This window comes from Enterobacter sp. 148H3 (assembly GCF_034107425.1).
In the GTDB taxonomy this organism is placed as follows: Bacteria; Pseudomonadota; Gammaproteobacteria; order Enterobacterales; family Enterobacteriaceae; genus Enterobacter; species Enterobacter vonholyi.
This window is the reverse complement of the sequence record NZ_JAWNEI010000010.1, coordinates 111,683-169,353: the sequence shown is the minus strand read 5'-3', so window position 1 is coordinate 169,353 and position 57,671 is coordinate 111,683. Positions and strand designations below refer to the sequence as shown.

General features: G+C 55.8%; 50 protein-coding genes (2 of these 50 running past the window's edge). 26 read left to right on the top strand and 24 right to left on the bottom strand.

The genetic code is table 11. The features are described 5' to 3' along the window. Positions 1 to 251: the 5' portion of an MDR family oxidoreductase gene (locus USH94_RS16110; protein WP_111964996.1), read on the bottom strand. Its footprint begins 724 nt before the window's first position; the window shows 251 of its 975 coding nt (coding positions 1-251); it begins with the start codon at positions 249 to 251; the stop codon falls past the left edge of the window. Positions 252 to 434: 183 nt separating this feature from the next. On the opposite strand from USH94_RS16110, the gene csrD reads away from it, so the two are divergent. The 8 genes from csrD (at position 435) to tldD (ending at position 12,704) form a co-directional block, all read left to right on the top strand. After that, entirely contained in the window at positions 435 to 2,375 is a 1,941-nt protein-coding gene (gene csrD / locus USH94_RS16105; protein ID WP_111964995.1) for an RNase E specificity factor CsrD, read from the top strand. Positions 2,376 to 2,657: 282 nt separating this feature from the next. Further along, the gene (gene mreB, locus USH94_RS16100; RefSeq protein WP_000913396.1) at positions 2,658 to 3,701 is read left to right on the top strand and encodes a rod shape-determining protein MreB; all 1,044 of its coding nucleotides are present in this window, start codon (positions 2,658 to 2,660) and stop codon (positions 3,699 to 3,701) included. A gap of 62 nt (positions 3,702 to 3,763) precedes the next feature. Beyond that, positions 3,764 to 4,780: a rod shape-determining protein MreC gene (gene mreC, locus USH94_RS16095; RefSeq protein WP_023309400.1), complete on the top strand. Its 1,017-nt coding sequence runs from the start codon at positions 3,764 to 3,766 to the stop codon at positions 4,778 to 4,780. Continuing rightward, positions 4,780 to 5,268, top strand: coding sequence for a rod shape-determining protein MreD (mreD, locus tag USH94_RS16090; RefSeq protein WP_023309399.1), 489 nt, complete (start codon positions 4,780 to 4,782; stop codon positions 5,266 to 5,268). The genes mreC and mreD overlap by 1 nt, the downstream gene beginning before the upstream one ends. 9 nt (positions 5,269 to 5,277) lie before the next feature. After that, complete coding sequence (locus tag USH94_RS16085) at positions 5,278 to 5,871, top strand: Maf family protein (protein WP_111964994.1); 594 nt, start codon at positions 5,278 to 5,280, stop codon at positions 5,869 to 5,871. Continuing rightward, complete coding sequence (gene rng, locus USH94_RS16080; RefSeq protein ID WP_111964993.1) at positions 5,861 to 7,330, top strand: ribonuclease G; 1,470 nt, start codon at positions 5,861 to 5,863, stop codon at positions 7,328 to 7,330. The genes USH94_RS16085 and rng overlap by 11 nt, the downstream gene beginning before the upstream one ends. Before the next feature lie 40 nt (positions 7,331 to 7,370). Continuing rightward, positions 7,371 to 11,174: an AsmA2 domain-containing protein YhdP gene (gene yhdP, locus USH94_RS16075; RefSeq protein WP_111964992.1), complete on the top strand. Its 3,804-nt coding sequence runs from the start codon at positions 7,371 to 7,373 to the stop codon at positions 11,172 to 11,174. Positions 11,175 to 11,258: 84 nt separating this feature from the next. Continuing rightward, entirely contained in the window at positions 11,259 to 12,704 is a 1,446-nt protein-coding gene (gene tldD / locus USH94_RS16070; protein ID WP_023309396.1) for a metalloprotease TldD, read from the top strand. 58 nt (positions 12,705 to 12,762) lie between these two features. On the opposite strand, the gene aaeR is transcribed toward tldD, so the two are convergent. After that, the gene (gene aaeR, locus USH94_RS16065) at positions 12,763 to 13,689 is read right to left on the bottom strand and encodes an HTH-type transcriptional activator AaeR (protein ID WP_023616809.1); all 927 of its coding nucleotides are present in this window, start codon (positions 13,687 to 13,689) and stop codon (positions 12,763 to 12,765) included. 180 nt (positions 13,690 to 13,869) lie between these two features. Here aaeR and aaeX point away from each other — a divergent pair, with 180 nt between their 5' ends. The 5 genes from aaeX (at position 13,870) to USH94_RS16040 (ending at position 18,850) form a co-directional block, all read left to right on the top strand. Continuing rightward, complete coding sequence (aaeX, locus tag USH94_RS16060; protein ID WP_003860416.1) at positions 13,870 to 14,073, top strand: p-hydroxybenzoic acid efflux pump operon protein AaeX; 204 nt, start codon at positions 13,870 to 13,872, stop codon at positions 14,071 to 14,073. Positions 14,074 to 14,080: 7 nt separating this feature from the next. After that, positions 14,081 to 15,013: a p-hydroxybenzoic acid efflux pump subunit AaeA gene (aaeA, locus tag USH94_RS16055; RefSeq protein ID WP_111964991.1), complete on the top strand. Its 933-nt coding sequence runs from the start codon at positions 14,081 to 14,083 to the stop codon at positions 15,011 to 15,013. Between the two features lie 5 nt (positions 15,014 to 15,018). Next, positions 15,019 to 16,986 carry a p-hydroxybenzoic acid efflux pump subunit AaeB gene (aaeB, locus tag USH94_RS16050; protein WP_111964990.1) on the top strand — a complete coding sequence of 656 codons (1,968 nt, stop codon included), beginning with the start codon at positions 15,019 to 15,021 and terminating at the stop codon, positions 16,984 to 16,986. 91 nt (positions 16,987 to 17,077) lie between these two features. Beyond that, positions 17,078 to 18,532 (top strand): NAD-dependent succinate-semialdehyde dehydrogenase, encoded by a 1,455-nt coding sequence (locus USH94_RS16045; RefSeq protein WP_111964989.1) that lies wholly within the window; start codon positions 17,078 to 17,080, stop codon positions 18,530 to 18,532. A 45-nt stretch (positions 18,533 to 18,577) separates the two neighbouring features. Next, entirely contained in the window at positions 18,578 to 18,850 is a 273-nt protein-coding gene (locus USH94_RS16040) for a barstar family protein (RefSeq protein WP_008502839.1), read from the top strand. A gap of 61 nt (positions 18,851 to 18,911) precedes the next feature. Here the strand turns inward: USH94_RS16040 and yhcN (USH94_RS16035) are convergent, their stop codons facing one another. The 3 genes from yhcN (USH94_RS16035) to argR form a co-directional block, all read right to left on the bottom strand. Further along, complete coding sequence (gene yhcN, locus USH94_RS16035) at positions 18,912 to 19,178, bottom strand: peroxide/acid stress response protein YhcN (protein WP_111964988.1); 267 nt, start codon at positions 19,176 to 19,178, stop codon at positions 18,912 to 18,914. 110 nt (positions 19,179 to 19,288) lie between these two features. After that, entirely contained in the window at positions 19,289 to 19,552 is a 264-nt protein-coding gene (gene yhcN / locus USH94_RS16030) for a peroxide/acid stress response protein YhcN (RefSeq protein ID WP_023309389.1), read from the bottom strand. Positions 19,553 to 19,926: 374 nt separating this feature from the next. Continuing rightward, entirely contained in the window at positions 19,927 to 20,397 is a 471-nt protein-coding gene (argR, locus tag USH94_RS16025; protein ID WP_023309388.1) for a transcriptional regulator ArgR, read from the bottom strand. A gap of 397 nt (positions 20,398 to 20,794) precedes the next feature. Here argR and mdh point away from each other — a divergent pair, with 397 nt between their 5' ends. Next, positions 20,795 to 21,733: a malate dehydrogenase gene (gene mdh, locus USH94_RS16020; protein WP_008502835.1), complete on the top strand. Its 939-nt coding sequence runs from the start codon at positions 20,795 to 20,797 to the stop codon at positions 21,731 to 21,733. Between the two features lie 55 nt (positions 21,734 to 21,788). Here the strand turns inward: mdh and degS are convergent, their stop codons facing one another. From degS to zapG, 3 genes are all read right to left on the bottom strand, one after another. Continuing rightward, entirely contained in the window at positions 21,789 to 22,856 is a 1,068-nt protein-coding gene (gene degS / locus USH94_RS16015; protein WP_111964987.1) for an outer membrane-stress sensor serine endopeptidase DegS, read from the bottom strand. A gap of 91 nt (positions 22,857 to 22,947) precedes the next feature. Beyond that, positions 22,948 to 24,315, bottom strand: a complete 1,368-nt coding sequence (gene degQ / locus USH94_RS16010) for a serine endoprotease DegQ (RefSeq protein WP_111964986.1) — start codon at positions 24,313 to 24,315, stop codon at positions 22,948 to 22,950. Positions 24,316 to 24,486: 171 nt separating this feature from the next. Then, the gene (gene zapG / locus USH94_RS16005) at positions 24,487 to 24,885 is read right to left on the bottom strand and encodes a Z-ring associated protein ZapG (RefSeq protein WP_008502832.1); all 399 of its coding nucleotides are present in this window, start codon (positions 24,883 to 24,885) and stop codon (positions 24,487 to 24,489) included. Positions 24,886 to 25,074: 189 nt separating this feature from the next. On the opposite strand from zapG, the gene zapE reads away from it, so the two are divergent. The 5 genes from zapE (at position 25,075) to sspB (ending at position 28,788) form a co-directional block, all read left to right on the top strand. Beyond that, positions 25,075 to 26,199, top strand: a complete 1,125-nt coding sequence (gene zapE, locus USH94_RS16000; protein ID WP_111964985.1) for a cell division protein ZapE — start codon at positions 25,075 to 25,077, stop codon at positions 26,197 to 26,199. A 302-nt stretch (positions 26,200 to 26,501) separates the two neighbouring features. Beyond that, positions 26,502 to 26,930 carry a 50S ribosomal protein L13 gene (gene rplM, locus USH94_RS15995; protein ID WP_003860434.1) on the top strand — a complete coding sequence of 143 codons (429 nt, stop codon included), beginning with the start codon at positions 26,502 to 26,504 and terminating at the stop codon, positions 26,928 to 26,930. 15 nt (positions 26,931 to 26,945) lie between these two features. Beyond that, positions 26,946 to 27,338 carry a 30S ribosomal protein S9 gene (rpsI, locus tag USH94_RS15990; RefSeq protein ID WP_003860436.1) on the top strand — a complete coding sequence of 131 codons (393 nt, stop codon included), beginning with the start codon at positions 26,946 to 26,948 and terminating at the stop codon, positions 27,336 to 27,338. A gap of 308 nt (positions 27,339 to 27,646) precedes the next feature. Beyond that, on the top strand, positions 27,647 to 28,285 hold the full coding sequence (gene sspA, locus USH94_RS15985; protein WP_014885418.1) for a stringent starvation protein SspA: 639 nt from the start codon (positions 27,647 to 27,649) through the stop codon (positions 28,283 to 28,285). Between the two features lie 5 nt (positions 28,286 to 28,290). Further along, the gene (sspB, locus tag USH94_RS15980) at positions 28,291 to 28,788 is read left to right on the top strand and encodes a ClpXP protease specificity-enhancing factor (protein WP_111965013.1); all 498 of its coding nucleotides are present in this window, start codon (positions 28,291 to 28,293) and stop codon (positions 28,786 to 28,788) included. Positions 28,789 to 28,816: 28 nt separating this feature from the next. Here the strand turns inward: sspB and gltD are convergent, their stop codons facing one another. After that, entirely contained in the window at positions 28,817 to 30,235 is a 1,419-nt protein-coding gene (gene gltD, locus USH94_RS15975) for a glutamate synthase subunit GltD (RefSeq protein WP_023309377.1), read from the bottom strand. Between the two features lie 9 nt (positions 30,236 to 30,244). Then, the gene (gltB, locus tag USH94_RS15970; protein ID WP_111964984.1) at positions 30,245 to 34,705 is read right to left on the bottom strand and encodes a glutamate synthase large subunit; all 4,461 of its coding nucleotides are present in this window, start codon (positions 34,703 to 34,705) and stop codon (positions 30,245 to 30,247) included. 687 nt (positions 34,706 to 35,392) lie between these two features. Here gltB and USH94_RS15965 point away from each other — a divergent pair. Beyond that, a complete protein-coding gene (locus tag USH94_RS15965; protein ID WP_111964983.1) occupies positions 35,393 to 36,334 on the top strand; it encodes a TIGR01212 family radical SAM protein in 942 nt (313 codons plus the stop codon). On the opposite strand, the gene USH94_RS15960 is transcribed toward USH94_RS15965, so the two are convergent. Further along, positions 36,314 to 37,816 (bottom strand): helicase HerA-like C-terminal domain-containing protein, encoded by a 1,503-nt coding sequence (locus tag USH94_RS15960; protein ID WP_111964982.1) that lies wholly within the window; start codon positions 37,814 to 37,816, stop codon positions 36,314 to 36,316. The genes USH94_RS15965 and USH94_RS15960 overlap by 21 nt on opposite strands. Positions 37,817 to 37,953: 137 nt before the next feature. On the opposite strand from USH94_RS15960, the gene USH94_RS15955 reads away from it, so the two are divergent. Further along, entirely contained in the window at positions 37,954 to 39,594 is a 1,641-nt protein-coding gene (locus tag USH94_RS15955) for a dihydroxyacetone kinase subunit DhaK (protein ID WP_111964981.1), read from the top strand. 43 nt (positions 39,595 to 39,637) lie between these two features. Here USH94_RS15955 and ahr read toward each other — a convergent pair whose 3' ends face one another. The 5 genes from ahr to pepA all read right to left on the bottom strand — a co-directional run bounded on the left by ahr (position 39,638) and on the right by pepA (position 46,264). Continuing rightward, the gene (gene ahr, locus USH94_RS15950; protein ID WP_045403564.1) at positions 39,638 to 40,657 is read right to left on the bottom strand and encodes an NADPH-dependent aldehyde reductase Ahr; all 1,020 of its coding nucleotides are present in this window, start codon (positions 40,655 to 40,657) and stop codon (positions 39,638 to 39,640) included. Positions 40,658 to 40,740: 83 nt separating this feature from the next. Beyond that, positions 40,741 to 41,244: a GNAT family N-acetyltransferase gene (locus USH94_RS15945; RefSeq protein WP_111964980.1), complete on the bottom strand. Its 504-nt coding sequence runs from the start codon at positions 41,242 to 41,244 to the stop codon at positions 40,741 to 40,743. Between the two features lie 123 nt (positions 41,245 to 41,367). Further along, a complete protein-coding gene (locus USH94_RS15940; RefSeq protein ID WP_111964979.1) occupies positions 41,368 to 44,223 on the bottom strand; it encodes a valine--tRNA ligase in 2,856 nt (951 codons plus the stop codon). Next, positions 44,223 to 44,666 carry a DNA polymerase III subunit chi gene (holC, locus tag USH94_RS15935; protein WP_008502815.1) on the bottom strand — a complete coding sequence of 148 codons (444 nt, stop codon included), beginning with the start codon at positions 44,664 to 44,666 and terminating at the stop codon, positions 44,223 to 44,225. Before holC ends, USH94_RS15940 begins: the two co-directional genes overlap by 1 nt. 86 nt (positions 44,667 to 44,752) lie before the next feature. Next, a complete protein-coding gene (gene pepA, locus USH94_RS15930) occupies positions 44,753 to 46,264 on the bottom strand; it encodes a leucyl aminopeptidase (protein WP_023309366.1) in 1,512 nt (503 codons plus the stop codon). Between the two features lie 266 nt (positions 46,265 to 46,530). Between pepA and lptF the strand changes: the two genes are divergently transcribed. The 5 genes from lptF to mtgA all read left to right on the top strand — a co-directional run bounded on the left by lptF (position 46,531) and on the right by mtgA (position 52,791). Then, positions 46,531 to 47,631, top strand: a complete 1,101-nt coding sequence (gene lptF / locus USH94_RS15925; protein ID WP_047650945.1) for an LPS export ABC transporter permease LptF — start codon at positions 46,531 to 46,533, stop codon at positions 47,629 to 47,631. Further along, entirely contained in the window at positions 47,631 to 48,713 is a 1,083-nt protein-coding gene (lptG, locus tag USH94_RS15920) for an LPS export ABC transporter permease LptG (RefSeq protein WP_008501437.1), read from the top strand. Before lptF ends, lptG begins: the two co-directional genes overlap by 1 nt. A gap of 135 nt (positions 48,714 to 48,848) precedes the next feature. Next, a complete protein-coding gene (arcB, locus tag USH94_RS15915; RefSeq protein WP_111964978.1) occupies positions 48,849 to 51,182 on the top strand; it encodes an aerobic respiration two-component sensor histidine kinase ArcB in 2,334 nt (777 codons plus the stop codon). 233 nt (positions 51,183 to 51,415) lie between these two features. Beyond that, positions 51,416 to 52,069, top strand: coding sequence for an isoprenoid biosynthesis glyoxalase ElbB (gene elbB / locus USH94_RS15910; RefSeq protein ID WP_111964977.1), 654 nt, complete (start codon positions 51,416 to 51,418; stop codon positions 52,067 to 52,069). Beyond that, positions 52,066 to 52,791, top strand: coding sequence for a monofunctional biosynthetic peptidoglycan transglycosylase (gene mtgA / locus USH94_RS15905; protein ID WP_111964976.1), 726 nt, complete (start codon positions 52,066 to 52,068; stop codon positions 52,789 to 52,791). The genes elbB and mtgA overlap by 4 nt, the downstream gene beginning before the upstream one ends. Positions 52,792 to 52,830: 39 nt before the next feature. Here mtgA and npr read toward each other — a convergent pair whose 3' ends face one another. From npr to lptC, 8 genes are all read right to left on the bottom strand, one after another. After that, a complete protein-coding gene (npr, locus tag USH94_RS15900) occupies positions 52,831 to 53,103 on the bottom strand; it encodes a PTS phosphocarrier protein NPr (RefSeq protein ID WP_003861872.1) in 273 nt (90 codons plus the stop codon). Then, positions 53,100 to 53,954: an RNase adapter RapZ gene (gene rapZ / locus USH94_RS15895; protein WP_008501442.1), complete on the bottom strand. Its 855-nt coding sequence runs from the start codon at positions 53,952 to 53,954 to the stop codon at positions 53,100 to 53,102. Before rapZ ends, npr begins: the two co-directional genes overlap by 4 nt. Positions 53,955 to 53,999: 45 nt before the next feature. After that, a complete protein-coding gene (gene ptsN, locus USH94_RS15890; RefSeq protein ID WP_008501443.1) occupies positions 54,000 to 54,491 on the bottom strand; it encodes a PTS IIA-like nitrogen regulatory protein PtsN in 492 nt (163 codons plus the stop codon). Positions 54,492 to 54,573: 82 nt separating this feature from the next. After that, positions 54,574 to 54,861 carry a ribosome hibernation promoting factor gene (hpf, locus tag USH94_RS15885; protein WP_111964975.1) on the bottom strand — a complete coding sequence of 96 codons (288 nt, stop codon included), beginning with the start codon at positions 54,859 to 54,861 and terminating at the stop codon, positions 54,574 to 54,576. A gap of 22 nt (positions 54,862 to 54,883) precedes the next feature. Continuing rightward, the gene (rpoN, locus tag USH94_RS15880; protein WP_111964974.1) at positions 54,884 to 56,317 is read right to left on the bottom strand and encodes an RNA polymerase factor sigma-54; all 1,434 of its coding nucleotides are present in this window, start codon (positions 56,315 to 56,317) and stop codon (positions 54,884 to 54,886) included. 47 nt (positions 56,318 to 56,364) lie between these two features. Continuing rightward, a complete protein-coding gene (gene lptB, locus USH94_RS15875; RefSeq protein WP_023309359.1) occupies positions 56,365 to 57,090 on the bottom strand; it encodes an LPS export ABC transporter ATP-binding protein in 726 nt (241 codons plus the stop codon). A gap of 6 nt (positions 57,091 to 57,096) precedes the next feature. Continuing rightward, positions 57,097 to 57,651, bottom strand: a complete 555-nt coding sequence (gene lptA, locus USH94_RS15870; protein ID WP_033146750.1) for a lipopolysaccharide ABC transporter substrate-binding protein LptA — start codon at positions 57,649 to 57,651, stop codon at positions 57,097 to 57,099. Continuing rightward, positions 57,620 to 57,671, bottom strand: the 3' end of a protein-coding gene (gene lptC / locus USH94_RS15865; RefSeq protein ID WP_111964973.1) for an LPS export ABC transporter periplasmic protein LptC. 524 nt of this gene lie beyond the right edge of the window; the window shows 52 of its 576 coding nt (coding positions 525-576); its start codon lies off the right edge, out of view — the gene reads right to left on this strand; the stop codon is at positions 57,620 to 57,622. The genes lptA and lptC overlap by 32 nt, the downstream gene beginning before the upstream one ends.

The following is a 57,671-nucleotide window of genomic DNA, read 5'->3' as shown; positions in this document are numbered from 1 at the left end:
AGCACCTGCTGGCCCGGATGGAAGCGCGGATCCTCGCTGGTATGAACCCGGCCCGCGAAATCAATACCTGGCACCATAGGGAAATTTCGGATGATTTTACCCTTACCGGTAATAGCCAGCGCATCTTTATAATTTAAACTGGACCAGTCGATGTCGACGGTTACTTCGCCTTCCGGCAGGCGGCTCTCTTCTACCGGCTGCACTGAGGCGAGCGTTTTGCCGTCCTGCTGTTCTAAGATCAAAGCCTGCATACGGGGTCCTCTCAACTCATATGATTGGAAAATAATTTCTGAAGACTATACTCGCTCAGGGAAACGCAGTGCCGATTTAACGCAATAAATTGCCAGATACACCCGATTTGGTAGTATGCCGCATTTGAAATGCAAGTTAGCGCTTACTCGCTACCCCCATCAACCCACGGAGTAATCTCAAGGATGCGATTAACGACGAAGTTCTCAGCTTTTATCACCTTGCTGACGGGTCTTACTATTTTTGTCACCCTTCTGGGCTGCTCTCTCAGCTTTTACAACGCCATTCAGGACAAACTGGTCAATCGGGTACAGTCTGTCGCGTCGGTGATTGATACGCGTCTGCTAACGACGCCGCTACCAACGCTTACCAGTGAGCTTGATGAGTTGATGGTACCTGTTGATATTGTTCAGATCGACATTCAGCAGGGAAAGCATCGTGTTTTAAGCCATGAACGGCCGGGGAGCTATCGACCTGCGGGCGTGGTGAGCCAGTATCGGGAAGTAACGGTGCATTCCCTCAAAAATCCAGGGATGACCATACGCATGGTCTATCTCGATCCGATGGCCAGCTATTTCCGATCCATGATGACCACCGCGCCGCTCACCGTCGCGGTGGCGTTTATCGTCCTGCTGATCTTTCTCGCGGTCCGCTGGCTGCGCCGCCAGCTCTCCGGCCAGGAGCTGCTGGAGATGCGCTCCGTACGTATCCTGAACGGTGAACGCGGCCCGCAGGTGCGCGGCTCGGTTCATGAATGGCCTTCACGCGCCAGCAGCGCGCTGGATACCTTGCTCTCCGAAGTCCAGTTTGCCAGCGACCAGCGCAGCCGTATGGATACGCTGATCCGCTCTTATGCTGCGCAGGATAATAAAACTGGCCTTAACAATCGTCTTTTCTTTGATAATCAGCTGGCCACGCTGCTCGACGATTCAGAAAAAGTGGGGACACATGGGGTAGTGATGATGATTCGCCTGCCCGATTTCGATCTCCTGCGCGACACCTGGGGACAGCGGGCCGCGGAAGAAAATCTCTTTACGCTAATCAACCTGCTCTCCACCTTTATTATGCGCTACCCGGGCGCATTACTGGCCCGCTATCACCGCAGTGACTTTGCCGTGTTACTGCCGCACCGTACGCTGAAGGAGTCGGAAAGCATCGCCAGCCAGCTGCTGAAGGCGGTGGATGCGCTGCCGCAGAGCAAAATGCTCGACAGGGACGATATGGTCCATATGGGGATCTGCGCCTGGCGTGGCGGACAATCGACAGAACAGGTAATGGAACATGCGGAAGCCGCTACCCGCAACGCTGTCTTACAGGGGGCGAACGGATGGGCGGTGTATGATGACTCGCTGCCGGAAAAAGGGCGCGGCAACGTGCGCTGGCGAACGCTGATTGAGCAAATGCTTAGCCGCGGCGGACCGCGTATTTATCAAAAACCCGCGGTGATGAAAAACGGCAATGTTCATCACCGTGAACTGATGTGTCGTATTTTTGACGGTACCGAAGAGGTCATTTCGGCGGAATATCTGCCGATGGTGCTGCAATTTGGGCTGTCAGAAGAGTATGACCGCCAGCAAATTACCCGGCTGATTCCGTTTTTATCCTTCTGGCCTGAAGAAAACCTGGCGTTACAGGTCACTGTTGAGTCGTTAATACGCCCACGTTTTCAGCGCTGGCTACGTGATACATTAATGCAATGCGAAAAATCACAGCGCAAACACATTATTTTTGAACTTGCTGAGGCCGATGTAGGTCAACACATCAGCCGGTTACGTCCGGTGGTACGTTTGATCAATGCGCTCGGTGCGCGTGTAGCGGTGACGCAGGCTGGTTTAACGCTGGTCAGTACCAACTGGATCAAGGAACTGGATGTGGAGTTATTAAAGCTACATCCGGGGCTGGTAAGAAATATTGAGAAGCGTACGGAAAACCAGCTTCTGGTACAGAGTCTGGTAGAAGCATGCAAGGGAACGCGAACACAAGTGTTTGCCACGGGCGTGCGCTCCAGAAGCGAATGGCAGATGTTAACAGCGCGCGGCGTGATGGGTGGTCAGGGGGATTTTTTTGCTGCCTCTCAACCGCTTGACACCAACGTGAAAAAATATTTGCAAAGATACTCTGTTTGACCTGCCGTTTACGCTGTTTTCACGTAGAATATCGCGCCTGTAGCTTTGAGTATGTCGAGCAAAAAGCCAGTGAACGACCTTTAATGGGTTACAAACGTCAGTGGGGAACGCAACTGTTTACTCAGCCCTGAAGGAGTCAGGGGATGATTTTGTAACATCAGGAAACGTACTGCATAAATTTTCACCGTTGCAGATGATTTTTGCGCCTTGTCGCTGCTGCGTGTGGTTGGTAAAGTAAGCGGATTTTGTTTTCCGCCCCAGCTTTCAGGATTATCCCTTAGTATGTTGAAAAAATTTCGTGGCATGTTTTCCAATGACCTGTCCATTGACCTGGGTACCGCGAATACCCTTATTTATGTAAAAGGACAAGGCATCGTATTGAATGAGCCTTCCGTTGTGGCCATTCGTCAGGATCGTGCAGGCTCGCCAAAAAGCGTGGCCGCAGTGGGTCATGACGCGAAGCAGATGCTGGGTCGTACCCCTGGCAACATCGCCGCTATCCGCCCAATGAAAGACGGCGTTATCGCCGACTTCTTCGTGACTGAAAAAATGCTTCAGCACTTCATCAAGCAGGTTCACAGCAACAGCTTCATGCGTCCAAGCCCGCGTGTTCTGGTGTGTGTGCCGGTTGGCGCAACCCAGGTTGAACGTCGCGCAATCCGTGAATCTGCCCAGGGTGCAGGTGCGCGTGAAGTGTTCCTGATTGAAGAGCCAATGGCGGCGGCAATCGGTGCAGGTCTGCCTGTGTCTGAAGCGACCGGTTCCATGGTGGTGGATATCGGTGGTGGTACCACTGAAGTGGCCGTTATCTCTCTGAACGGCGTGGTGTACTCCTCTTCCGTACGTATCGGTGGTGACCGCTTCGACGAAGCCATCATTAATTATGTGCGCCGTAACTACGGCTCTCTGATCGGTGAAGCCACCGCAGAGCGTATCAAACATGAAATCGGCTCTGCGTATCCGGGCGATGAAGTGCGTGAGATCGAAGTACGTGGGCGTAACCTGGCTGAGGGTGTTCCACGCGGTTTCACCCTGAACTCCAACGAAATTCTGGAAGCACTGCAGGAACCACTGACGGGCATCGTGAGCGCGGTAATGGTCGCGCTGGAACAGTGTCCACCAGAGCTGGCGTCCGATATCTCCGAGCGCGGTATGGTTCTGACCGGTGGTGGTGCGCTGCTGCGTAACCTCGACCGCCTGTTAATGGAAGAGACAGGTATTCCTGTCGTAGTTGCAGAAGATCCACTGACTTGCGTCGCCCGTGGTGGTGGCAAGGCGCTGGAAATGATCGACATGCACGGCGGCGATTTGTTCAGCGAAGAGTAGTCGAGTTTGAGAGGGTAGCAATTTGCTACCCTTTCTCTCTGACGCGAGAATACGCATAGCCTATGAAGCCAATTTTTAGCCGTGGCCCATCGCTACAGTTTCGCCTTATTCTGGCGGTTCTGGTTGCGCTTGGGGTCATTATTGCCGATAGCCGCCTCGGTACGTTCAGCCAGATCAGAACGTACATGGATACCGCCGTCAGTCCTTTCTATTTTGTTTCAAATGGTCCCCGTGAACTGCTCGACTCCGTTTCTCAAACGCTGTCTTCACGCGACCAACTCGAACTCGAAAACCGGGCATTACGTCAGGAACTGTTGCTGAAAAACAGCGAACTGCTGATGCTGGGGCAATACAAGCAGGAAAACGCGCGACTGCGTGAACTGCTCGGCTCGCCGCTGCGTCAGGATGAGCAGAAGATGGTTACCCAGGTGATCTCCACCGTGAACGACCCTTACAGCGATCAGGTTGTGATCGACAAAGGGAGCGTCAACGGGGTGTATGAAGGCCAGCCAGTTATCAGTGATAAAGGCGTAGTTGGCCAGGTTGTTGCCGTCGCCAAACTGACCAGCCGCGTGCTGCTGATTTGCGACGCCACGCATGCGCTGCCGATCCAGGTCCTGCGCAACGACATCCGCGTGATCGCGGCCGGTAACGGCTGTACGGACGACCTGCAGCTGGAACACCTGCCGGCTAACACGGATATCCGCGTAGGCGACGTGCTGGTGACGTCTGGTCTGGGTGGACGCTTCCCTGAAGGTTATCCGGTTGCGGTGGTCTCTTCCGTCAAGCTGGATACCCAGCGTGCCTATACCGTGATTCAGGCGCGTCCAACTGCTGGTTTGCAGCGTCTGCGCTATCTGTTGCTGCTGTGGGGTGCCGATCGTAACGGGGCTAACCCGATGACGCCTGAAGAGGTCCATCGCGTAGCAAACGAGCGCCTGATGCAGATGATGCCGCAGGTTCTTCCGCCTGCGGATTCCATGGGGCCGCCTGCGCCAGTCCCGGCGCCGGCAACCGGGTTAACGCAGCCGCTGCCGGATGCGCCGCCACCGCCTAAACTCTCTTCGGGAGGGCAGTAGTGGCAAGCTATCGTAGCCAGGGACGCTGGGTCATCTGGCTCTCGTTTCTTATTGCACTGTTACTGCAGGTTATGCCCTGGCCGGATGACATTCTCGTTTTCCGGCCAAACTGGGTATTGCTCATTTTACTCTACTGGATCCTTGCCCTGCCGCATCGCGTAAATGTCGGCACGGGTTTCGTGATGGGTGCCATACTGGATCTCATTAGCGGCTCTACGCTTGGCGTGCGCGCCTTGTCCATGAGCATTATTGCGTACCTCGTCGCACTCAAATTCCAGCTCTTCCGTAACCTTGCGCTCTGGCAACAGGCCCTGGTTGTGATGTTGTTGTCGCTCGCTGCGGATATCGTTGTTTTCTGGGCAGAGTTTTTAGTGATCAACGTCTCTTTCCGACCGGAAGTGTTCTGGAGTAGTGTAGTAAACGGTGTGCTCTGGCCATGGCTATTCCTGCTGATGCGTAAGGTTCGCCAGCAGTTTGCTGTGCAATAAAAGGTTTCTATGACGTCTTTGTATCTCGCTTCCGGCTCCCCGCGCCGTCAGGAACTCCTGACGCAGCTAGGGGTCTCTTTTGAACGCATCGTGACCGGCATTGAAGAAAAACGTGCTGAGGGCGAAAGTGCTCAACAGTACGTGTCACGTCTGGCGCGGGAGAAAGCGCAGGCGGGCGTGGCCAGTGTGCCACGCGATCTTCCCGTGCTGGGGGCAGATACCATCGTTATCCTGAACGGTGAAGTGCTGGAGAAACCGCACGACGCCGATCATGCAGCGCGCATGCTGCGCAAGCTGTCCGGACAAACGCATCAGGTGATGACGGCCGTCGCGCTGGCTGACAGCCAGCACGTGCTGGACTGCCTGGTGGTGACGGAAGTGACCTTCAGAGTACTTACCGACGACGACATCGCCGCTTATATTGCCAGCGGTGAACCGATGGATAAAGCAGGTGCATACGGTATTCAGGGGCTGGGTGGCTGTTTTGTCAGGAAGATTCATGGCAGCTATCACGCCGTAGTCGGCTTACCGCTGGTGGAAACGTATGAGTTGCTGAGCAATTTTAACTCACTGCGTGAGGGAAGGGATAATTATGACGGCTGAATTGTTGGTAAACGTAACGCCCTCGGAAACCCGTGTGGCCTATATTGATGGTGGCATTCTTCAGGAAATTCATATTGAGCGTGAAGCGCGGCGCGGAATAGTAGGCAATATCTACAAAGGTCGTGTCAGTCGTGTACTACCGGGTATGCAGGCGGCTTTTGTAGATATTGGACTCGATAAGGCGGCATTTTTACATGCCTCCGATATCATGCCGCACACCGAGTGCGTCGCGGGCGAAGAGCAAAAGCAGTTTGCCGTACGCGACATTTCTGAACTGGTGCGTCAGGGACAGGATCTGATGGTGCAGGTGGTGAAAGATCCCCTCGGTACCAAAGGCGCTCGTCTGACCACCGACATCACCTTACCTTCCCGCTATCTGGTCTTTATGCCCGGCGCGTCGCACGTGGGCGTTTCGCAGCGTATTGAGAGTGAAACCGAGCGCGAGCGTCTGAAGAAAGTGGTCAGCGCCTACTGCGATGAACAGGGCGGATTTATCATCCGTACCGCCGCGGAAGGGATCAGCGAGGAAGACCTGGCGTCGGATGCGGCTTACCTGAAGCGCGTCTGGACAAAAGTGATGGAGCGTAAAAAACGCAACCAGACCCGCTATCAGCTTTATGGTGAGCTGGCGCTGGCGCAGCGCGTTCTGCGTGACTTTGCCGACGCGCAGCTCGACCGCATTCGCGTGGACTCTCGTCTGACGTACGAGGCCCTGCTCGAGTTTACCGCCGAATATATCCCTGAGATGCCTGGCCTGCTGGAGCACTACACCGGGCGTCAGCCGATCTTCGATCTCTATGATGTCGAAAACGAGATCCAGCGTGCCCTGGAGCGTAAGGTCGAGCTGAAGTCAGGCGGCTATCTGATCATCGATCAGACCGAAGCGATGACTACCGTCGATATCAACACCGGCGCTTTTGTCGGTCATCGCAACCTGGATGACACCATCTTCAACACCAACATCGAAGCCACTCAGGCCATTGCGCGCCAGCTTCGTCTGCGCAATCTGGGCGGCATTATCATTATCGACTTCATCGATATGAGTAATGAAGACCACCGTCGCCGCGTGCTGCACTCGCTTGAGCAGGCGCTGAGCAAAGACCGCGTGAAAACCAGCATTAACGGCTTCTCACAGCTGGGGCTGGTGGAAATGACGCGTAAGCGTACCCGCGAGAGCGTGGAGCATGTGCTGTGCAATGAATGCCCAACCTGCCATGGACGCGGAACGGTAAAGACGGTTGAGACCGTCTGCTACGAAATTATGCGTGAAATCGTCCGTGTTCATCATGCCTACGACTCCGATCGTTTTCTGGTCTATGCTTCCCCTGCGGTGGCTGAAGCGCTGAAAGGCGAAGAGTCACACGCGCTGGCGGAAGTGGAAATCTTTGTCGGCAAACAGGTAAAAGTACAAATTGAACCGCTCTATAACCAGGAGCAGTTTGACGTCGTAATGATGTAAGCGCAGTACGCTGCGTGACGAAGCTGACAAGGAGAGATGCGTGAGGCGATTGCCGGGGATTTTATTGCTTACAGGGGCAACGCTGGTCGTGATTGTCGCGTTGCTCGTGAGCGGGCTACGCCTCGTTTTACCGCATCTGGACAGCTGGCGTCCGCAGCTGCTGGCGAAAATCGAATCCACCACCGGCGTGCCGGTGAACGTAAGTCAGGTTAGCGCTAACTGGCAGAATTTTGGCCCGACGCTCGATGTCCGTGATATCAACGCCAGCCTGAAAGATGGCGGCTACCTGAAAATCAAACGCGTGACCCTGGCGCTGGACGTCTGGCAAAGCCTGCTGCATTTGCGCTGGCAGTTTCGCGATCTCACCTTTTATCAGCTTCAGTTTCTGACCAATACGCCGCTGTCTGGCGGCGATAGCGGTCAGGGTCTTGAAGCTAACCGCTTCAGCGATCTTTTCCTCCGCCAGTTCGATCATTTCGATCTGCGCGACAGCGAAGTGAGCTTTATTACCCTTTCCGGGCAGCGCGCCGAGCTGGCGATCCCGCAGCTTACCTGGCTTAACGGTAAGGATCGGCACCGCGCCGAGGGGCAGGTCAATCTCTCAAGCCTGAACGGCCAGCACGGCGTGATGCAGGTGCGCATGGATCTGCGTGACGATGACGGCCTGTTAAATAACGGCAAAGTCTGGCTTCAGGCCGACGATGTGGACGTCAAGCCGTGGCTTGGCGACTGGCTCCAGCAAAACATGCAGCTGGAAACGGCCCGCTTCAGCCTTGAGGGCTGGTTGACCCTGACGAAAGGCGAATTTGCCAGCGGTGATATCTGGCTCAAGCAGGGGGGCGCGAGCTGGAAAGGCGAAAAACAACAGCATCAGCTTTCCGTCGATAACCTCACCGCGCACGTGACGCAGGAGAAAGAGGGCTGGCAGTTTGCCATTCCCGATACGCGCATCACGATGGACGGCAAGCCGTGGCCGCGCGGTGCGCTGACGCTGGCCTGGATGCCGGAGCAGGACGTTGGCGGCACGGCCAGTAAACGCAGCGACGAGCTGCGCATCCGTGCCAGTAACCTGGATTTGGCCGCCATTGAAGGGCTACGCTCGATGGCGGCAAAGCTCTCTCCTGACCTGGGCGAGATCTGGCTGGCTACGCAGCCGAGCGGAAAGATAGATTCTCTGGCGCTGGATATCCCACTTCAGGCGACCGAAAAAACCCGTTTCCAGGCGACATGGAAAGATCTTGCCTGGAAGCAGTGGAAGCTGCTGCCGGGGGCGGAGCACTTTAGCGGCAAGCTGGAAGGCAGCGTGGAGAACGGCAGGCTGACGGTTGATATGCACGACGCCAAAATGCCTTACGAGACGGTCTTCCGTGCGCCGCTGGAAATCGAACAGGGCAACGCAGTGCTTAACTGGCTCCGTAACGATAAGGGTTTCCAGCTCGATGGCCGGCATATCGACGTCAAAGCGAAAGCGGTGCACGCGCGCGGCGATTTTCGCTATCTGCAGCCTGAAGGCGATGAGCCATGGCTGGGGATTCTGGCCGGGATCAGTACCGATGATGGCTCCCAGGCCTGGCGCTATTTCCCGGAAAACCTGATGGGGAAAGCGCTGGTAGACTATCTCAGCGGCGCGATTCAGGGCGGTCAGGCGGATAATGCCACGCTGGTCTACGGCGGTAATCCCCATCTGTTCCCGTACAAACACAATGAAGGTCAGTTCCAGGTTCTGGTCCCGCTGCATGACGCTACCTTCGCGTTCCAGCCGGGCTGGCCCGCGCTGAAAAAGCTGGATATCGAACTTAATTTCCTCAATGACGGACTCTGGATGAAGTCCGACAGCGTGGCGCTGGGCGGCGTGACGGCCAGCAATCTGACGGCCAACATCCCGGATTACTCCAAAGAGAAGCTGCTGATTGATGCCGAGATCAACGGTCCCGGTAAGGCGGTAGGACCGTACTTTGAGGAGACGCCGCTGAAAGAGTCACTGGCGGCGACGCTTCAGCAGCTGCAGCTTGATGGCGATGTGAATGCTCGCTTACATCTTGATATCCCGCTGGACGGAGAGATGACCACCGCCAAAGGTGATGTCCGCCTGAAGAATAACAGCCTGTTCATCAAACCCCTTGAAAGCACGCTGAAAAATCTCAGCGGGCAGTTCAGCTTTGAGAACGGTAACCTGAAGAGCGAGCCGCTTACTGCCAGCTGGTTTAATCAGCCCGTGAATATCGACTTCACGACCACAGAGGGTGAAAAGGCTTATCAGGTGGCCGTCAATCTGGACGGTAACTGGCAGCCAGCGCGTATGGACGTCCTGCCGAAGCCCATTGAGGCGTCGGTGGATGGCGCGGTCGCCTGGCAGGGTAAAGTGGCAATCGACCTGCCTTATCACGCGGGAGCCCAGTATAAGGTCGACATCACGGGTGACCTGAAGAATATTCGAAGCCAGCTGCCAGCGCCGCTGGATAAACAGGCCGGACAGCCGCTGCCGGTAAAGCTGAACGTCGATGGCAACCTGAACAGCTTCGCACTGACCGGCAGCGCGGGCGGGACAAACCACTTCAACAGCCGCTGGTTGCTTAACCGCAAGCTCACCCTCGACAAAGCCATCTGGACAACGGATAGCCGCTCCACGCCGCCGCTGCCGGAGCAGACGGGCGTTGAGCTGAATCTCCCACCGATGGACGGTGCAGAGTGGCTAGCGCTGTTCCAGAAAGGCGTTGGGCAAAACGTTGATGAAACCGCCCAGTTCCCGCAAACCATTACCGTACGTACGCCTTCGCTGATGCTGGGCGGGCAGCAGTGGAACAACCTGAGCATCGTCTCGCAGCCTGGCGCTAACGGCACGAAGGTAGAGGCCCAGGGCAGAGAGATCAACGGTACTTTGACCATGCGCAATCACGCGCCATGGCAGGCGGCGATTCGCTATCTCTACTACAACCCGGCAAGCGCCACGAGCGGGAAAGATAAACCGGCGGAAGCGTCTCCGCTGAGTAATGCCTCCCGCGTCGATTTTAGCGGCTGGCCCGATCTCCAGCTGCGCTGCGCTGAGTGCTGGCTGTGGGGGCAGAAATATGGCCGTATTGACGGTGATTTCACTATTCAGGCCAACACGCTTACGCTCTCCGGTGGCCTGGTTGATACCGGCTTTGGCCGCATGACGGCCGCAGGGGAATGGGTGAATAACCCGGGCGAACAGCGAACGTCCCTCAAGGGTGACATTAAAGGCAACAAGCTGGATGCGGCAGCCAATTTCTTTGGTATCAGCACGCCGCTGCGCGGCTCGTCATTTGACGTCGATTACGATCTTCACTGGCGTGACGCTCCGTGGAAGCCGGATGAGGCCTCGCTGAACGGCATTCTGAAAACCCACTTTGGTAAAGGTGAGATCGCCGACGTGAGCACGGGGCGCGCCGGGCAGATCCTGCGCCTGCTGAGTTTTGATGCGCTGCTGCGCAAGCTGCGCTTCGATTTCAGCGATACGTTCAGCGAAGGTTTCTACTACGATTCCATCCGCAGTACGGCATGGATTAAGGACGGCGTTCTGCATACGGACGATACTCTGGTGGATGGCCTGGAAGCGGATATCGCCATGAAAGGCTCGGTCAACCTCGTGCGCCGCGAACTGGATATGGAAGCCGTGGTGGCACCGGAAATTTCCGCGAGCGTGGGCGTTGCGGCGGCCTTTGTGGTGAACCCGATTGTCGGTGCGGCGGTGTTTGCCGCCAGCAAAGTGCTGGGGCCGCTGTGGAGCAAGGTCTCCATTCTGCGCTACCGCATTACCGGTCCGGTCGATAAACCGCAGATTAACGAGGTGCTGCGCCAGCCGCGCAAAGATGCACAGCAATGATTTGACGTGGGCAGGTAATTGCCTCACTCTCAATAAATACGATCTTTATACCGCCACGGGCGGCAACGAACGAGTAGCAATACGATGAGTCTGAACCTGGTAAGTGAACATTTGCTCGCAGCGAACGGCCTGAATCATCAGGACCTGTTCTCCATTCTTGGTCAACTGACCGAACGCCGTCTCGACTACGGCGACCTTTATTTCCAGTCGAGCTATCACGAATCCTGGGTTTTAGAAGACAGCATCATTAAAGATGGCTCTTACAACATCGACCAGGGCGTCGGCGTCCGCGCCGTCAGCGGCGAGAAAACCGGTTTTGCCTATGCCGATCAGATTAGCCTGGCTGCACTTGAGCAGAGCGCGCAGGCCGCGCGTACCATTGTGCGTGATACCGGCGATGGTCGCGTGAAAACCCTTGGAGAAGTGCAGCACTCTGCGCTCTATACCAGCATCGATCCTCTGCAGAGCATGAGCCGTGAAGAGAAGCTGGATATCCTGCGTCGCGTGGACAAAGTCGCCCGCGCGGCGGATAAACGCGTGCAGGAAGTTTCAGCCAGCCTGAGCGGTGTGTATGAACTGATTCTGGTGGCGGCAACGGACGGCACTCTGGCGGCAGACGTTCGCCCGCTGGTACGTCTCTCCATCAGCGTGCAGGTCGACGACGATGGCAAACGCGAGCGCGGCTCAAGCGGTGGCGGCGGTCGTTTCGGCTATGACTGGTTCCTGGGCGACGTTGACGGTGAAGCGCGCGCTGACGCGTGGGCAAAAGAAGCCGTGCGCATGGCGCTGGTGAATCTGAATGCCGTCGCGGCGCCGGCGGGCTCATTCCCGGTGGTGCTGGGTGCTGGCTGGCCGGGCGTGCTGCTGCACGAGGCGGTAGGCCACGGCCTGGAAGGCGACTTTAACCGTCGCGGGACGTCGGTCTTCAGCGGTCAGATCGGGCAGCTTGTCTCCTCTGAACTGTGCACCGTGGTGGATGACGGCACGATGCGCGATCGTCGCGGCTCGGTGGCTATCGACGATGAAGGTACGCCCGGCCAGTACAACGTGCTGATCGAAAATGGCGTGCTGAAAGGCTACATGCAGGACAAACTCAACGCGCGCCTGATGGGCGTCGCGCCGACGGGCAACGGACGCCGTGAATCTTACGCGCATCTGCCGATGCCGCGTATGACCAATACCTACATGCTGCCGGGTAAATCCACGCCGCAGGAGATTATCGAATCCGTAGATTACGGTATCTTTGCGCCTAACTTTGGCGGCGGCCAGGTGGACATTACCTCCGGTAAGTTTGTCTTCTCTACTTCAGAGGCATACCTGATCGAGAAGGGCAAAGTGACCAAAGCGGTGAAAGGTGCGACGCTGATTGGCTCCGGTATTGAAGCCATGCAGCAGATCTCGATGGTCGGTAACGATCTGAAACTGGATAACGGCGTGGGCGTCTGCGGTAAAGAGGGCCAGAGCCTTCCGGTTGGCGTGGGCCAGCCAACGCTGAAAGTGGACAACCTGACGGTGGGCGGCACGGCGTAAGTTTTCCCGTCACTCTAACCCTCTCCCAAACCGGGAGAGGTGTCTCGAATTACAAAACCTATTCTTTCCTTCTTCCCCGCATCCCCTGAAACAGCTCTGCTACGTCCACAAAATACTCGGTCAGATAGTTAATACACACCTGCACCTTTAGCGGGAGTTTGTCTTTTTCGGTATACAGGGCGTACACCGGACGCGGATCGGACTGGTAGCGCGGGAAGAGGATCTCAAGCACGCCGCTGTTGATCTCGTTGATCACCCACATTAACGGCACGTAGGCAATCCCGGCGCCGGCCACCAGCCAGCGCGAAATGGTCATCGGATCGTTAGTGACAAATCGCCCTTCCGGCAGCAGTTTGGTGGAGATCCCTTCCGGGGCAATCAGCTCAAATTCATTGTCGGGCCGCACGCTGTATTCCAGCCACGAGTGGTTGGTGAGATCGGCGGGTTTCTCCGGAACACCGTACTGGGCCAGATAGCTCTTGGAAGCGCAGACGACCATCGGCATGCTGCCCAGCCGACGCGAGAACAGGCTGGAATCCTGCAGCGCGCCGACGCGGATCACCACGTCCAGACCGTCGGCAATCAGGTCCGGCGCCGGGATACCCGTCACCAGATTAACGGTAAGCCCGGGATACTCTTTCAGCATATCCGCCGTCATGGCAGCGAGAACATTTTGTGCCATAGTTGAAGAACACCCGATGCGCAGCGTGCCGATGGGGGTGTTGTTGAAGGCGTAGAGCTGTTCGTGAACATCCTGCACTTCCAGCAGCATACGGCGACAGCCCTGATAGTAAATTTTGCCCGCTTCCGTCAGGCCAATGCTGCGGGTGCTACGGTTGAGCAGCTTGACCTGAAGCTCATCTTCCAGTTTGGACACCGTCTGGCTGATGGATGAGACGCTCATCTGAAGCTGGCGTGCAGCGGCAGTAAAGGAGCCCAGTTCAACCACTTTGGCGAAGACCGACATGCGTTTTAAACGTTCCATTGTTCACTCTGGCTTAAAAGTGATTTAGATCACATATTATAGATAACAGCATAACAGTTACGTTAATATATTATTTATTACATAACGGCTGCGCCATTCTCGCCCGGCGTTTCTTGCTCTCCTGCGATGGCGTGCGCTAAAAAAATTCTGAAGCCTGCACTCTCTCTAATCAAGGTCAACATGAGTCTGTTTCCCGTTATCGTGGTGTTCGGTCTGTCCTTCCCACCGATATTTTTCGAGCTTCTCTTATCACTGGCGATCTTCTGGCTGGTGCGCAAGGTGCTGGTCCCTACCGGGATCTACGATTTCGTCTGGCACCCTGCATTGTTCAATACCGCGCTGTATTGCTGCCTGTTTTACCTGATATCGCGCATGTTTGTCTGAGGTTGATGTGAAAACGCTAACAAGAAAAATCTCCCGCACTGCCATCACCATGGCGCTGGTTATCCTCGCCTTCATCGCTATTTTCCGCGCCTGGGTTTATTACACCGAATCACCGTGGACGCGTGATGCACGCTTCAGCGCCGATGTGGTGGCAATAGCCCCTGACGTGGCCGGTCTTATCACGGCGGTCAACGTTCACGATAACCAGCTGGTGAAAAAAGATCAGGTTCTGTTCACCATCGACCAGCCTCGTTACCAGAAAGCGCTGGAAGAGGCGGAAGCGGACGTGGCCTATTACGAGGCGCTGGCTGCGGAGAAACGCCGCGAGGCTGGCCGCCGTAACCAGCTTGGCGTTCAGGCAATGTCCCGTGAAGAGATTGACCAGTCCAACAACGTGCTGCAAACCGTGCTGCACCAGCTGGCGAAAGCGCAGGCAACGCGCGATCTGGCGAAGCTCGATCTCGAGCGTACCGTGATCCGCGCGCCGTCCGATGGCTGGGTGACCAACCTTAACGTCTATGCCGGGGAATTCATTACCCGTGGCTCAACCGCCGTGGCGCTGGTGAAACAGAACTCCTTCTACGTACTCGCCTATATGGAAGAGACCAAGCTGGAAGGCGTACGCCCGGGCTACCGGGCAGAAATTACGCCGCTGGGCAGCAATCGCGTCTTTAAAGGAACTGTCGACAGCGTCGCCGCAGGGGTGACTAACTCCAGCAGTTCGAATGATGCTAAAGGGATGGCAACGGTGGATTCCAACCTCGAGTGGGTGCGTCTGGCCCAGCGCGTGCCGGTCCGTATCCACCTGGACGAACAGCAGGGCAATCTGTGGCCTGCGGGTACCACGGCGACGGTGGTGATTACCGGTGAAAAAGATCGGGATGCCAGCCAGGACTCGTTCTTCCGTAAAATCGCCCACCGCCTGCGCGAGTTTGGTTAATCGCTATGGGCATCTTTTCCATCGCCAGCCAGCACATTCGCTTCGCCGTGAAGCTGGCGTGTGCCATTGTGCTGGCGCTGTTTGTTGGCTTCCACTTCCAGCTTGAAACCCCTCGCTGGGCAGTGCTGACGGCTGCTATTGTCGCGGCGGGTCCGGCCTTTGCCGCGGGTGGGGAACCCTATTCAGGCGCGATCCGCTATCGCGGGATGCTGCGTATCATCGGGACGTTCATCGGCTGTCTCGCGGCGCTCACCATTATTATTCTGATGATCCGCACGCCGCTGCTGATGCTGATGGTGTGCTGTATCTGGGCGGGCTTCTGCACCTGGATCTCGTCTCTGGTGAAAGTGGAGAACTCCTACGCCTGGGGGCTGGCGGGCTATACCGCGCTGATTATTGTCATCACCATTCAGTCCGAGCCGCTGCTCGCCCCGCAGTTTGCAGTTGAGCGCTGCAGCGAGATTGTCATTGGTATCGTGAGTGCGATTGTCGCGGATCTGCTGTTCTCTCCGCGCTCCATCAAGCAGGAAGTCGACCGTGAGCTTGACGCGCTGATCGTTGCTCAATACCAGCTGATGCAGCTGTGTATTAAACACGGCGACAGCGAAGAGGTGGATAAAGCTTGGAGCGGGCTGGTTCGCCGCACGCAGGCGCTGGAAGGGATGCGTAGCAACCTTAACATGGAGTCCTCGCGCTGGGCCCGCGCAAATCGTCGCCTTAAAGCCCTCAATACTGTCTCTCTGACGCTGATTACCCAGGCATGTGAAACCTATCTGATTCAGAACACCCGGCCGGAAGCGGTCACTGACACGTTCCGCGAACTGTTCGCCGAGCCGGTGGAAACCGTGCAGGACGTGCATAAGCAGCTTAAGCGTATGCGCCGGGTGATTGCCTGGACTGGGGAGCGCGACACGCCGGTAACGATCTACACCTGGGTCGGCGCTGCGACGCGCTACCTGCTGCTGAAACGCGGCGTGATTGGTAACACCAAAATCAGCGCGGCAGAAGAAGAGGTACTGCAGGGCGAAGTGGTGATCAAGGCGGAATCCGCTGAGCGCCATCACGCGATGGTCAACTTCTGGCGTACGACGCTTGCCTGTATGCTCGGCACGTTGTTCTGGCTGTGGACGGGCTGGACGTCCGGCAACGGCGCGATGGTGATGATTGCCGTCGTTACCGCACTGGCGATGCGTCTGCCTAATCCGCGTATGGTCGCCATCGATTTCCTGTACGGCGCCATTGCCGCCCTGCCGATAGGCGCGCTCTACTTTCTGGTCATCATCCCGTCGACGCAACAGAGCATGCTGCTGCTCTGTATTAGCCTGGCGGTAATGGCGTTCTTTATCGGCATTGAAGTGCAAAAGCGGCGCCTGGGATCGCTGGGTGCGCTGGCGAGTACGATTAACATCATCGTGCTCGATAACCCGATGACCTTCCATTTCAGCCAGTTCCTGGACAGTGCGTTAGGTCAGCTGGTGGGCTGTTTCCTGGCCATGATGGTGATACTGCTGGTGCGGGATAACTCGCAGGCAAGAACGGGCCGCGTGCTGTTGAACCAGTTCGTGTCGGCTGCCGTGTCGTCTTTGACAACCAATACCGCGCGCCGTAAAGAGAACCACCTTCCCGCGCTCTACCAGCAGCTGTTTTTACTGCTGAACAAGTTCCCGGGCGACATCGCGAAATTCCGCCTGGCGTTAACCCTGATCATCGCGCACCAGCGTTTGCGTAACGCGCCCGTGCCGATCAACGACGATCTGTCGGCCTTCCACCGCCAGTTACGTCGTACCGCCGATCATGTGCTTTCCGCCGGCAGCGATGACAAACGGCGTCGTTACTTTACGCAGCTGCTTGAAGAGCTCGATGTCTATCAGGAAAAGCTCAAGCACTGGGAAGCGCCGCCTCAGGTGACCGAGCCGGTAGGAAGGCTAGTGTTTATGCTGCATCGCTACCAGAATGCCCTCACGGATAACTGACTGAAGTAAAAAAAACCGACGCCAAAAGCGTCGGTTTTTTTGTGGCTATACTTATTCCAGCACGTTCTTACATTTCAGAAAGGGAGGACACATGACGACCCAGGCGCTTCAGGACCACATCCTTTTTCAGACCGGCTATCTGGTCAACGGAATCTGGAAAACGCTGGATACGACCTTCGATGTGTTTAACCCCGCTACCGGGGAAGTCATCGCGAAAGTTGCCAAAGCGGGTAAATCACAAACCGAAGAGGCTATCGCAGCGGCTACCAAAGCCTTCCCGGCATGGCGTGCCAAAACCGCGAAAGAACGCTCGGCGATTCTCTACCGCTGGTATGAATTGATTATTGAGAATAAAAGCTGGCTCGGGCGGTTAATGACCACCGAACAGGGCAAACCCCTGAAAGAAGCGGAGGGCGAAGTGGAGTACGCCGCCAGCTTTATCCAGTGGTTTGCCGAAGAGGCTAAACGCGCGAACGGTGAAATTATTCCACCGATCAAACCTGGCTCACGCATTCTGGCGACCCGTGAACCCATTGGTGTGGTCGCTGCGATTACGCCGTGGAACTTCCCAATGGCCATGCTCACCCGCAAGTTAGGCCCGGCGCTGGCGGCCGGATGTACCGGAGTTATTAAACCGGCCAATAACACGCCGCTCAGCGCCTTTGCGCTGCTTACATTGGCTAAACAGGCGGGTGTGCCCGATGGCGTTCTCAACGCCGTTGCCGGGAATACGCATGAAATCAGCGATGCGATTATGGCAAGTCGCGACGTGCGTAAGATCTCCTTTACCGGCTCAACCTCCGTCGGCAAAACGCTGGTGCGTAACGCCGCCGAAACCATGAAGAAAGTCTCGATGGAGCTGGGGGGAAATGCCCCGTATATCGTTTTTGAGGATGCGGACATCGACGCAGCGGTTAAGGGCGCGATCGCCAACAAGTTCCGCAATGCCGGGCAGGTCTGCGTCAGCGTGAACCGTTTTTATATTCAGGAAACCGTCTACGACAAATTTGTGAATAAACTCGCCGATGCGGTGAATGCGCTGAAGGTGGGTAATGGTCTTGAGGAGGGGGTGGTCGTCGGGCCGCTGATTGAACCTACTGCGGTGAACAAAGTGCGTGAGCATGTCGACGACGCCGTTGCCCGGGGCGCAACCGTACTGGCAGGAGGTAAGCCTCATCCGCTTGGCGGGAATTTCTGGATGCCTACCGTATTGGGCGACTGCCATGAAGGCATGAAGCTGGCAGAAGAAGAGACGTTTGGCCCGGTGGCGGCGTGCTTCCGTTTCACCTCGGAAGATGAAGTCATCCAGTGCGCCAACAACACGCCCTATGGGCTGGCGGCTTACTTCTATACCCAGAATCTCTCACGGGTCTTCCGCGTTTCACAGGCTATCGAGAGCGGGATGATTGGCATTAACGAGTGCGCCGTCTCCACGGAGCTCGGGCCTTTTGGCGGCGTAAAAGAGTCAGGTCTTGGACGAGAAGGCTCCGTGCTGGGACTGGAAGAGTATCTGGAAGTTAAAACCCTGCATATTGGGGGATTATAATAGACAGGGCGGCAGCTGCCGCTCGCCTGGACTGGGTGGCTGGCAATGAAAACCTATACGTTTGATTTTGACGAGATCGACAGTCAGGAAGACTTCTACCGGGAATTTATCCGGGTGTTTGATCTTGAAAGGGAAAGCGTGACGAATCTGGATACGCTTTGGGACGTGGTCACCGGCAGTCTGTTGCCGCTCCCGCTGGAGATTGAGTTTATCCATTTGCCCGATAAGCTGCGAAGACGTTTTGGCGCGCTGATATTGCTGTTCGATGAAGCGGAAGAAGAGCTTGAAGGGCAGTTGCGCTTTAACGCGCGGCATTGAATGAAAAAAGCCCCTGACCATGAGGCCAGGGGCAAGTCGTATGATGAGATACGACGAGGGTTTATTTATACAGTTCTGCAGTTGCATGCCAGTGGTCACCCTGATTCAGTTCGGTGACGCGATAGCTGCTGGCACCTGCTTTTTCAGCTTTGGCGGCCAGTTCGTGACGGATATCCATCGGTGAGCCAGTGACAGACGTCACGGAGACGCTGCCCATACTCTGTAGATTTTGTGCCTGGTCGGCATTCACCTGCTGTACGGCTGCACTTGCGCCGAAAGAGAGAACGGATGCCAGACCAAGGGTTGCGATGATCAATTTGGTTTTCATAGTCTTTACTCCTGAATAGGGTTTTTACTCAACGGCGAGAAGGGTTGAACTGCTATTTTTATGCCTGGTGCCGTTGAGTGGAGATTTACGTTTTCAGCTATTACTAAAACTTATTTGTAGAGCTCAGCGGTGGCGTGCCAGTGGTCACCAGAACGCGCTTCGATGATGCGATAGGATGATGCACCCTGTTCTTCCGCTTTTTTGTTCAGCATCTCATGCATGTCCATTGGCGATGTGCCGACCGCGCCGACAGAAACCGTACCGATGGCCTGGCGGGATTGCGCCTGGTCAGCATTAATAGAGTCAGCCGCGAAAGCACCAAATGACAGGACAGACAGGACGCTCAGAGCCGCTACAGTTGATTTGATTTTCATGATTCTTACCTCGTCGAATTTTTTAGTGGGGTCTTGTTTCGTGACCCTCATCACAAAATCAAGTATACACTAATAACGGTAAAAATTAATACCAGACTAATGGTTTCTTTTGTTATTACGTGTTAACCAGTCCTTTTTTTATAACCAAACTGCATAATATTGGGTATTTTTGCACGCCTTAGTTGGTTATAACTAATAAAATCATATGGATATCAACTTTTGATTTTTTGTGCGATTCTTTGATTTAGCATTCACCATGTGAATGTTAATGGGTGGTAAAAAGCACTATTTGTCAAAGTGAAGGGCAGTAGAAAAGAGGGGAGAACGCAGCGGAAGCAGAACGATCCCCGCAGCGGCGCTACGGGGAGAGGGGATTAGAGTTCCTGTTCGAACAGAACCAGAATCGCTTCGTGGAGATCTTTCACGGAAAAACCGCTAGCCGGTGTGGTAAAGATGGTGTCATCGCCGGCGATAGTCCCGAGGATACCCTCCGTTTTACCCAGCGAGTCCAGCATGCGGGCAATCAGCTGTGCGGCGCCGGGGCTTGTGTGGATCACCACTACGGCGTCGTTATGATCGATATCCAGAACCAGATTTTTGAGCGGGCTGGAGGTGGTCGGCACGCCAAGTTCTGCTGGCAGGCAATAGACCATCTCCATCTTGGCGTTACGGGTACGCACTGCGCCAAATTTCGTTAACATGCGGGAGACTTTCGACTGATTGATGTTATCGAAGCCTTGTTCCTGCAGCGCCTGAACAATTTCTCCCTGAGAACTGAATTTCTCTTCTTTAAGTAGCGCTTTAAACGCCTTTACTAATTCTTCTTGCTTAGACGAGCTTCGCATAAGTCACCCGGAATATGACGATAGAAACAACATTATTATGCATGTGGATGAATTTTTATGCAAATTATCTACTCAGCGCCAGGCTGAAATAATGTTATGAAAGGGAGTGATTTTATCAGATTTCGTTATCAGAAAACATGCCTGGGTCACGCCGCGCAAATAAGCTTAAAAGTAAATTAAATGTTATCAAAATGATGTTGTTTTGGTGGCGGGGCAGGGTGTATTGTAACCACCTCTTAATGCGTTGCCCTCTGTCGTCAGATAGTTTTCTGGTGAGAGATAAAGTCGCGTGACCTCAAATTCTTTAGCTACGAAAATTGTAATTATTTACTTGCTGAATTATGGTCGCCGCAACGGATTTACAGATACTTAAGTTAACCATAATAAGGAGTTTAGGATGAAAGTCGCAGTCCTCGGCGCTGCTGGTGGTATCGGCCAGGCGCTTGCCCTACTACTGAAAACCCAACTGCCTTCAGGCTCAGAACTCTCCCTGTACGATATTGCTCCGGTAACCCCAGGCGTGGCGGTTGACCTGAGCCACATCCCAACTGCTGTAAAAATCAAAGGCTTCTCCGGTGAAGATGCACGTCCTGCACTGCAGGGTGCCGACGTGGTGCTGATTTCTGCAGGCGTGGCGCGTAAGCCGGGCATGGATCGTTCAGACCTGTTCAACGTCAACGCGGGCATCGTGAAAAACCTGGTGCAGCAGATTGCTGAAGTGTGCCCGAAAGCGTGCATCGGTATCATCACTAACCCGGTGAACACCACCGTTGCTATCGCGGCAGAAGTGCTGAAGAAAGCAGGTGTTTACGACAAAAACAAACTGTTCGGCGTAACCACGCTGGATATCATCCGTTCTAACACCTTTGTTGCTGAGCTGAAGGGCAAACAGCCAACAGAAGTCGAAGTTCCGGTCATCGGCGGTCACTCTGGCGTCACCATCCTGCCTCTGCTGTCGCAGATCCCAGGCGTGAGCTTCACCGAGCAGGAAGTGGCTGACCTGACTAAACGCATCCAGAATGCGGGCACCGAAGTGGTGGAAGCGAAGGCGGGTGGCGGTTCTGCAACCCTGTCTATGGGCCAGGCGGCTGCACGTTTCGGTCTGTCACTGGTTCGCGCTCTGCAGGGCGAGAAAGGCGTTGTTGAATGCGCTTACGTTGAAGGCGATGGCGAACACGCTCGCTTCTTCTCTCAGCCGCTGCTGCTGGGTAAAAACGGTATCGAAGAGCGTAAATCCATTGGTACCCTGAGCGCGTTTGAACAACACGCGATGGAAGGCATGCTGGATACGCTGAAGAAAGATATCACCCTGGGCGAAGAGTTCGTTAACAAGTAATACGAACCGTCTCCCGGCAAAAAACGGAGCTTATCGCTCCGTTTTTTTATGCCTGTCAGTTTGTTGCCGGGTATTCCTGAATCGTTACGTGCAGCGTCAGTTTCTTATCGTTGCGCATGACCTCAACAGGGATGATAGAACCCGGGCGAATTTCCGCCACCTGATCCATCGTCTCCAGCGCAGAGACCGCCGGCGTGCCGTTGACCGACACAATCACATCGTTTACCTGAATTCCCGCGTTGGCAGCCGGACCCCCTGGCGCCACCTCGTTAACCACGATGCCCTGGATCTGATCGATTCCGCCGCCCTGGGTATGCATCGGCGCAATTTCGCGCCCGCCGATACCGATATAGCCGCGGATCACGCGTCCGTCGCGGATCAATTTATCCATAATTTTGGTCGCCAGCTGGAACGGAATGGCAAAGCCGATCCCTTCCGGCGTCTCACCGTCGTTGCTCTTGTCGAACGAGAGGGTGTTGATGCCCATCAGTTCGCCCAGCGAGTTGACCAGCGCACCGCCGGAGTTACCGTGGTTGATGGAGGCATCGGTTTGCAGGAAATTCTGCCGTCCGGATGGGTTGAGGCCGATACGACCGGTCGCGCTGATAATCCCCTGGGTGATGGTCTGGCCCAGGTTGTAAGGGTTACCAATCGCCAGGACGACATCACCAATATGCGGGGTACGTTTACGGTTGATCGGGATGACCGGCAAACCGCCCGTGGCGTTAATCTTCAGGACGGCCAGATCGGTCAGGCTGTCAGACCCAACGAGTAATGCCTCAAACACGCGGCCATCCTGCAGGGCGACGATGATCTGGTCGGCGTCATTTATCACGTGCTTGTTAGTAATAATGTAGCCGCGCTCGTCCATGATCACGCCGGAGCCGAGGGTGCGGATCTCCAGCTGGTTGTGGGCTGAGCTATTCAGGCCACGGTTATAGACGTTAACTACGGCGGGGGCGGCTCGGCGGACGGCCTGGTTATAGGTGGCCGGCGTTTCATCCGTGCTATCAAACTGGGGAGCAGACAGTTTATTGAACTGACGTAAAGACGGCAGCGCCAGCAGCAGCAGGCCAGCGACAATCAAACCGATGACAATAGAACGTAAGAGCTTTGAAAGCATGATGCGCGTTTCGTTAAAAAAGGAACGATTTGCAGCATAACATGAGTTATCCGGACATCACATGCAGCGGTGATGTCCGGATCGCAAATGCTTAGCGCAACAGAATATAGATAGACTCATTGCCGCGCATGACCTGCAGGGCAACAACCGCCGGTTTGCTTTCCAGCACCTTGCGCAGTTCGGCAATAGACTGCACGCGATTGCGGTTTACACCGATGATCACGTCATCCTGATGCAATCCGGCCTGCGCGGCAGGGCTGCTCTTCTCGACGGTGTCGATGCTAATGCCTTTCGTACCGTCTTTCAGCTGCCCGTCGCTCAACGTAGCCCCTTGCAGCGCCGGGGCAATAAGCTCCGCGCTGGCCGAGGAAGAGGTGCTCTTATCCAGCGTCACTTCAACGTCAAACGGCTTACCGTCACGTATCAGGCCCAGCTTCACTTTGGCGCCAGGTTCGGTTGTGGCAATCCGCGAACGCAGTTCTGCAAAGCTGTTCAGCGGTTTGTCGTTCAGGCTGACGATCACATCCCCCGATTTCACGCCCGCTTTTGCGGAACCGGAGTTTGGCAGCACTTCACTGACAAACGCCCCGCGCTGTACATTGATGTTGAACGCTTTTGCGATATCAGCGCTCATCTCCATACCTTTAATGCCCAGCAGCCCGCGTTTGATTTCACCGAACTGGATCAGCTGCTGCGCCAGGGTTTTGGCCATATTGCTGGGGATAGCAAAACCGATCCCGATGCTGCCGCCGCCCGGTGCCAGAATCGCCGTGTTAATCCCAATCAGCTCGCCGTTAAGGTTGAGCAATGCCCCGCCGGAGTTTCCACGGTTGATTGAGGCATCGGTCTGGATAAAGTTTTCCAACCCCTCCAGATTCAGGCCGCTACGCCCCAGCGCGGAGACGATCCCGGAGGTGGCGGTTTGCCCTAAGCCAAAGGGGTTGCCCACGGCGACGGCAAAGTCGCCGACGCGCAGTTTGTCAGAATCCGCGATGGCAATCTGGGTCAGATTGCTCGGGTTTTGCACCTGCAGCAGCGCGATGTCGCTCTGGTCATCGCCGCCAATCAGTTTGGCATCAAATTCGCGGCCATCGTTTAGCTGGACGCTTATTTTATCGGCCTGGCTGATGACATGGTTGTTAGTCAGAATATAGCCTTTAGCTGCATCAATAATGACGCCAGAGCCCAGGCCTTCAAAAGGCTGCGCCTGCTGGTCGGGAGACTCATCGCCAAAATATTTTTTCAGTTCTTCAGGGACGCGTTGGCTTTGTACCGCCGTGCCTTCAACCTGAACGCTGACGACCGCAGGCAACACTTTTTCCAGCATGGGCGCGAGGCTGGGAATGGCCGCCTGGCCAGGCACCTGGGAGGGGAGAGCAGCGAATACAGGGACGGACGCCGAGAGAGATAACCCGACACTTAACGCGATAGCGCTCAACAGCTGGTTTTTTTTCTTCATCGATGTTGACTCTCGTAACCTGGAATAAAGGAAAAACGGCCCCAAAAACACGTTGATGTTATTGAATTTTAAACCGCTGAACAATGAGGTGTTTAACTAAATGATAGCTGGGGTCATGAAGAAAGGACGGGCGCAATCGCTGCGCCCGTAAAATAAATTCAGGTTGTGCGATTAATCGCGTTTTACACCGCCGCGCAGCAGGCCGGACGCGCCATCGGAGTAGTCGCGAGGCATCTGAACGGGCGCCTGATCGTTACCGGCCTCAGAGTCAGCCAGACGGTTGCGGAATGGGTTAGTTTCAGCGGTCATTTCCGGCAGCAGGCTGCTGGAGCTTTTTGCCATATGTTGATACAGCTGACGATAGTCGGTCGCCATGTTGTCCAGCAGCTCGGCGCTGCGGGCAAAATGGCTGACCAGCTCTTCACGATACTCTTCCAGCTCGGCTTTGTTCTTTTCCAGTTCGTATTGCAGTGACTGCTGCTGACGCAATTTGCGATTACCGAAACGCATGGCCACAGCACCGATGACGATGCCGACGACTAAACCGATTAGCGCATATTCCCAGGTCATGAACTTCTCCCGTTGTCTTGTTGTTCCGTAGGGTGTTGGCTCGGCTCCTGCCTGTGCCTGATAATGCCACTATAACCGCTATTTCTGCAGAAGTGGAATCCTGACGTATCATCGCGTAGTGTAGAACGGCCTTTTTTTCATCAGTCACGTCTGCTGGTGAGCGTTAATTGAAGGAATAACAATAAAATTATGCAAAACCTGTCCCCTGCATCGCGATATCAACTGGCCCTTAGCGAGGGCACTCATCAGCCTGATGACGTTCAACGTGAGGCGGTAAACCGTCTGGAGATGATTTACCAGGAGCTCACGGCAAAACCCGCTGAAACCGAACAGAATGGCGGGCTAAAGGCGGCGTTTGGGCGGTTGCTCGGTAAAAAAGCGCCACAGGCTCACGCGCCGGCGCGCGGTTTATACATGTGGGGCGGGGTCGGTCGCGGAAAAACCTGGCTGATGGACATGTTCTACCAGAGCCTGCCGGGGGGGCGTAAACAGCGTCTGCACTTTCACCGCTTTATGCTGCGGGTGCATGAAGAGCTGACTGCGCTGCAGGGTAAAAGCGATCCGCTGGAGATTGTGGCCGACCGGTTCAAGGCGGAAACGGACGTACTCTGCTTCGATGAGTTTTTTGTGTCTGACATCACCGATGCCATGCTGTTAGGCGGCCTGATGAAGGCGTTATTTGCCCGCGGGATTACGCTGGTGGCCACGTCGAATATCCCGCCGGACGATCTGTACCGCAACGGCCTGCAGCGGGCACGCTTCCTGCCCGCCATTGACGCTATCAAACAGCATTGTGACATTATGAACGTCGATGCCGGTGTCGATTATCGTCTGCGCACGCTGACCCAGGCGCACCTGTGGCTTTCGCCGCTAAATGCCGATACCACCCGCGAGATGGATACACTTTGGCTGGCGCTGGCGGGGGCAAAACGCGAGCACGCCCCGGAACTCGAGATTAACCATCGCCCGCTCCTCACCCTTGGCGTCGAAAACCAAACGCTGGCGGTCTCCTTTACGACGCTTTGCGTGGATGCCCGCAGCCAGCACGACTACATTGCGCTTTCACGTCTGTTCCACACCGTGATGGTGCTGGATGTGCCGGTGATGACGCGGCTGATGGAGAGCGAAGCACGACGCTTCATTGCGCTGGTGGACGAGTTTTATGAGCGCCACGTCAAGCTGGTGGTCAGCGCCGAGGTACCTTTATATGAGATTTACCAGGGAGAGCGGCTGAAGTTTGAGTTCCAGCGCTGCCTGTCTCGCCTGCAGGAGATGCAGAGCGAGGAGTACCTGAAGCTGGAGCATATGCCGTAATAAATACCACCCTCTCCCTGAGAAGGGAGCCTTGTAGGCCGGGTAAGGCGCAGCCGCCACCCGGCATTTTCCGTGGCCCCGAAAAACCCATTCCAAATCACATTTAAGGGTCGATCTTTGACCTCAACTTCTCTATAATCTTGCGACCCCACGTTACGAGAAGGTTTTTTTCCCGAAACTTTCTATGTGTCGGCATGTGCTATTCGAAGGGGTAGGTTTGCCGGACTTTGTCGTGTGAACCTCAACTGACTAAACGTTTGGGTGTTCACCAACGTGTAACTTATTATTTGGGTAAGCTTTTAATGAAAACTTTTACAGCTAAACCAGAAACCGTACAGCGCGACTGGTATGTTGTTGACGCGACCGGTAAAACTCTGGGCCGTCTGGCTACTGAACTGGCTCGTCGCCTGCGCGGTAAGCATAAAGCGGAATACACTCCGCACGTTGATACCGGTGATTACATCATCGTTCTGAACGCTGATAAAGTTGCTGTAACCGGCAACAAGCGTACTGACAAAATGTACTACCACCACACCGGCCACATCGGTGGTATCAAAGAAGCGACCTTTGAAGAGATGATTGCCCGCCGTCCTGAGCGTGTGATTGAAATCGCGGTTAAAGGCATGCTGCCAAAAGGCCCGCTGGGTCGTGCTATGTTCCGTAAACTGAAAGTTTACGCAGGCAACGAGCACAACCACGCGGCACAGCAACCGCAAGTTCTTGACATCTAATCGGGATTATAGGCAATGGCTGAAAATCAATACTACGGCACTGGTCGCCGCAAAAGTTCCGCAGCTCGCGTTTTCATCAAACCGGGCAGTGGTAAAATCGTAATCAACCAGCGTTCTCTGGAACAATACTTCGGTCGCGAAACTGCCCGCATGGTAGTTCGCCAGCCGCTGGAACTGGTTGACATGGTAGAAAAACTGGATCTGTACATCACCGTTAAAGGTGGTGGTATCTCCGGTCAGGCAGGTGCGATCCGTCACGGTATCACCCGCGCTCTGATGGAGTACGACGAATCCCTGCGTTCTGAACTGCGTAAAGCTGGCTTCGTTACTCGTGACGCGCGTCAGGTTGAACGTAAGAAAGTGGGTCTGCGTAAAGCACGTCGTCGTCCACAGTTCTCCAAACGTTAATCCATTCTGCTTACGCAGAACGATTGGCGAAAAACCCGCTTCGGCGGGTTTTTTTATGGATAATGCGCAGGTTATCCACAATATCCATGCATATATCTTCTCTTTTTCCACATTTCCAGAATCCCCTCACCACAAAGCCATCAAAATCTGGTAAACTATCATCCAATTTTCTGCCCAAATATCGGTGAATACTCGATTTTTGTTCGATTCTTGAACAATGTGTTTTCTCTGGGATGGGCGATACAACATCTGGCTGGCCCCTGTTGGGCTGGTAGCAGTAAAAATTCTGAATATACCTGGAGGTTTTCATGGCTGTCGCTGCCAACAAACGTTCGGTAATGACGCTGTTTTCTGGTCCTACTGACATTTATAGCCATCAGGTTCGTATCGTGCTGGCCGAGAAGGGTGTCAGTTTTGAGATCGAGCATGTGGAAAAGGATAACCCGCCTCAGGATCTGATCGATCTCAACCCGAGCCAAAGCGTACCGACGCTGGTGGATCGCGAGCTGACCCTGTGGGAATCCCGTATCATTATGGAATATCTGGATGAGCGTTTCCCGCATCCGCCGCTGATGCCTGTTTACCCTGTCGCGCGTGGTGAAAGCCGCCTGTACATGCAGCGTATCGAAAAAGACTGGTACTCGCTGATGAACGTGATTACCAGCGGTTCCGCTTCTGAAGCTGACGCTGCGCGTAAGCAACTGCGTGAAGAGCTGCTGGCAATCGCCCCGGTGTTTGGTCAGAAACCGTTCTTCCTGAGCGATGAGTTCAGCCTGGTGGATTGCTACCTGGCACCGCTGTTGTGGCGTCTGCCGACCCTGGGCGTAGAGTTCAGCGGTCCTGGCGCGAAAGAGCTGAAGGGCTACATGACTCGCGTCTTTGAGCGCGACTCTTTCCTGGCATCCTTAACTGAACCGGAACGTGAAATGCGTCTCGGCCGAGGCTAATGACTGTGGAAATGTCACAACTTACCCCACGCCGTCCTTATCTGCTGCGCGCCTTCTATGAATGGCTGCTGGATAACCAGCTCACGCCGCACCTGGTTGTGGATGTGACGTTGCCGGGCGTGCTGGTTCCAATGGAATACGCACGTGACGGGCAGATCGTACTGAACATCGCCCCGCGCGCGGTGGGTAACCTGGAGCTGGCGAACGATGAAGTGCGCTTCAACGCGCGTTTTGGCGGCGTGCCGCGTCAGGTTTCCGTTCCGCTGGCCGCTGTGCTGGCCATCTACGCCCGTGAAAACGGTGCGGGAACTATGTTCGAGCCGGAAGCGACGTATGATGAAGAGGTTGCCAGCCTGAATGATGAGAATGCATCTGATGAGCGCGAAAGCGACACGGTGATGTCACTTATCGATGGCGATAAACCCGATCATCACGATGACAATGACCCTGATGACGATCCGCCTCCGCGCGGTGGTCGTCCGGCTCTTCGCGTCGTGAAATAAAAAACAGGCCCAATCGGGCCTGTTTTTTTTACACTTCCAGGTAATTCAGGATCCCGTCAGCCGCCTTGCGGCCTTCGGCAATCGCCGTCACCACCAGGTCTGAACCGCGAACGATATCGCCACCGGCGAAGATTTTCGGGTTGCTGGTCTGGAACGCATTATCGCTGCCTTCTGGCGCGATTACGCGGCCCTGCGAATCCAGCTCAACGCTGTGCTTCGCCAGCCACTCCATGCTGTGAGGGCGGAAACCGAACGCCATCACCACGGCATCGGCCGGGATCACGTGTTCAGAACCGGCAACGATCTCGGCGCGACGACGGCCTTTCGCATCCGGTGCGCCCATCTCGGTACGCGCCATCTTCACGCCGCTCACTTTACCGTTGGCGTTCACTTCAATACCCAGAGGCTGGATGTTGAACTGGAACTCCACGCCCTCTTCACGCGCGTTTTTCACTTCGCGCTTAGAGCCCGGCATGTTCTCTTCGTCACGACGGTAGGCGCAGATCACGTGTGCCGCATTCTGACGAATGGAGGTACGCACGCAGTCCATCGCGGTATCACCGCCGCCCAGCACCACCACGCGTTTGCCTTCCATGCTGACGAACGGCTCATCGGCGGTTTCGCCGTAGCCCATAATCTGCTTGGTATTGGCAATCAGGAACGGCAGGGCATCATAAACGCCCGGCGCGTCTTCGTTCTCCAGACCACCGCGCATGGACTGATAGGTGCCCACGCCGAGGAACACGGCGTCGTAATCCTTCAGCAGGTCGTCGAGCTGCACGTCGCGGCCCACTTCCACGTTCAGCTTGAACTCAATGCCCATGCCGGTGAAGATTTCCCGGCGACGGGTCATGACCTCTTTTTCCAGCTTGAAGGCCGGGATACCGAAGGTCAGCAGACCGCCGATTTCCGGATGACGGTCAAAGACCACCGCCTTCACGCCGTTGCGGGTCAGCACGTCCGCACAGGCCAGGCCCGCCGGGCCCGCGCCGATGATCGCCACGCGCTTGTCGGTTTGCTTCACGCCGGTCATGTCCGGACGCCAGCCCATCTCGAACGCTTTATCGTTGATATAGCGCTCGATGTTGCCGATGGTCACCGCACCGAACTCGTCGTTCAGCGTACAGGAGCCTTCGCACAGACGGTCCTGAGGACACACGCGGCCGCACACTTCCGGCAGGGTATTGGTCTGGTGAGACAGCTCGGCGGCTTCAAAAATACGTCCTTCGTTGGCCAGCTTCAGCCAGTTCGGGATGTAGTTGTGTACCGGACATTTCCATTCGCAGTAAGGGTTACCGCAGGACAGGCAGCGGTCTGCCTGTGCTTTGGCCTGGCCTTCTGAAAACGGCTCGTAGATTTCAACAAATTCTATTTTGCGGATCTTCAGCGGTTTCTTTGGCGGATCAACACGCTGCAGGTCGATAAACTGGTATACGTTCTGGCTCATCTGAATTCCTTACTGCGCCTGCACGCGCAGCTCTGCTGCGCTACGACTACGGTGACCCAACAGGGCTTTAACATCGCTGGACTTCGGCTTAACCAGCGCAAATTTCGCAGAGAACGCCGGCCAGTTCGCCAGGATCTCTTCGCCGCGCGAAGAACCGGTATGCTGCACGTGTTCGGTAATCAAGCCGCGCAGGTGTTCTTCATGGATAGCCAGCGTATCAACGTCCAGCACTTCTACCAGCTCCGGGTTCACGCGTTTGCGGAACTCGCCGTCTTCGTCCAGGACGTACGCAAAACCGCCCGTCATGCCCGCGCCGAAGTTCACGCCGGTTTTACCCAGAACGCAAACAATCCCGCCCGTCATGTATTCACAACCGTTATCGCCAATGCCTTCCACCACGGTGATGGCACCGGAGTTACGCACCGCAAAACGCTCACCCGCACGGCCTGCTGCAAACAGACGACCGCCGGTCGCGCCGTACAGGCAGGTGTTACCGATGATGCTGGCCTCATGGCTGCGGAAGGCTGAGCCGACCGGAGGACGCACCGCCAGCAGACCGCCCGCCATGCCTTTACCGACGTAGTCGTTGGCATCGCCGGTCAGATACAGCTCAACACCACCTGCGTTCCACACGCCGAAGCTCTGACCCGCGGTACCGCTGAAATGCGCGGTAATCGGATCCGACGCCAGCCCCTGGTCACCGTGCGTCTGCGCGATGTAGCCGGAGAGCGATGCACCCACGGAACGGTCGGTGTTACGGATATCAAACCAGAACGTTTTGCTCTGCTTGTCGTCCACATACGGCTTCGCCTGCTGCAGCAGCTGTGCGTTCAGCACGCCGTTATCAAACGGCGGGTTGTTCTCGGTGCAGTAGACCGCTTTGCCAGGATGCGGCTGCGCGGTTTCCAGCAGCTTGCTCAACTCCAGCTTCTGCTGCTTGGCGGTGAAGCCTTCCAGCTCTTTCAGCAGGTCGGTACGGCCAATCAGGTCCACCAGACGTTTAACGCCCAGCTGCGCCATCAGCTCGCGGGTTTCGCGGGCGATGAACTCAAAGTAATTAGTCACTTTGAACGGCAGGCCGTGGTAGTGGTTCTTACGCAGCTTCTCGTCCTGGGTTGCAACGCCGGTTGCGCAATTGTTCAGGTGGCAAATACGCAGGTATTTACAGCCCAGCGCGACCATTGGACCCGTACCGAAACCGAAGCTTTCCGCACCTAGGATCGCCGCCTTGATGATGTCGAGGCCAGTTTTCAGACCGCCATCCACCTGCAGACGGATCTTATGACGCAGACCGTTAGCCACCAGCGCCTGCTGGGTTTCCACCAGGCCAAGCTCCCACGGACAGCCCGCATATTTCACGGAGGAGAGCGGGCTTGCGCCGGTACCGCCGTCATAACCGGCAATGGTGATGAGATCCGCATAGGCCTTCGCCACGCCGGTCGCGATGGTACCGACGCCCGGTTCGGATACCAGCTTCACGGAGATCATCGCCTTCGGGTTGACCTGTTTCAGGTCGAAAATGAGCTGCGCCAGATCCTCGATAGAGTAGATATCGTGGTGCGGCGGCGGGGAGATCAGCGTCACGCCCGGCACGGAATAGCGCAGTTTGGCGATGTACGGGGTGACTTTATCACCCGGCAGCTGACCGCCTTCGCCCGGTTTAGCACCCTGAGCGACTTTAATCTGAATCACGTCGGCGTTAACCAGGTACGCAGGCGTTACGCCAAAGCGACCGGATGCCACCTGCTTGATACGGGACACTTTGTTGGTGCCGTAACGCGCAGGGTCTTCACCGCCTTCGCCGGAGTTAGAGTTACCGCCGATGCTGTTCATGGCTTCCGCCAGCGCTTCGTGAGCTTCCGGGCTCAGCGCGCCGATGGACATCGCAGCGGTATCGAAGCGTTTGAACAGTTCCGATGCCGGTTCAACTTCGTCAATGCTGACCGCTTCATCGCCCGGATTGAGGGCAATAAGGTCGCGCAGCGTCGCCGCCGGACGGTTATTCACCAGCTCAGCGTACTGCTGATAATCGCTGTATTTACCGCTCTGAACCGCCTGCTGCAGCGTGCGCACCACGTCCGGGTTATAGGCGTGGTATTCGCCACCGTGAACGTATTTCAGCAGACCGCCCTGATCCAGCGGCTTACGTGCCAGCCAGGCGCGCTTGGACAGGTTCACCAGATCCTGCTGGAAGTCCGCAAAACCGGCGCCGCCGATGCGGCTGACCACGCCCTGGAAGCAGAGGTTGGCAACCTCGTCATGCAGGCCGACCGCTTCAAACAGCTTAGAACAGCGGTAGGAGGCAATGGTTGAGATGCCCATTTTGGACATGATCTTGTACAGACCTTTGTTGATGCCGTTACGGTAGTTCAGCATCACCGCGCGGTAATCTTTGTCGATCGCGCGGGTATCCACCAGACGGGCCAGCGTTTCGTAGGCCAGGTACGGGTAGATCGCCGTCGCGCCGAAGCCCAACAGCACGGCAAAGTGATGCGGGTCGCGGGCGCTTGCGGTTTCAACAATGATGTTCGCGTCGCAGCGCAGGCTCTTATCGACCAAACGCGTCTGAATAGCGCCGACTGCCATCGGTGCAGGTACAGGCAGACGGTTTTTCGCGATATTACGGTCGGACAACACCAGCAGCACGGTGCCGTTACGCACCATCTGCTCGGCTTTGTCACACAGCGCATTCACCGTCTCTTCAAGGCTCGCTTCGTTCACGTCGAAGGTAATGTCGAGCGTGTCGGCGCGGTAGTGCTCCTCTTTCATGGTGGTGAGCTGTTTGAAATCTGAATACAGCAGGATCGGCGATTTAAAGGTCAGACGGTGCGCCTGGCCTTCGGCCTCGCAGAAGACGTTCATCTCACGACCGATGCTGGTGGCCAACGACATCACGTGCGCTTCACGCAGCGGATCGATTGGCGGGTTGGTCACCTGCGCGAACTGCTGGCGGAAGTAGTCGTAAATGATGCGCGGCTGGCTGGAGAGCACGGCAAACGGGGTATCGTCACCCATCGAGCCGACCGCTTCCTGGCCGTTTTCACCGAGCACGCGGATGACAGAGTCCAGCTCTTCCGCGCTGTAGTTAAACTGCTTCTGGTAGCTTGCGAGAGTATCGTCGTCCAGCTCCCGGCTGCCCACTTCTTCGTCCGTAAGATCTTCGAACGGCACCAGGCGACGCACGTTCTTTTCCATCCACTCTTTGTACGGGTGGCGGCTCTTCAGATCGTTGTCGGTTTCGGCGGAGTGCAGGATGCGCCCGCCGCGGGTGTCGATAACCATCAGCTCGCCCGGACCGACGCGGCCTTTCTCGACCACTTCGTCAGGCTGGTAATCCCAGATGCCGACTTCAGAGGCGCAGGTGATGAGCTTGTCTTTGGTGATAACGTAGCGCGCCGGACGCAGACCGTTACGGTCCAGGTTACAGGCGGCAAAACGTCCGTCGGACATAACGATGCCCGCCGGGCCGTCCCACGGCTCCATGTGCATGGAGTTAAAGTCGAAGAACGCGCGCAGCTCAGGATCCATATCCGGGTTGTTCTGCCAGGCTGGCGGCACGAGCAGACGCATGGCGCGCACGATATCCATCCCGCCCGCCAGCAGCAGTTCCAGCATGTTATCCATCGAGCTGGAGTCCGAGCCGGTTTCGTTCACGAACGGCGCGGCATCGTGCAGGTCAGGGATCAGTGGCGTCTGGAACTTATAGGTACGGGCGCGGGCCCACTGGCGGTTACCTGTGATGGTGTTGATCTCGCCGTTGTGCGCCAGGTAGCGGAACGGCTGAGCCAGCGGCCAGCGTGGTACGGTGTTGGTGGAGAAGCGCTGGTGGAACAGGCAAATGGCCGATTCCAGACGCAGGTCCGCCAGGTCCAGGTAGAAGCGCGGCAGGTCAGCCGGCATACACAGACCTTTATAGATGTTCACCAGGTTAGAGAGGCTACAGACGTAGAACTCTTTATCGTCCTGGAGACGTTTTTCAATGCGGCGGCGGGCGATAAACAGACGGCGTTCCATATCACGTGGACGCCAGCCCGCAGGCGCGTTGACGAAAATCTGTTCAATACGAGGCAGCGAGGAGAGGGCGATTTCACCGAGCACCCCTTCGTTGGTTGGCACATCGCGCCAGCCGACAATTGACAGGGTTTCACGCTGAAGTTCTTCTTCGACGATGCGGCGTGAGGCGGCAGCCTTTTCAGGATCCTGATTCAGGAACAGCATGCCGACAGCGTAGTTTTTGGCTAAACGCCAGCCGCGCTCTTCCGCCACGATGCGGAAGAAACGATCCGGTTTTTGCAGCAGCAGGCCGCAACCGTCGCCGGTTTTACCATCGGCAAGGATGGCGCCACGGTGCTGCATACGGGCCAGTGCGTGAATAGCAGTACGCACTACCTTGTGGCTAGGTTCGCCTTCTATGTGGGCGATCAGGCCGAAACCACAGTTATCCTTCTCAAGGGATTTATCGTACAACATATCAGTGAACCTCCCCAGGCTCGTCGGGCTTCCCACTGAACTTTACCGTGGCGCACAGGCACAGAAAGAGCATGGCGACGGGGTTTGCGTTTCATACGCGGACCTCGCATTCGCCCTCTTTTTCATCCTTTCGCGCAGGTAAACAAGTTTGAGGACTTGCTTCAGAGGGAATCTCAATTACTGCATAAATATGATGAGCAGGCCGCTCATCCAGAAAGCTTCCAGCGGATTTCCAACTTATCGGGAATTGGTACACAGGTCAAATGGCAATCTTATTTATACAAAAATGTGCTAAAGAGAGTCTATGTCATTGTATTTTAAGTGTATTTAACTATTTTTACATAGATTGAATGACCTGAGAGCGAGCAGCGGAGTGTGATCTGACTCACTATATGAAAGCGGTATTATCAATGTAGCGTGCTGAATAGCGGTTTTATAGCAGAACAATAATCTGGCAATGGATGCAAACCCGCATAAACCCACTGTTTTTCAGTGGTAGCGCTATAAATGAAAAAAACAATCAGAACATAAGGAAAAGTAATCACAGGAGGCGTGAATGAAATTGCAGTAATCGTGAGTATTTATTCATATGGATAAAGGCCGTCCAGGGCGATTGATCCAGGTCATCGCCGACAGAGGCTAAAAGTGGCAGGCTTGTCCCCTTTCTCCGGGACGGTCTATCAGATTATGCAGTTACAGAAATTAGTCAATATGTTTGGTGGGGATCTTTTGCAGCGGTACGGGCAAAAGGTTCATAAGCTGACGCTGCACGGCGGGTTTAGCTGCCCGAATCGCGATGGCACCATCGGGCGCGGCGGCTGCACCTTCTGTAACGTTGCGTCCTTTGCTGACGAGGCCCAGCGGCATAAATCTATCGCTGAACAGCTTGCCCATCAGGCCAGCCTGGTGAACCGCGCGAAGCAATATCTGGCCTATTTCCAGGCCTACACCAGCACGTGGGCGGAGGTGCAGGTATTGCGTTCGATGTATCAGCAGGCCGTCAGCCAGGCCAATATCGTTGGGCTTTGCGTGGGCACACGCCCGGACTGCGTACCGGACGCGGTGCTGGACCTGCTCAGCGAGTACAAAGAACAAGGCTACGAGATCTGGCTGGAGCTGGGCTTGCAGACCGCGCACGACAAAACGCTGCACCGTATTAACCGTGGTCATGATTTCGCCTGCTACCAGCGCACCACGCGCCTGGCCCGCGAGCGCGGGCTGAAGGTCTGCTCGCATCTGATTGTTGGGTTACCCGGCGAGGGTCAACAGCATGGTCTTGAAACGCTGGAAAAGGTGGTTGAAACCGGCGTGGACGGCATTAAGCTGCACCCGCTGCATATCGTGAAGGGCAGTATTATGGCGAAAGCCTGGGAAGCAGGGCGGTTAAGCGATATTGAGCTTGAAGACTATACGGTGACAGCGGGGGAGATGATTCGCCATACGCCGCCGGATATTGTCTACCATCGCATCTCGGCCAGTGTCCGCCGTCCAACGCTTCTGGCACCGCTATGGTGTGAAAACCGCTGGACGGGGATGGTGGAAATTGACCGCTATCTGCAGGAGAACGGCGTACAGGGTTCGGCGCTGGGCCGCCCCTGGATTCCTCGTCTAGCGGCGACGGCCGCCTAGCAAACTCCCCAGCATGCCGCGCACGATTTGATTGGTGACCTGTCGGGCTGCGCTTTTCGCCATGGTCTGCACCACGCCATCGCGCTTGCCGCCGCGCGGCCCGGTGCTGCCGAACAGAATGTCTTTGAGCCCACCGAGAATGCCGTCATCGACGGCGACAGATTGCCCTTTAGCGGCAGGCGCATCCTGCGATTCCGTTGTCGCCTGGACCCCTTTTTGCAGCATCTCGAACGCGGACTCGCGATCCACCTCGTCTTCGTATTTCCCGTAAACCGGAGAGTGGTTAATCAGGCCGTTGCGCTCATCGTCGGTCACCGGCCCCATGCGCGAGCAAGGCGCGATCACCATGGCGCGTTCTACCACAGACGGGCTGCCCTTCACATCCAGGAACGAGATCAGCGCTTCACCGGTGCCTAGCGCCTGAATCGCCGCTTCGGTATCAAAGGCAGGATTGGCGCGCATGGTTTGCGCGGCGGCTTTCACCGCTTTCTGATCTTTTGGCGTAAAGGCGCGCAGGGCATGCTGCACGCGGTTGCCGAGCTGCCCGAGCACGTTGTCGGGGATATCGGACGGGTTTTGCGAGACAAACCAGACGCCGACGCCTTTGGAGCGGATCAGGCGAATGACCTGTTCAATTTTATCCAGCAATACCTGCGGCGCGTCGTTAAACAGCAGATGCGCTTCGTCAAAGAAGAACACCAGCTTCGGTTTTTCCAGATCGCCCGCTTCCGGTAATTGTTCATAGAGCTCGGAGAGCATCCACAGCAGGCTGGCGGCGTAGAGTTTCGGCATCTGGTAGAGCTTCTCTGAGCTCAGGATGTTAATAATGCCTTTGCCGCTGCTGTCGGTGCGCATCCAGTCCTTGATATCCAGCATCGGCTCGCCGAAGAAGTGTTCGGCCCCCTGCTGCTCAAGCGTCAGTAGACCGCGCTGAATAGCGCCCACCGAGGCGCTGCTGATATTGCCGTACTGGTTCTGGAAGGATTTGGCGTTATCGCCGATGTATTGCGTAATGGCGCGTAGATCTTTGAAATCAAGCAGCAGCAGTCCCTGATCGTCGGCAATGCGGAAGATAATATTCAGCACGCCGGACTGCACGTCGTTGAGGTTAAGCAGACGGGCCAGCAGCAGCGGGCCAAGATCGGAGACGGTGGCGCGCACCGGGTGGCCTTTCTCACCAAAGATATCCCACACCACCACCGGGTTACCGTGCGGGGTCCAGTCCGTGATGCCAATATTTTTCAGCCGCTCGAGCAGTTTTTCAGATGCCGTCCCATCCTGAGCCACACCGGTTAAATCGCCTTTCACGTCAGCCATAAAGACCGGTACGCCAATCTCTGAAAGCGACTCCGCCAGCTTTTGCAGGGTGACGGTTTTCCCCGTCCCGGTCGCTCCGGTGATCAGACCGTGGCGGTTCGCCATCGCGGGCAGTAAATACAGCTCTTTTTCCAGCGTCCTGGCAATTAACAATGGTGTACTCATGATGCGCTTCCTCTCTTAGTCCTGGGTGGAGTATAGGCAACCTGGTCGCAATTTGGTTGAGTAAATTCCTGACTTTGCGGCGCATTATCCAGCGCGGACTATGCTTTTGCATACGGTTCACAAAATAGTGGGAAACTATGTCCAGATTCTTCTTTAACGATCGTAAACAGCTGGTCAACGATGCCATTGAAGGCATACTGCTTTCTGCGCCACACGCCAATCTCGTCAAGCTTGATATCGATCCGGCCATCAGGATCGTCGCACGCAGCGACTGGGACAAAAGCCGCGTGGCGGTGATCTCCGGCGGCGGCTCAGGCCACGAACCCGCGCACGCCGGGTTTGTCGGCAAAGGGATGCTGACGGCGGCAGTGTGTGGCGATCTTTTTGCTTCGCCGAGCGTGGATGCTGTGCTGAATGCCATTGTGGCGGTCACGGGCGACCGGGGCTGTCTGCTGATCGTAAAAAACTACACCGGCGATCGCCTGAACTTTGGTCTGGCGGCGGAAAAGGCTAAACGTTACGGTCTTAAGGTGGAGATGGTGATCGTGGCGGACGATATCGCGCTGCCGGATAACAAGCAGCCGCGCGGTATTGCCGGAACGGCACTGGTGCACAAGATTGCGGGCTATGCGGCGGAGCAGGGGAAATCGCTGAGCGAGGTGCGGGATATTGCGCAACAGGCCTGCGATAACCTCTGGAGCCTGGGCGTGGCGATGCAAACGTGCAACCTGCCGGGCAGCGACGATGAAGAGGGGCGGATTAAACAAGGCCATGCCGAGCTGGGCCTGGGCATTCACGGCGAGCCCGGGGCTTCCGTGGTGGATACGCAAAACAGCAAAGCCATTATCGACACGCTGGTGACGCCGCTCAAAACGCAGGCGGGCGAAGGGCGCTTTGCCGTGCTGATTAACAACCTCGGCGGCGTCTCGGCGCTCGAAATGGCGTTGCTGACCAAAGAGCTGGCGCACTCGGCGCTGAAAGAGAACATCGCGTACCTGATTGGCCCTGCGCCGCTGGTCAGCGCGCTGGATATGAAAGGCTTTTCTCTGACGCTGCTGAAGCTCAATGATTTCTTCGAAAGGGCGATTCACGCTGATGTCGAGACGCTGGGCTGGCAGAAGCCCGTGGCGTTTGCGCCACTGCGTACCGTGGCGCATAGCGCCATTCATGACCGTGTGGAATATACACCGTCTGACAATCCGCAGGTGGGAGCGTGTGTCTCCGCAGTGTCGACAACGCTGATCCAGCTGGAAAACCGCCTGAACGCGCTGGATGCGAAAGTGGGTGATGGCGATACCGGCTCCACCTTTGCGCAAGGGGCGCGGGATATTGCGCAGCGACTGGAGGAGAACACGCTCCCGCTTAATGATGTGTCTAAGCTGCTGCTGCTGGTTGGCGAGCGGCTGGCGACGGTGATGGGCGGGTCGAGCGGGGTGCTGATGTCGATCTTCTTCACCGCGGCCGGGCAAAAGCTTCACGATGGTCAGACGCTCCCTGAGGCCTTGCTCAGCGGACTGGCGCAGATGAAGCAGTACGGCGGGGCAGATCTCGGCGATCGCACGCTGATCGACGCGCTGCAACCGGCGCTGGAGGCGTTGCTGAAGGGAGATATCGAGGCAGCGGCGAAGGCTGCACAGCATGGTGCCGAAGCAACGGCGAAAATGGCGAAAGCCGGCGCGGGACGCTCGTCGTATGTCAATAAAGAGAACCTGGATGGGGTAATGGATCCGGGAGCGGTCGCGATAGCGGAAGTATTTAACGTATTGGCGCAGCAGTGAAGGTAGGCCGGGTAAGGCGAAGCCGCCACCCGGCAAACTCACATCAGAAATCCGCTTTCAGCACCACGCGGTAGCGGGCTTTACCGTCGCGCACGTGCTGGATCGCTTCGTTGATTTTCGACATTGGATACAGTTCGGTGGTCGGTGCCACTTTGGTGCGTCCGGCGAATTTCATCAGTTTGCGCAGCTCGTACGGCGTACCGGTAGCAGAACCGGATATGCTGCGATCCCCACCGATCAGGGTAAACGCCGGAACCGGCAGCGGCTTCATCACCGCACCCACGGTGTGGAAGTTACCGCCGTAGGCCAGCGCTTCAAAGTACGGCTGCCAGTCGAGATCCACGTTAACGGTGTTGATGATCAGATCAAACTGGCCCGCCAGCGCGTTCAGCGCCTGCGGATCGCGGCTGTTCACCACTTTATCCGCCCCCATCGCCAGCACTTCTTTCTCTTTCGCCGGGTTCGAGCTGAACGCCGTGACTTCGCAGCCCATCGCGTGCAGCAGCTTAATGGCGATATGGCCCAGTCCGCCAATACCGATGACGCCCACGCGGCTGGTGGCTGTTATATGGTGCATCAGCAGGGGCTTGAAGACGGTGATACCGCCGCACAGCAGCGGACCGGCGGATTCGATATCAATGCTCTCCGGCAGCGGGATCACCCATTGCCAGTCGGCGCGCAGCTTATCGGCAAAACCGCCTTTGTTCAGGATGGTAGGAACGGCGCCTTCGAGGCAGTTGATCTGATTTCCGCTGATACAGGCGTCGCAGTGACCACAGCTGCGTGCCGTCCAGCCAATTCCCACGCGCTGGCCCACTTTCAGCCCTTTGTCCTGCGCGGCGCTACCGAGCGCCACGACGCGGCCAATGACTTCGTGTCCGGCAACCAGCGGATAGCTGGAGAAGCCCCATTCGTTGTCGATCATCGAGAGATCCGAGTGGCAGATCCCGCAGTAATCAACCTGTACTTCGACGTCTTCTGCTTTTAGTTCGCCCGCATCGTACTCGTACAGCTCAAGTTCTGCACCCGCCTGCGGTGCGGCGTAGCTTTTTATCTTCGACATCGTGTTTCCCCCGTTGTGGTGTGAACTGAGAGTGTAGAGCATTCAGTTTACAGCCGCTTAACAGAAGAGGGCAGGAATGAAAGTTACAGACTTTTCAGCATCCTGACTTCGCAGTCAACGTGACCGGTACAGCCCAGGGGCGCATCGATATGCTCAAAACCCAGATGTTCATACAGGCCGATGGCCTCTTTGAGGAACGCGGTTGTTTCAAGGTAGCAGCGGGTGAAGCCCTGCTTGCGCGCATGATCCAGAGCAATCAGCGCCAGCTTTTTCGCCAGTCCTTGCCCGCGCGCCGTTGGCAGAAAATACATTTTCTGCAGCTCGCAGATATCCGGCTCGCTGCAGCTGAGGGGCGCCACGCCGCCGCCTCCGACAACCTGGCCGTTCTGCTCGATTACCCAGTAGGCGTGCCCTGGCTGGCTGTAGAGTTGGTAAAGCTCGTCCAGGTTCGGGTCGGCAACCGTGTAGCCTTTGTCGGCCGTCAGGCCATATTCGGCAGAAACGGTGCGGATAACAGCGGCGATAGCCGGGTTATCCTGCTCAGCGATCCGGCGCATCGTCGTCGCGACGGTGGTAATCACGCTCATAGCATTACTCATTACAAAAATTGACACATAACTGCTGTTAATAGCACCGCAGAAAGGGGAGTGCAAGCGAGGAGTTTTCAGGAAGGATACCCCTTACGCTCTGAAGCGTAAGGGGTAAAAGCATTACAGGGCAGCGATAACCGCCTGCTGCTCAATCAGCTTGGTCTTCGCATCGGCGAAGGCAACCAGACGCTCACGCTCTTTCGCGATGACCGCTTCCGGCGCGCGGGCGACAAAGCCTTCGTTCGCCAGCTTGCTTTCGATTTTGCCAATTTCCACGTCGACTTTCGCCACTTCTTTCGCCAGACGAGCCAGCTCGGCGTCTTTGTCGATCAGACCCGCCATCGGGATCAGCAGCTCGGCGCCGTCGATGATTTTGGTCACGGAAACCGGACCTTTGTCATCCGCAGGCAGCACGGTGATGCTTTCCAGACGCGCCATGGTTTTCAGGAAGGTGTTGTTCTCTGTGACGCGACGAACGGCAGCTTCACTGCAGCCACGAAGCAGCAGCTCCAGCGGTTTGCCAGGGGCAATGTTCATTTCAGCACGGATGTTACGTACCGCAACGATCGCCTGCTTCAGCCACTCGGTATCCGCTGATGCCGCTTCATCCACTTTCGCCGCATCGAATTCCGGGAACGGCTGCAGCATGATGGTATCTGCGTTGATGCCAGCAATCACCTTCACGCGCTGCCAGATGGTCTCGGTGATGAATGGAATAACCGGGTGCGCCAGGCGCAGCAGGCCTTCCAGAACGGTAATCAGCGTGTTGCGCGTGCCGCGCAGTTCCGCCTCGGTGCCGCCGTTCATCACCGGCTTCGCCAGCTCCAGATACCAGTCGCAGAACTGGTTCCAGGTGAATTCATACAGGATGCCCGCCGCGATGTCGAAGCGGTAGCTGTCCAGCGCCTCGCGGAATGCTTTTACCGTCTGGTTGAATTCCGCCAGGATCCAGCGGTCTGCCAGAGACAGCGTCATTTCGCCGCCGTTGAAGCCACAATCCTGATCTTCGGTGTTCATCAGCACGAAGCGGCTGGCGTTCCACAGCTTGTTACAGAAGTTACGGTAACCTTCCAGACGCTTCATGTCCCAGTTGATGTCACGGCCGGTAGATGCCAGTGCCGCCAGGGTGAAGCGCAGGGCGTCGGTACCGTGGGACTCGATCCCGTTCGGGAACTGCTTCTCGGTGCGCTTGCGGATTTTCTCAGCCAGCTGCGGCTGCATCATGTTGCCGGTGCGTTTTTCCAGCAGATCTTCCAGAGAGATACCGTCAACCATGTCCAGCGGGTCAATAACGTTCCCCTTGGACTTGGACATCTTCTGGCCTTCGTCGTCGCGGATCAGACCGGTCATATAGACGGTATGGAACGGAACCTGCGGCTTGCCGTCTTCGTCTTTGATGAAGTGCATGGTCATCATGATCATGCGGGCAATCCAGAAGAAGATGATGTCGAAACCGGACACCATCACGCTGGTTGGATGGAACTGACGCAGCGCGTCGGTGTTTTCTGGCCAGCCGAGGGTGGAGAAGGTCCACAGCGCGGAGGAGAACCAGGTATCCAGCACGTCTTCGTCCTGACGCAGGGCAACATCCGCGCTCAGGTTGTTTTCCTGACGCACTTCATCTTCGCTGCGGCCAACGTAGACGTTGCCTTCGTTGTCGTACCATGCCGGGATACGGTGACCCCACCACAGCTGACGAGAGATACACCAGTCCTGAATATCGCGCATCCAGGAGAAGTACATGTTTTCGTACTGCTTCGGCACGAACTGAATGCTGCCGTTCTCAACCGCTTCAACAGCCGGTTTCGCCAGCACGTCGGCACGCACGTACCACTGGTCGGTCAGCATTGGCTCGATCACCACGCCGCCACGGTCGCCGTACGGCACGGTCAGATCGTGAGGTTTGATCTCTTCCAGCAGGCCGAGTGCGTCGACGGCAGCCACGATCGCTTTACGCGCGGCAAAGCGTTCCAGCTTCTGGAACTCCGCCGGGATGTCGCTGGAGTAAACGTCAGACTCTTCGCCTTTGGTATCATACACTTCTGCGCTTTCGCGGATATCGCCGTCGAAGGTCAGGATGTTGATCATCGGCAGGGCGTGACGACGACCCACTTCATAGTCGTTGAAGTCGTGCGCAGGGGTGATTTTTACGCAGCCGGTGCCTTTTTCCATGTCGGCGTGTTCGTCGCCCACAATCGGAATACGGCGGTTTACCAGCGGCAGCACCACGAATTTGCCGATCAGATCTTTATAACGTGGATCTTCCGGGTTAACAGCCACGCCGGTATCGCCCAGCAGGGTTTCCGGACGGGTGGTTGCGACCACCAGGTAATCTTTACCGTCGGCGGTTTTTGCGCCATCGGCCAGCGGATAGCGGATGTGCCACATGGAGCCTTTAGACTCGCGGTTTTCCACTTCCAGGTCAGAGATGGCGGTGCGCAGTTTCGGATCCCAGTTTACCAGGCGCTTGCCGCGGTAAATCAGATCTTCTTTATACAGGCGAACGAAGACTTCTTTAACGGCATTGGACAGGCCTTCATCCATGGTAAAGCGCTCGCGCTCCCAGTCCACGGAGTTGCCAAGACGACGCATCTGACGGGTAATGGTGCCGCCAGATTCCGCTTTCCACTGCCAGATCTTGTCGATAAAAGCGTCGCGACCGTAGTCGTGGCGGGTTTTTCCTTCTTCAGCGGCAATTTTACGCTCAACCACCATCTGGGTCGCGATACCCGCGTGGTCAGTCCCCGCTTGCCACAGGGTGTTTTTGCCCTGCATGCGCTGGTAGCGGATCATGGTGTCCATGATGGTCTGCTGGAAAGCATGACCCATATGCAAACTGCCGGTGACGTTCGGCGGCGGGATCATGATGCAGAAGGACTCTTTGCTTTCGTCGCCGTTAGGCTTGAAATAGCCCTGCTGTTCCCAGTGCTCGTAAAGCGGCTGTTCGATATCGCGTGGGTTATATGTCTTTTCCATTATTTCCAGGTTGCCGTATTCAGGTTAAAACCAGCCAGGCGGTACGCTTTGTAGCGTTCGCGCGCCAGTTGTTTCAAAGATTCTTCGTAAGGGACAAAGTCTACCACTTCTGTGAAAGCGGTGGCAAAATCTGCAAAATCTATCCGCAGGCTAATCAGAATGTCGCGCGCGCTGCTGTTGCGCTTTTGCGGCCAGGCAATTTCAACCGGCGCCCCGCCGCGCGGACCTTCGCCTGACAGGTTATGCGGAACAAAACTCTCCGGCGGGCGAGCCCACAGCGCTTCATCGAGACGAATCGCCTGCTGCTCATCTTCACAGGCTATCAACACGCGTTTGCCTGCGCGCCAACGTTCTGCGGCAATTTCACACACCAGCTGTTCGACGGCGCTGAGGCCATCCTGATGGGTGTCGTTGTCCAGAAGGTAGAACGTTGCATTCTTCATATATGGGGCTTCTTGTGCTCACTTTAAATGCTTAAGCCGGGCGGCGGCTTCGCCTTACCCGGCCTACGGTTTACTGCCGTTTTGACTTACTCGTCGCCGTTAAAACCCGCACGATTGAGCAGGAACTGCGACAACAGCGCTACCGGGCGACCGGTTGCGCCTTTGGCCTTGCCGGAGCGCCACGCGGTGCCCGCGATATCCAGGTGCGCCCAGTTGTACTTGCGGGTGAAGCGCGCCAGGAAGCAGCCCGCGGTGATCGCCCCGCCAGGACGTCCGCCAATGTTCGCCATATCCGCAAAGTTAGACTCCAGCTGATCCTGATATTCGTCACCCAGCGGCAGACGCCATGCGCGGTCCCCGGCCTGCTCTGACGCACCAATCAGCTCGTGCGCCAGCGGATTGTGGTTCGACATCAGGCCGGTAATGTGATGGCCCAGCGCAATCACACAGGCTCCGGTGAGCGTGGCGACGTCAATCACCGCTTCAGGCTCGAAGCGCTCAACGTAGGTCAACACGTCACAGAGTACCAGACGGCCTTCGGCGTCGGTATTCAGCACTTCAACGGTCTGGCCGGACATGGTGGTCAGAACGTCCCCCGGACGATAGGCACGGCCGCCAGGCATATTTTCGCAGCCCGCCAGAACGCCGATCACGTTGATGGGCAACTGAAGTTCCGCGACCATGCGCATCACGCCATAAACCGCCGCCGCACCGCACATGTCGTACTTCATCTCATCCATGCCTTCGGCAGGCTTGATGGAGATACCGCCGGAGTCGAAGGTCAGGCCTTTACCGACGAGCACAATCGGGCGTGCGTCTTCGGACGGGTTGCCTTTGTACTCAATGACCGACATCAGGGATTCGTTTTGCGAGCCGTTACCGACCGCCAGATAAGAGTGCATCCCCAGCTCTTTCATCTGCTGTTCGCCGATGACGCGGGTAATGACGTTTTTGCTGTAGGCGTCGGCCAGCTGACGCGCCTGAGAAGCGAGGTATGCCGCGTTACAGATGTTCGGCGGCATGTTGCCGAGATCTTTAGCCGCTTTAATGCCGGCGGCAATGGCCAGACCGTGTTGAATAGCGCGTTCACCGCTGGTCAGTTCACGACGGGTTGGCACGTTAAAGACCATTTTACGCAGCGGACGACGCGGCTCGCTTTTATTGGTTTTCAACTGATCGAAGCTGTACAGGCTCTCTTTTGCCGTTTCAACCGCCTGACGCACTTTCCAGTAGGTGTTACGCCCTTTGACGTGCAGCTCGGTCAGGAAGCAGACGGCTTCCATTGAGCCAGTATCATTCAGCGTATTGATTGTTTTCTGAATCACCTGCTTATACTGACGTTCATCTAGCTCGCGTTCTTTGCCGCAGCCAATCAGCAGAATACGCTCTGACAGTACGTTCGGAACATGGTGCAGTAACAGCGTCTGCCCAGGTTTGCCTTCCAGTTCGCCACGGCGCAGCAGGGCGCTAATATAGCCGTCACTGATTTTATCGAGTTGCTCGGCGATCGGGGAGAGTCGGCGTGGTTCAAAGACGCCCACAACGATGCAGGCACTCCGCTGTTTCTCCGGGCTACCGCTTTTTACACTGAACTCCATGCACTACGCTCCTGAATCTTAAAGACAACGGCGGCAGCTACGGATAGAATTGAAACCTTTCGTAACTCATGTCCGCTGTTGTGGTGACTTCGTGTTAATCTTACGTTACTACGGTTTCGACACGTCAGAAACAATCCTGAAGCGTGAATCCGCCGGATGTTTTAATCTTAGCGATGATTTCGACGACTCAAGAGAATAAATGACGTTTAAGCCATGAAACAAGCGATTTTCCAGCAAAGAGACGGGTTTTTACGGGCGTATTTAAAGTGATAATCATAAGATATCTGGTGCGGGAGACGCTCAAAAGTCAACTGGCGATCCTTTTCATCCTGCTGCTGATTTTTTTCTGTCAGAAGCTGGTTAAGATCCTCGGTGCGGCCGTTGACGGCGAAATTCCAACAAATCTGGTACTTTCCCTGCTTGGTTTAGGGATCCCGGAAATGGCGCAGCTTATCCTGCCGCTAAGTCTTTTCCTTGGCCTTCTCATGACGCTTGGGAAACTCTACACCGAGAGTGAAATCACGGTGATGCACGCCTGCGGCCTGAGCAAAGCGGTGCTGGTGAAAGCCGCCATGATACTGGCGCTCTTCACGGGGATCGTTGCGGCGGTGAATGTGATGTGGGCGGGCCCCATGTCTTCCCGCCATCAGGACGAAGTGCTGGCCGAAGCGAAAGCCAACCCCGGCATGGCGGCGTTAGCCCAGGGGCAGTTCCAGCAGGCAACCGACGGAAACTCCGTGCTGTTTATTGAGAGCGTTGACGGCAGTAAATTCAACGACGTCTTCCTTGCGCAGCTGCGCCCCAAAGGAAACGCGCGTCCTTCAGTGGTGGTTGCAGACTCCGGTCAGCTTGCTCAGCGCAAAGATGGTTCACAGGTCGTGACGCTGAACAAAGGTACCCGTTTCGAAGGCACCGCGATGCTGCGCGACTTCCGTATTACGGATTTCCAGAACTATCAGGCTATTATCGGCCATCAGACCGTGGCGCTCGATCCAACGGATACCGAGCAAATGGACATGCGTACCCTCTGGAATACCGATACTGACCGGGCGCGCGCTGAGTTCCACTGGCGTATCACGCTCGTCTTCACCGTGTTTATGATGGCGCTGATTGTCGTTCCGCTGAGCGTGGTGAACCCGCGTCAGGGACGCGTGCTATCTATGCTGCCGGCGATGCTGCTTTACCTGATCTATTTCCTGCTGCAAACCTCGATTCGTTCCAACGGCGCGAAGGGTAAGCTGGACCCTATGGTCTGGACATGGTTCGTCAACAGCCTGTACATCTTACTGGCGCTGGGGTTAAACCTGTGGGATACGGTGCCTGTGCGCCGTATACGTGCCCGATTCTCGCGTAAAGGAGCCATCTAATGCAGGCGTTTGGCGTTCTTGATCGCTATATCGGTAAAACCATTTTTACCACCATCATGATGACGTTGTTCATGCTGGTGTCGCTCTCCGGCATTATCAAATTTGTCGATCAGCTGAAAAAAGCCGGGCAGGGGAGCTATGACGCGCTGGGCGCGGGGATGTATACCCTGCTCAGCGTGCCGAAAGATGTGCAGATCTTCTTCCCGATGGCGGCCCTGCTGGGTGCGCTGCTGGGGCTGGGAATGCTGGCGCAGCGCAGCGAGCTGGTCGTAATGCAGGCCTCGGGTTTTACCCGTATGCAGGTTGCGCTGTCGGTGATGAAAACCGCAATCCCACTGGTGCTGTTGACCATGGCGATTGGCGAATGGGTTGCGCCTCAGGGTGAACAGATGGCGCGTAACTACCGTGCTCAGGCTATGTACGGTGGTTCGCTGCTCTCGACTCAGCAAGGTTTATGGGCTAAAGACGGTAAAAACTTCGTCTACATCGAACGGGTGAAGGGGAATGATGAACTGGGCGGGGTGAGCATCTACGCTTTCGATGACCAGCGCCGTCTGCAGTCCGTTCGCCACGCCTCTTCGGCGAAATTTGACGCCGAACATAAGCAGTGGCGGTTGTCCCAGGTTGATGAATCCGACCTGACCGATCCGAAACAGATTACGGGTTCTCAGACGGTAACCGGCACGTGGAAGACCAACCTGACGCCTGACAAGCTCGGTGTTGTTGCCTTGGATCCTGACGCGCTCTCCATCAGCGGTCTGCACAACTATGTGAAATATCTGAAGTCGAGCGGGCAGGATGCGGGACGTTATCAGCTCAACATGTGGAGCAAAATCTTCCAGCCAATGTCCGTGGCGGTAATGATGCTGATGGCGCTGTCGTTTATCTTCGGTCCGTTGCGCAGCGTGCCGATGGGGGTTCGCGTCGTGACCGGCATCAGCTTCGGCTTTGTGTTCTACGTGCTCGATCAGATCTTCGGTCCGCTGACGCTGGTTTATGGCATTCCGCCGATAATTGGTGCGCTGCTGCCAAGCGCCAGCTTCCTCCTGATCAGCCTGTGGCTGCTGTTGAAACGCTCCTGATTGACCTCTCCTCGCTTCCGGTTAACCGGAAGCGAGGCTAATCACCTGTTTCACCCCGCACTTTTTCTCATAACCTTCAACGCCTCGCCCTGAATTTGAGTATTATTGAGCGATAACGTCGTGAAGGGATCCTCTATGAAGCAAATTCGAATGCTCGCCCAGTATTACGTCGACCTGATGATGAAACTTGGGCTGGTGCGTTTCTCCATGCTGCTTGCGCTGGCGCTGGTCGTTCTGGCCATTGTTGTGCAAATGGCCGTTACTATGGTTCTGCATGGTCAGGTCGAGAGTATCGACGTCATCCGCTCCATCTTCTTTGGGTTGCTCATTACCCCCTGGGCGGTCTATTTCCTTTCCGTTGTGGTTGAACAGCTGGAAGAATCCCGTCAGCGTTTGTCTAAGCTGGTCGATAAACTGGAAGAGATGCGCGAGCGCGATCTGAAGCTTAACGTCCAGCTTAAAGACAACATTGCGCAACTGAATCAGGAGATCTCCGATCGTGAGAAGGCGGAAGCCGAACGTCAGGCCACGCTGGAGCAGCTGAAAATCGAAATGAAAGAGCGCGAGGTCACGCAGATCCAGCTTGAGCAGCAATCCTCTTTCCTGCGGTCGTTCCTCGATGCGTCGCCGGACCTGGTGTTTTACCGCAATGAAGATAAAGAGTTTTCCGGCTGTAACCGGGCGATGGAGTTGCTCACCGGGAAAAGCGAGAAGCAGCTGATTCACCTGAAGCCGCAGGACGTTTACTCTGAAGAGGCGGCGGCCAAGGTCATGGAGACCGACGAAAAAGTCTTCCGTCATAACGTCTCGCTGACCTATGAACAGTGGCTGGATTACCCGGACGGACGCAAAGCCTGTTTTGAGATCCGTAAGGTTCCGTACTATGACCGCGTGGGGAAACGCCACGGCCTGATGGGCTTTGGCCGCGATATCACCGAGCGTAAGCGCTATCAGGATGCCCTGGAGCGCGCCAGTCGCGACAAGACCACCTTTATCTCCACCATTAGCCACGAGCTGCGCACGCCGCTTAACGGCATTGTCGGGCTGAGCCGTATTCTGCTGGATACCGACCTGACCGCAGAACAGGAAAAATACCTCAAGACTATCCATGTCTCAGCGGTCACGCTGGGTAATATCTTCAACGATATTATTGATATGGATAAGATGGAGCGCCGTAAAGTTCAGCTTGATAATCAGCCTGTTGATTTCACCAGCTTCCTTGCCGATCTCGAAAACCTGTCCGGCCTGCAGGCCCAGCAGAAGGGACTGAGTTTTGTCATGGAGCCAACCCTGCCGCTGCCGCATAAAGTGGTGACTGACGGCACGCGTCTGCGCCAGATCCTGTGGAACCTTATCAGCAACGCGGTGAAATTCACCCAGAAGGGGCAGGTGGCGGTGCGTATCCGCTATGACGAAGGAGATATGCTGCACTTCGAGGTGGAGGACTCCGGGATTGGTATTCCGCAGGAGGAGCAGGACAAAATCTTTGCCATGTACTACCAGGTGAAGGACAGCAACGGCGGAAAACCGGCGACCGGAACAGGCATTGGCCTGGCGGTCTCTAAACGTCTGGCGAAGAGCATGGGTGGCGATATCACCGTTGCCAGCCAGCCGGGCAAAGGGTCAACCTTCACGCTAACGGTCCATGCGCCGGCGGTGGCGGAAGAGGTAGAAGATACCTTCGAAAATGACGATATGCCGCTGCCTGCCCTGCACGTTCTGCTGGTGGAGGATATTGAGCTGAACGTGATTGTGGCTCGCTCGGTATTGGAAAAACTGGGCAACAGCGTGGATGTCGCGATGACCGGTAAGGCCGCACTGGAGATGTTTAAACCGGGCGAATACGACCTTGTGCTGCTTGATATCCAGCTGCCGGATATGACCGGGCTGGATATCTCGCGTGAGCTGACGCGTCAGTACGCGGCCGACGAACTGCCGCCGCTGGTGGCGCTGACGGCGAACGTGCTGAAAGATAAAAAAGAGTATCTCGATGCCGGTATGGACGATGTACTCAGCAAGCCGCTGGCGGTGCCTGCTCTGACCGCCATGATTAAGAAGTTCTGGGATACCCGTGATGAAGAGGAGAGCACCATGACGTCTGTTGATAGCGCAAAAGCCCAAACGATACTCGATACCGCGATGCTGGAGCAGTATATCGATCTGGTAGGCCCGAAACTTATTACCGATGGTCTGGCGGTCTTCGAAAAAATGATGCCGGGCTATCTGAGCGTTCTGGAATCAAACCTGACGGCCCGGGACCAGAAAGGCATCGTCGAAGAAGGACATAAAATCAAAGGTGCCGCCGGCTCGGTCGGTTTGCGCCATCTTCAGCAGCTGGGTCAACAGATTCAGTCGCCTGATTTACCTGCATGGGAAGATAACGTGGGTGATTGGGTTGAAGAGATGAAACAAGAGTGGCAAAACGATGTTGCGGTGCTTAAAGCCTGGGTCGACGCCAGAAAAAAATGACCCCGGCTTAACCGGGGTGCGCGAATACTGCGCCAACACCAGGGAAATCGTGGCTGCGCCTGTTTTTTTAAAGTTATTTTCGAAAGGGCGCTGCCTGAAAAATTTAGGCCGCACGCAGATAAGATAGCAAATCTTAAATGATTTGTTACATGAATCAGTGAAATGTGTGAAGCATAGCGTTTTAATCAAAATTATTAATGTGCTTCAGCAAGTTGCAGAAAAGGATTGTCATGATGAAAAAGATTGGTGTCGTGCTGAGCGGATGCGGTGTTTACGATGGTTCTGAGATACATGAAGCCGTAATCACGCTGCTGGCCCTGGCTAAGCAGGGAGCGGAGGTTATTTGTTTTGCACCAGACAAAAATCAGTCGGATGTGATTAACCATCTGACCGGTGAACCAATGGCGGAAACCCGTAACGTGCTGATTGAAGCCGCGCGTATTGCGCGAGGTGATATCCATCCTCTTATTCAGGCAGACGCCGCAGAGCTTGATGCGCTCATTGTGCCGGGTGGGTTTGGCGCGGCCAAAAATCTCAGTACCTTTGCCGCACAGGGGGCAGAGTGTCAGATCGATCCTCATCTTAAAGCGCTGTCGCAGGCCATGCATGCGGCAGGAAAACCGCTGGGCTTTATCTGCATAGCGCCGGCAATGCTGCCCAGGATTTTTGATTTCCCGCTGCGCCTGACCATCGGGACGGATATTGATACCGCGGAAATCGTCGAGGAAATGGGGGGAGAGCACGTTCCTTGCCCGGTGGATGACATTGTGGTTGATGAAGATAACAAAATAGTCACCACGCCTGCGTATATGCTGGCGCAGAATATTGCAGAAGCGGCTATGGGGATCGAAAAGCTGGTCGCCCGAGTGCTGGTGCTGGCTGAATGAGTCGTCAATCCGGTGCTGGCGCTTGGGTAAAACGTATCCTGTTGCGCATCGTTCTGGTGCTGGCGGTGTTTTGGGGCGGTGGACTCGCCCTGTTCAGCATTATGCCGGTCCCGTTCTCTGCCGTGATGGTTGAGCGTCAGCTCGGCGCGTGGCTCAGCGGTGATTTCGGCTATGTTGCCCATTCTGACTGGGTGAGCATGGACGAGATCTCACCGCTCATGGGGCTCGCGGTAATCGCGGCGGAGGATCAGAAATTCCCGGAGCACTGGGGATTCGACGTTGCGGCCATTGAGAAGGCGCTAGCCCATAATGAACGTCATGAAAACCGCGTGCGCGGTGCGTCAACCTTGTCGCAGCAAACGGCCAAAAATCTGTTTCTGTGGGACGGCCGCAGCTGGGTGCGAAAGGGGCTGGAGGCGGGGTTGACCCTGGGGATGGAAACGGTCTGGAGCAAAAAACGCATTCTGACCGTCTATCTCAACGTCGCTGAGTTTGGTGACGGCGTTTTTGGCGTGGAAGCTGCCGCGCAGCGTTATTTCAATAAGCCAGCCAGCCGTCTGAGCATGTCAGAAGCAGCGTTATTGGCCGCCGTTTTACCGAACCCTATCCGCTTTAAAGCCAGTGTCCCATCAGGGTACGTGCGAAGCCGTCAGGCGTGGATCATACGCCAGATGAATCAGCTGGGCGGAGAGGGTTTTATGCAGCGTAATAATCTAATGTAGGGCGGGTAAGCGCAGCGCCACCCGCCGAAGGGGCGAACGTTAGTCTTCGTCAAAGCCGGCGTTAAACAGGGCTATCACCGCCGCCAGCGCTTCCTCTTCCTGGGGGCCGGTAGCTTCGACTTCAATCTGGCGCCCTTTGGCGGAATCCAGCATCAGCAGGGCGATCACGCTGTTCGCTTCCGCTTCGGTACCTTCGTCATTCCGCAGCAGAACTTCTGCATCGAAACCCTGCATCAGCTCAAACAGCTTCATCGCCGGGCGGGCGTGCATGCCCAGCTTATTGGTGATCTCAACGGTCTGTTTTACGGTCATGTTTTACGTTTTTCCAGCGTGCGATGACGGGACTGAACGTTCTTACCGCGCGAGCGGAAATAGTCGGCCAGCTGTTCGGCGATATAAACCGAACGATGTTTACCACCGGTACAGCCAATCGCTACCGTCAGGTAGCTACGATTGTTTGTCTCCAGCATAGGTAACCATAGCTCAAGGTAGCTTCGCGTCTGGTAGATAAAATTGTGTACTTCTGTGTGCCTGTCGAGGAAGGCCGCGACGGGTTTGTCCAGGCCGGTCATGGGACGCAGCTTCGGATCCCAGTGCGGGTTCGGCAGGAAGCGCACGTCGAAAACATAATCCGCATCAATCGGGATACCGTGCTTGAAGCCAAAGGATTCGAACACCATCGTCAGTTCACGCTCGCGTTTACCCAATAACCGGGTACGCAGCATTTCTGCCAGCTCGTGAACGGACATCTCAGAGGTGTCGACAATCAGGTCGGCACGAGAACGCAGTGGCTCCAGCAGGTCGCTCTCTTCATCGATAGCACTCTCCAGAGAGAGGTTCTTACTGGAAAGCGGGTGCAAGCGACGGGTATCGCTGTAGCGACGGATTAGCGTATTGCGGTCTGCATCAAGGAACAGCAGCTGAGGCGAGAACGTGTCAGGCAGGTTGCTCATGGCCTGTTCGAAGATCTCTGGCGATTCAGGCATGTTACGGACGTCGATACTGACGGCTGCAGAGGTTTGTCTCTCCGCCAGCGTGCGCGCCAGATCGGGCAACAACACGACCGGCAGGTTATCAACGCAGTAAAAACCCATGTCTTCCAGCGCGCGCAGAGCAACGGATTTCCCCGACCCTGAACGGCCACTGACAATCATCAGCACCATGTTCCGTTTCTCCTCAGGACAACAGATGTGAAGGCCATCTCCTGGTTATGCATCATCCTGATTGCCTTCTGCTTCAGTGATAATTTGGTAGAGCTCTTCATCACTTTGGGCCGAGCGCAGTCGACGGCAAATAGTTTTATCGGCCAGACGTTTTGCGACCAGCGACAGCGTATGCAGGTGGGTTTTCGTCTGATCGGCAGGCACCAGCAGCGCGAAAAGGAGATCGACGGGCTGGTTATCAATGGCATCGAAGGCGATGGGTGTTTCAAGCTGCACAAACACACCAACGGCACGCAGGGTATCCTCTTCCAGTTTGCCGTGCGGGATCGCGATGCCGTTGCCGATACCGGTACTGCCCATTTTTTCACGGGTCAGAATCGCTTCGAACACCACCTGCGGCGGCAGGCCCAGCTGTTTAGCAGCCAGTTCACTGATGATCTCCAGCGCACGTTTTTTGCTCTGGCAGTGAACCGCACTGCGGGTACATTCCTGGTTAAGGACATTGCTCAGTTGAAGAGCGGAATCGTTGTTCATCATAATTTCACCTAAGCGCTAACTGTACAAATGGCCTGTTGTGTTTCACAACAGGCCGTCCTGCACCCGTTAACTGCCCGGACAATTAGTGTTGTTTCAGTTTATCTTTATGTTTATTGAGCTGTCGCGCAAGCTTATCAATCAAGCCGTCGATAGCAGCGTACATGTCTTGCCCTTCCGCACTGGCATGCAGTTCACCCCCGTTAACATGCAGGGTGGCATCCGAGATATGAGTCACTTTCTCCACTTTCAACACAATATAGACCTGATTGATCCTTTCGAAATACTGCTCGAGTTTTGCAAACTTCGCGTTCACGAATTCGCGTAGAGCCTCAGTAATTTCGACGTTTTGTCCAGTGATGTTGAGCTGCATAGTGTCTTCCTTATCGGTTGTGTCAGACCAGCTGTTTACGCTGGTTGGACGGCGGAATGGATAAAGACTCTCGATACTTCGCAACAGTACGACGTGCCACCATAATACCCTGATCGGACAGCATGGTGGTTAACTTACTGTCGCTTAGCGGCTTCGCGGGATTCTCCGCGGCGATCAATTTCTTCACCAGGGCACGAATGGCCGTTGACGACGCTTCGCCGCCGCCCTCGGTATTCACATGGCTGGAGAAGAAATACTTAAGCTCAAAAATACCGCGTGGACTGTGCAGATACTTCTGCGTGGTGACACGGGAAATGGTTGATTCATGCATCTCGACGGCCTGGGCGATATCCGCCAGCACCATCGGTTTCATATACTCTTCGCCCTGCTCAAAGAAAGCCTGCTGCTGTTCGACAATACAGCGGCTGACGCGTAGCAGCGTATCATTTCGGCTCTCAAGACTTTTGATCAACCATCGCGCTTCCTGAAGATTGCTACGAATATATTGATTGTCGGAGTCGTTACGCACGCTGGTGCACATGGAGGCATACTGCTGGTTGATTTGCAGGCGAGGGATGCTATCTGAATTCAGCTCAACGACCCAGCGGCCATTGTGTTTTCTGACCAGCACGTCCGGAATAACGTACTCAGGCTCGCTGGTCTGGATTGACTGTCCCGGGCGTGGATCGAGTGACTGGATCAGATTCACCGCTTCTTTCAGCACATCTTCTTTCAGGCGCGTGACGCGCATCAGGGTGCGGAAATCGTGGTTCGCCAGCAGATCCAGATGATCGCTAATGATCACGCGCGCCTCGTCGAGCCATGGCGTTTCTTTGCTGAACTGAGAAAGCTGGATCAGCAGGCAGTCGCGCAGATCTTTTGCGGCTACGCCTACCGGATCGAAACGCTGGATGCGCTTCAGAACGGCTTCAACTTCCTCAAGCTCTATCTCTTCGTCGCCCATGCTTTCCAGAATATCGTCAAGCGTGACGGTCAAATAGCCGGTGTCGTCAACGGCATCGACAATTGAGGTAGCAATCGCGCGGTCTGTATCGGAGAAGGGAGTGAGTTCCACCTGCCACATCAGGTAATCCTGCAGCGACTGAGTGGTTTCTCCCTGATAGACCGGTAGCTCATCATCCTGGTAGTCCGCACGCGTACCGGAAGGCGTTCCGGCGGTGTAGATTTCATCCCAGCTGGCATCCAGCGGAAGCTCGTCGGGCATCTCTTTTTGTTCGAGTGCGTCGGCGGTATCAAGCGCTTCAGTGTCCTGTGACTGCTGGGTATCTACCTCGTCATGAAGATCGGTTTGTTCCAGCAGGGGGTTACTGTCCAGCGCCTGCTGGAGCTCCTGCTGAAGTTCTAACGTGGACAGTTGCAACAGGCGAATTGCCTGCTGTAGCTGCGGCGTCATTGCCAGTTGTTGGCTGAGCCTTAATTGCAAACCTTGCTTCATGTTCAGAGCATTTTTCTCCGGTTCGGCGTTACGTTACCTCTACCCTATCAGAGTCTGAAGTCTTCCCCAAGATAGACGCGCTTAACATGATCGTCTTCGAGGATCTGCTGTGGCGTACCGTGGGCGATCAGATTGCCCTGGCTCACAATATACGCGCGTTCACATACGGCCAGCGTTTCACGGACGTTGTGGTCGGTGATCAGTACGCCAAGCCCGCTGTCGCGCAGGTGTTCAATGATACGTTTAATGTCGATAACCGAGATCGGGTCAACACCCGCAAACGGTTCATCCAGAAGGATAAATTTAGGGTTTGCGGCCAGCGCACGCGCGATCTCAACGCGACGGCGTTCGCCCCCGGAGAGTGCCTGACCGAGGCTGTCGCGCAGATGCTCAATGTGGAACTCTTCCATCAGCTCGTTGGCACGATCCTGACGCTGTTCGCTGGTCAGATCGTTACGAATTTGCAGGACCGCCATCAGGTTGTCGTAAACGCTAAGTCGACGGAAAATGGAGGCTTCCTGCGGCAGATAGCCGATCCCGCGACGCGCGCGCGCGTGAAGCGGCAGAAGACTGATGTCTTCATCGTCAATGATTATGTTGCCGGCATCGCGCGGCACAATGCCAACGACCATGTAGAAGGTTGTCGTTTTACCCGCACCGTTAGGGCCAAGCAGCCCCACGATTTCGCCAGAGTTGACGGTCAAACTGACATCTTCTACGACACGGCGGCCCTTATAGGCCTTCGCGAGGTTTTTTGCAGTTAATGTTGCCATAACGGATTAGTTACTCTTCTTCTGTGCCGGGGCCTGGCCCTTGCCTTTGTCCTGCAGCTGCGATGGAACCAGTACGGTCGTGACGCGTTTACCTTTCTCGCTGGAGGCCTGCATTTTTTGCTCTTTCACCAGATAGGTGATTTGGTCGCCGGTAATGTTGCTGTCCAGCTGTTCCAGATACGCGTTTCCGGTCAGGATAACCAGGTCCTTCGCCAGCTCGTAGTGCATATGTGAGGCGCGGCCTTTCACCGGCTTGCCGTTGTCCTGCATCTGGTAGAAGGTTGCCGGGTTGCCGTAACCATCAATGATCTCTTTGCCCTGCTCGCCACCCGGACGGGTAACGACCACTTTGTCAGCGTTAATTTTGATGGTGCCTTGGGTCATGACGACGTTACCCGTGAAGGTGACGACGTTACCCTGCATATCGAGAGACTGGGTGTCGGACTCGATATGAATCGGCTGGTCGGTATCGCCCGTTACAGCAAGCGCGGGGAGACTGGTCGCCAGCATCGCGCTGGCGATAATTACTTTAAGGCTGAGTTTGTTTGTTTTGAATTTCATAGGAGGTTCTAACCTTTTCA

What these genes read in the sequence shown, in the direction of transcription:
- csrD (WP_111964995.1), top strand. Translation starts at nt 435, where the DNA reads ATGCGATTAACGACGAAGTTCTCAGCTTTTATCACCTTGCTGACGGGT.
- mreB (WP_000913396.1), top strand. Translation starts at nt 2,658, where the DNA reads ATGTTGAAAAAATTTCGTGGCATGTTTTCCAATGACCTGTCCATTGAC.
- mreC (WP_023309400.1), top strand. Translation starts at nt 3,764, where the DNA reads ATGAAGCCAATTTTTAGCCGTGGCCCATCGCTACAGTTTCGCCTTATT.
- USH94_RS16085 (WP_111964994.1), top strand. Translation starts at nt 5,278, where the DNA reads ATGACGTCTTTGTATCTCGCTTCCGGCTCCCCGCGCCGTCAGGAACTC.
- rng (WP_111964993.1), top strand. Translation starts at nt 5,861, where the DNA reads ATGACGGCTGAATTGTTGGTAAACGTAACGCCCTCGGAAACCCGTGTG.
- tldD (WP_023309396.1), top strand. Translation starts at nt 11,259, where the DNA reads ATGAGTCTGAACCTGGTAAGTGAACATTTGCTCGCAGCGAACGGCCTG.
- aaeR (WP_023616809.1), bottom strand. Translation starts at nt 13,689, where the DNA reads ATGGAACGTTTAAAACGCATGTCGGTCTTCGCCAAAGTGGTTGAACTG.
- aaeX (WP_003860416.1), top strand. Translation starts at nt 13,870, where the DNA reads ATGAGTCTGTTTCCCGTTATCGTGGTGTTCGGTCTGTCCTTCCCACCG.
- aaeB (WP_111964990.1), top strand. Translation starts at nt 15,019, where the DNA reads ATGGGCATCTTTTCCATCGCCAGCCAGCACATTCGCTTCGCCGTGAAG.
- USH94_RS16045 (WP_111964989.1), top strand. Translation starts at nt 17,078, where the DNA reads ATGACGACCCAGGCGCTTCAGGACCACATCCTTTTTCAGACCGGCTAT.
- USH94_RS16040 (WP_008502839.1), top strand. Translation starts at nt 18,578, where the DNA reads ATGAAAACCTATACGTTTGATTTTGACGAGATCGACAGTCAGGAAGAC.
- yhcN (WP_111964988.1), bottom strand. Translation starts at nt 19,178, where the DNA reads ATGAAAACCAAATTGATCATCGCAACCCTTGGTCTGGCATCCGTTCTC.
- yhcN (WP_023309389.1), bottom strand. Translation starts at nt 19,552, where the DNA reads ATGAAAATCAAATCAACTGTAGCGGCTCTGAGCGTCCTGTCTGTCCTG.
- argR (WP_023309388.1), bottom strand. Translation starts at nt 20,397, where the DNA reads ATGCGAAGCTCGTCTAAGCAAGAAGAATTAGTAAAGGCGTTTAAAGCG.
- mdh (WP_008502835.1), top strand. Translation starts at nt 20,795, where the DNA reads ATGAAAGTCGCAGTCCTCGGCGCTGCTGGTGGTATCGGCCAGGCGCTT.
- degS (WP_111964987.1), bottom strand. Translation starts at nt 22,856, where the DNA reads ATGCTTTCAAAGCTCTTACGTTCTATTGTCATCGGTTTGATTGTCGCT.
- degQ (WP_111964986.1), bottom strand. Translation starts at nt 24,315, where the DNA reads ATGAAGAAAAAAAACCAGCTGTTGAGCGCTATCGCGTTAAGTGTCGGG.
- zapG (WP_008502832.1), bottom strand. Translation starts at nt 24,885, where the DNA reads ATGACCTGGGAATATGCGCTAATCGGTTTAGTCGTCGGCATCGTCATC.
- zapE (WP_111964985.1), top strand. Translation starts at nt 25,075, where the DNA reads ATGCAAAACCTGTCCCCTGCATCGCGATATCAACTGGCCCTTAGCGAG.
- rplM (WP_003860434.1), top strand. Translation starts at nt 26,502, where the DNA reads ATGAAAACTTTTACAGCTAAACCAGAAACCGTACAGCGCGACTGGTAT.
- rpsI (WP_003860436.1), top strand. Translation starts at nt 26,946, where the DNA reads ATGGCTGAAAATCAATACTACGGCACTGGTCGCCGCAAAAGTTCCGCA.
- sspA (WP_014885418.1), top strand. Translation starts at nt 27,647, where the DNA reads ATGGCTGTCGCTGCCAACAAACGTTCGGTAATGACGCTGTTTTCTGGT.
- gltD (WP_023309377.1), bottom strand. Translation starts at nt 30,235, where the DNA reads ATGAGCCAGAACGTATACCAGTTTATCGACCTGCAGCGTGTTGATCCG.
- gltB (WP_111964984.1), bottom strand. Translation starts at nt 34,705, where the DNA reads ATGTTGTACGATAAATCCCTTGAGAAGGATAACTGTGGTTTCGGCCTG.
- USH94_RS15965 (WP_111964983.1), top strand. Translation starts at nt 35,393, where the DNA reads ATGCAGTTACAGAAATTAGTCAATATGTTTGGTGGGGATCTTTTGCAG.
- USH94_RS15960 (WP_111964982.1), bottom strand. Translation starts at nt 37,816, where the DNA reads ATGAGTACACCATTGTTAATTGCCAGGACGCTGGAAAAAGAGCTGTAT.
- USH94_RS15955 (WP_111964981.1), top strand. Translation starts at nt 37,954, where the DNA reads ATGTCCAGATTCTTCTTTAACGATCGTAAACAGCTGGTCAACGATGCC.
- ahr (WP_045403564.1), bottom strand. Translation starts at nt 40,657, where the DNA reads ATGTCGAAGATAAAAAGCTACGCCGCACCGCAGGCGGGTGCAGAACTT.
- USH94_RS15945 (WP_111964980.1), bottom strand. Translation starts at nt 41,244, where the DNA reads ATGAGCGTGATTACCACCGTCGCGACGACGATGCGCCGGATCGCTGAG.
- USH94_RS15940 (WP_111964979.1), bottom strand. Translation starts at nt 44,223, where the DNA reads ATGGAAAAGACATATAACCCACGCGATATCGAACAGCCGCTTTACGAG.
- holC (WP_008502815.1), bottom strand. Translation starts at nt 44,666, where the DNA reads ATGAAGAATGCAACGTTCTACCTTCTGGACAACGACACCCATCAGGAT.
- pepA (WP_023309366.1), bottom strand. Translation starts at nt 46,264, where the DNA reads ATGGAGTTCAGTGTAAAAAGCGGTAGCCCGGAGAAACAGCGGAGTGCC.
- lptG (WP_008501437.1), top strand. Translation starts at nt 47,631, where the DNA reads ATGCAGGCGTTTGGCGTTCTTGATCGCTATATCGGTAAAACCATTTTT.
- arcB (WP_111964978.1), top strand. Translation starts at nt 48,849, where the DNA reads ATGAAGCAAATTCGAATGCTCGCCCAGTATTACGTCGACCTGATGATG.
- elbB (WP_111964977.1), top strand. Translation starts at nt 51,416, where the DNA reads ATGAAAAAGATTGGTGTCGTGCTGAGCGGATGCGGTGTTTACGATGGT.
- mtgA (WP_111964976.1), top strand. Translation starts at nt 52,066, where the DNA reads ATGAGTCGTCAATCCGGTGCTGGCGCTTGGGTAAAACGTATCCTGTTG.
- npr (WP_003861872.1), bottom strand. Translation starts at nt 53,103, where the DNA reads ATGACCGTAAAACAGACCGTTGAGATCACCAATAAGCTGGGCATGCAC.
- rapZ (WP_008501442.1), bottom strand. Translation starts at nt 53,954, where the DNA reads ATGGTGCTGATGATTGTCAGTGGCCGTTCAGGGTCGGGGAAATCCGTT.
- ptsN (WP_008501443.1), bottom strand. Translation starts at nt 54,491, where the DNA reads ATGATGAACAACGATTCCGCTCTTCAACTGAGCAATGTCCTTAACCAG.
- hpf (WP_111964975.1), bottom strand. Translation starts at nt 54,861, where the DNA reads ATGCAGCTCAACATCACTGGACAAAACGTCGAAATTACTGAGGCTCTA.
- rpoN (WP_111964974.1), bottom strand. Translation starts at nt 56,317, where the DNA reads ATGAAGCAAGGTTTGCAATTAAGGCTCAGCCAACAACTGGCAATGACG.
- lptB (WP_023309359.1), bottom strand. Translation starts at nt 57,090, where the DNA reads ATGGCAACATTAACTGCAAAAAACCTCGCGAAGGCCTATAAGGGCCGC.
- lptA (WP_033146750.1), bottom strand. Translation starts at nt 57,651, where the DNA reads ATGAAATTCAAAACAAACAAACTCAGCCTTAAAGTAATTATCGCCAGC.